Annotated in this window: 55 protein-coding genes, 3 tRNA genes and 1 pseudogene (1 of these 59 running past the window's edge); 37 read left to right on the top strand and 22 right to left on the bottom strand. The window is 59.9% G+C overall.

Annotated features, from left to right (window positions below; translation table 11 throughout):
• Positions 1-131 carry the end of a hybrid sensor histidine kinase/response regulator NahK/ErcS' gene (gene nahK, locus ACSSNI_RS14935; protein ID WP_200639695.1) on the top strand. The gene continues 2,518 nt to the left of window position 1, outside the view, so 131 of the gene's 2,649 nt are visible here — the last part of the coding sequence; the start codon falls outside the window, past its left edge; the stop codon is at positions 129-131.
• Positions 132-302: 171 nt separating this feature from the next.
• Here nahK and ACSSNI_RS14930 read toward each other — a convergent pair whose 3' ends face one another.
• From ACSSNI_RS14930 to ACSSNI_RS14905, 6 genes are all read right to left on the bottom strand, one after another.
• Positions 303-968, bottom strand: coding sequence for a response regulator transcription factor (locus ACSSNI_RS14930; protein WP_102835168.1), 666 nt, complete (start codon positions 966-968; stop codon positions 303-305).
• A gap of 330 nt (positions 969-1,298) precedes the next feature.
• A complete protein-coding gene (locus ACSSNI_RS14925) occupies positions 1,299-2,090 on the bottom strand; it encodes an ABC transporter permease (protein ID WP_200639703.1) in 792 nt (263 codons plus the stop codon).
• Positions 2,091-2,145: 55 nt separating this feature from the next.
• On the bottom strand, positions 2,146-2,874 hold the full coding sequence (locus tag ACSSNI_RS14920) for an ABC transporter ATP-binding protein (protein ID WP_200639705.1): 729 nt from the start codon (positions 2,872-2,874) through the stop codon (positions 2,146-2,148).
• Positions 2,871-3,842: a YVTN family beta-propeller repeat protein gene (locus ACSSNI_RS14915; RefSeq protein WP_200639707.1), complete on the bottom strand. Its 972-nt coding sequence runs from the start codon at positions 3,840-3,842 to the stop codon at positions 2,871-2,873. Before ACSSNI_RS14915 ends, ACSSNI_RS14920 begins: the two co-directional genes overlap by 4 nt.
• Before the next feature lie 43 nt (positions 3,843-3,885).
• Entirely contained in the window at positions 3,886-4,365 is a 480-nt protein-coding gene (locus tag ACSSNI_RS14910) for a tetratricopeptide repeat protein (protein ID WP_159967771.1), read from the bottom strand.
• Positions 4,362-5,555: an ABC transporter substrate-binding protein gene (locus tag ACSSNI_RS14905; protein ID WP_200639709.1), complete on the bottom strand. Its 1,194-nt coding sequence runs from the start codon at positions 5,553-5,555 to the stop codon at positions 4,362-4,364. Before ACSSNI_RS14905 ends, ACSSNI_RS14910 begins: the two co-directional genes overlap by 4 nt.
• Positions 5,556-5,707: 152 nt before the next feature.
• Here ACSSNI_RS14905 and ACSSNI_RS14900 point away from each other — a divergent pair, with 152 nt between their 5' ends.
• The 4 genes from ACSSNI_RS14900 to ACSSNI_RS14885 all read left to right on the top strand — a co-directional run bounded on the left by ACSSNI_RS14900 (position 5,708) and on the right by ACSSNI_RS14885 (position 8,617).
• Entirely contained in the window at positions 5,708-6,145 is a 438-nt protein-coding gene (locus tag ACSSNI_RS14900; RefSeq protein ID WP_019339031.1) for a cupredoxin domain-containing protein, read from the top strand.
• Positions 6,146-6,181: 36 nt separating this feature from the next.
• Positions 6,182-7,465: a HAMP domain-containing sensor histidine kinase gene (locus ACSSNI_RS14895; RefSeq protein WP_200639710.1), complete on the top strand. Its 1,284-nt coding sequence runs from the start codon at positions 6,182-6,184 to the stop codon at positions 7,463-7,465.
• Positions 7,446-8,099, top strand: a complete 654-nt coding sequence (locus ACSSNI_RS14890) for a response regulator (RefSeq protein ID WP_019339033.1) — start codon at positions 7,446-7,448, stop codon at positions 8,097-8,099. The genes ACSSNI_RS14895 and ACSSNI_RS14890 overlap by 20 nt, the downstream gene beginning before the upstream one ends.
• A 200-nt stretch (positions 8,100-8,299) precedes the next feature.
• Positions 8,300-8,617, top strand: a complete 318-nt coding sequence (locus tag ACSSNI_RS14885) for an EthD family reductase (protein WP_102835175.1) — start codon at positions 8,300-8,302, stop codon at positions 8,615-8,617.
• Here ACSSNI_RS14885 and ACSSNI_RS14880 read toward each other — a convergent pair.
• Positions 8,592-10,277, bottom strand: a complete 1,686-nt coding sequence (locus ACSSNI_RS14880; RefSeq protein WP_200639713.1) for a histidine kinase N-terminal 7TM domain-containing diguanylate cyclase — start codon at positions 10,275-10,277, stop codon at positions 8,592-8,594. The genes ACSSNI_RS14885 and ACSSNI_RS14880 overlap by 26 nt on opposite strands.
• A 258-nt stretch (positions 10,278-10,535) precedes the next feature.
• On the opposite strand from ACSSNI_RS14880, the gene ACSSNI_RS14875 reads away from it, so the two are divergent.
• The gene (locus tag ACSSNI_RS14875; RefSeq protein WP_234484577.1) at positions 10,536-11,486 is read left to right on the top strand and encodes a potassium channel family protein; all 951 of its coding nucleotides are present in this window, start codon (positions 10,536-10,538) and stop codon (positions 11,484-11,486) included.
• 16 nt (positions 11,487-11,502) lie between these two features.
• Here ACSSNI_RS14875 and ACSSNI_RS14870 read toward each other — a convergent pair whose 3' ends face one another.
• The 4 genes from ACSSNI_RS14870 to exaA all read right to left on the bottom strand — a co-directional run bounded on the left by ACSSNI_RS14870 (position 11,503) and on the right by exaA (position 15,555).
• Positions 11,503-12,042 (bottom strand): DUF421 domain-containing protein, encoded by a 540-nt coding sequence (locus ACSSNI_RS14870; RefSeq protein WP_148924313.1) that lies wholly within the window; start codon positions 12,040-12,042, stop codon positions 11,503-11,505.
• A gap of 106 nt (positions 12,043-12,148) precedes the next feature.
• Positions 12,149-12,793, bottom strand: a complete 645-nt coding sequence (locus ACSSNI_RS14865) for a 3'-5' exonuclease (protein ID WP_200639714.1) — start codon at positions 12,791-12,793, stop codon at positions 12,149-12,151.
• A 106-nt stretch (positions 12,794-12,899) separates the two neighbouring features.
• Entirely contained in the window at positions 12,900-13,550 is a 651-nt protein-coding gene (locus ACSSNI_RS14860; protein WP_200639715.1) for a pentapeptide repeat-containing protein, read from the bottom strand.
• 145 nt (positions 13,551-13,695) lie between these two features.
• The gene (gene exaA / locus ACSSNI_RS14855) at positions 13,696-15,555 is read right to left on the bottom strand and encodes a quinoprotein ethanol dehydrogenase (protein ID WP_234484579.1); all 1,860 of its coding nucleotides are present in this window, start codon (positions 15,553-15,555) and stop codon (positions 13,696-13,698) included.
• Between exaA and ACSSNI_RS14850 the strand changes: the two genes are divergently transcribed.
• The 9 genes from ACSSNI_RS14850 to ACSSNI_RS14810 all read left to right on the top strand — a co-directional run bounded on the left by ACSSNI_RS14850 (position 15,546) and on the right by ACSSNI_RS14810 (position 25,312).
• A complete protein-coding gene (locus ACSSNI_RS14850; protein WP_200639716.1) occupies positions 15,546-15,902 on the top strand; it encodes a hypothetical protein in 357 nt (118 codons plus the stop codon). The genes exaA and ACSSNI_RS14850 overlap by 10 nt on opposite strands.
• Positions 15,895-16,332: a cytochrome c-550 PedF gene (gene pedF / locus ACSSNI_RS14845; RefSeq protein ID WP_148924309.1), complete on the top strand. Its 438-nt coding sequence runs from the start codon at positions 15,895-15,897 to the stop codon at positions 16,330-16,332. The genes ACSSNI_RS14850 and pedF overlap by 8 nt, the downstream gene beginning before the upstream one ends.
• A gap of 5 nt (positions 16,333-16,337) precedes the next feature.
• The gene (locus ACSSNI_RS14840) at positions 16,338-17,237 is read left to right on the top strand and encodes a substrate-binding periplasmic protein (RefSeq protein ID WP_102835499.1); all 900 of its coding nucleotides are present in this window, start codon (positions 16,338-16,340) and stop codon (positions 17,235-17,237) included.
• A 264-nt stretch (positions 17,238-17,501) separates the two neighbouring features.
• A complete protein-coding gene (gene kdpF / locus ACSSNI_RS14835) occupies positions 17,502-17,591 on the top strand; it encodes a K(+)-transporting ATPase subunit F (RefSeq protein WP_063880480.1) in 90 nt (29 codons plus the stop codon).
• Positions 17,592-17,599: 8 nt separating this feature from the next.
• Positions 17,600-19,297 (top strand): potassium-transporting ATPase subunit KdpA, encoded by a 1,698-nt coding sequence (gene kdpA / locus ACSSNI_RS14830; RefSeq protein WP_200639717.1) that lies wholly within the window; start codon positions 17,600-17,602, stop codon positions 19,295-19,297.
• 11 nt (positions 19,298-19,308) lie between these two features.
• Positions 19,309-21,360 carry a potassium-transporting ATPase subunit KdpB gene (gene kdpB, locus ACSSNI_RS14825; protein ID WP_200639718.1) on the top strand — a complete coding sequence of 684 codons (2,052 nt, stop codon included), beginning with the start codon at positions 19,309-19,311 and terminating at the stop codon, positions 21,358-21,360.
• 39 nt (positions 21,361-21,399) lie between these two features.
• Entirely contained in the window at positions 21,400-21,966 is a 567-nt protein-coding gene (kdpC, locus tag ACSSNI_RS14820; RefSeq protein ID WP_200639719.1) for a potassium-transporting ATPase subunit KdpC, read from the top strand.
• 5 nt (positions 21,967-21,971) lie between these two features.
• Positions 21,972-24,626: a sensor histidine kinase gene (locus ACSSNI_RS14815; protein ID WP_200639721.1), complete on the top strand. Its 2,655-nt coding sequence runs from the start codon at positions 21,972-21,974 to the stop codon at positions 24,624-24,626.
• Positions 24,623-25,312, top strand: a complete 690-nt coding sequence (locus ACSSNI_RS14810; protein WP_200639722.1) for a response regulator — start codon at positions 24,623-24,625, stop codon at positions 25,310-25,312. Before ACSSNI_RS14815 ends, ACSSNI_RS14810 begins: the two co-directional genes overlap by 4 nt.
• 55 nt (positions 25,313-25,367) lie before the next feature.
• On the opposite strand, the gene ACSSNI_RS14805 is transcribed toward ACSSNI_RS14810, so the two are convergent.
• Both ACSSNI_RS14805 and ACSSNI_RS14800 read right to left on the bottom strand, forming a co-directional pair.
• Positions 25,368-26,567, bottom strand: coding sequence for an MFS transporter (locus tag ACSSNI_RS14805; RefSeq protein ID WP_200639724.1), 1,200 nt, complete (start codon positions 26,565-26,567; stop codon positions 25,368-25,370).
• 188 nt (positions 26,568-26,755) lie between these two features.
• Positions 26,756-27,991: an ABC transporter substrate-binding protein gene (locus tag ACSSNI_RS14800; protein WP_200639726.1), complete on the bottom strand. Its 1,236-nt coding sequence runs from the start codon at positions 27,989-27,991 to the stop codon at positions 26,756-26,758.
• A 284-nt stretch (positions 27,992-28,275) separates the two neighbouring features.
• Here ACSSNI_RS14800 and ACSSNI_RS14795 point away from each other — a divergent pair, with 284 nt between their 5' ends.
• From ACSSNI_RS14795 to ACSSNI_RS14745, 11 genes are all read left to right on the top strand, one after another.
• The gene (locus ACSSNI_RS14795; RefSeq protein ID WP_200639728.1) at positions 28,276-30,054 is read left to right on the top strand and encodes a PQQ-dependent methanol/ethanol family dehydrogenase; all 1,779 of its coding nucleotides are present in this window, start codon (positions 28,276-28,278) and stop codon (positions 30,052-30,054) included.
• A gap of 355 nt (positions 30,055-30,409) precedes the next feature.
• Positions 30,410-31,930: an acetaldehyde dehydrogenase ExaC gene (gene exaC / locus ACSSNI_RS14790; RefSeq protein WP_102835189.1), complete on the top strand. Its 1,521-nt coding sequence runs from the start codon at positions 30,410-30,412 to the stop codon at positions 31,928-31,930.
• A 243-nt stretch (positions 31,931-32,173) separates the two neighbouring features.
• The gene (locus tag ACSSNI_RS14785; protein WP_200639797.1) at positions 32,174-33,289 is read left to right on the top strand and encodes an oxidoreductase; all 1,116 of its coding nucleotides are present in this window, start codon (positions 32,174-32,176) and stop codon (positions 33,287-33,289) included.
• 156 nt (positions 33,290-33,445) lie between these two features.
• Positions 33,446-33,517: a pyrroloquinoline quinone precursor peptide PqqA gene (gene pqqA, locus ACSSNI_RS14780; RefSeq protein WP_003253598.1), complete on the top strand. Its 72-nt coding sequence runs from the start codon at positions 33,446-33,448 to the stop codon at positions 33,515-33,517.
• A 49-nt stretch (positions 33,518-33,566) separates the two neighbouring features.
• The gene (gene pqqB, locus ACSSNI_RS14775; protein WP_200639729.1) at positions 33,567-34,478 is read left to right on the top strand and encodes a pyrroloquinoline quinone biosynthesis protein PqqB; all 912 of its coding nucleotides are present in this window, start codon (positions 33,567-33,569) and stop codon (positions 34,476-34,478) included.
• Positions 34,479-34,572: 94 nt separating this feature from the next.
• Complete coding sequence (gene pqqC / locus ACSSNI_RS14770; RefSeq protein ID WP_102835192.1) at positions 34,573-35,325, top strand: pyrroloquinoline-quinone synthase PqqC; 753 nt, start codon at positions 34,573-34,575, stop codon at positions 35,323-35,325.
• An 85-nt stretch (positions 35,326-35,410) separates the two neighbouring features.
• Positions 35,411-35,689 carry a pyrroloquinoline quinone biosynthesis peptide chaperone PqqD gene (gene pqqD, locus ACSSNI_RS14765; protein ID WP_102835193.1) on the top strand — a complete coding sequence of 93 codons (279 nt, stop codon included), beginning with the start codon at positions 35,411-35,413 and terminating at the stop codon, positions 35,687-35,689.
• Complete coding sequence (pqqE, locus tag ACSSNI_RS14760; RefSeq protein WP_102835194.1) at positions 35,661-36,815, top strand: pyrroloquinoline quinone biosynthesis protein PqqE; 1,155 nt, start codon at positions 35,661-35,663, stop codon at positions 36,813-36,815. The genes pqqD and pqqE overlap by 29 nt, the downstream gene beginning before the upstream one ends.
• A 45-nt stretch (positions 36,816-36,860) precedes the next feature.
• Positions 36,861-38,759, top strand: a complete 1,899-nt coding sequence (locus ACSSNI_RS14755) for an alpha/beta hydrolase family protein (RefSeq protein WP_200639730.1) — start codon at positions 36,861-36,863, stop codon at positions 38,757-38,759.
• Between the two features lie 99 nt (positions 38,760-38,858).
• Positions 38,859-40,022, top strand: coding sequence for an alcohol dehydrogenase-like regulatory protein ErcA (ercA, locus tag ACSSNI_RS14750; RefSeq protein WP_102835196.1), 1,164 nt, complete (start codon positions 38,859-38,861; stop codon positions 40,020-40,022).
• Complete coding sequence (locus ACSSNI_RS14745; protein WP_200639731.1) at positions 40,006-41,682, top strand: PAS domain-containing hybrid sensor histidine kinase/response regulator; 1,677 nt, start codon at positions 40,006-40,008, stop codon at positions 41,680-41,682. Before ercA ends, ACSSNI_RS14745 begins: the two co-directional genes overlap by 17 nt.
• A gap of 69 nt (positions 41,683-41,751) precedes the next feature.
• Here the strand turns inward: ACSSNI_RS14745 and arsJ are convergent, their stop codons facing one another.
• The 6 genes and pseudogenes from arsJ to ACSSNI_RS14715 all read right to left on the bottom strand — a co-directional run bounded on the left by arsJ (position 41,752) and on the right by ACSSNI_RS14715 (position 46,169).
• On the bottom strand, positions 41,752-42,984 hold the full coding sequence (gene arsJ / locus ACSSNI_RS14740; protein ID WP_200639732.1) for an organoarsenical effux MFS transporter ArsJ: 1,233 nt from the start codon (positions 42,982-42,984) through the stop codon (positions 41,752-41,754).
• A gap of 60 nt (positions 42,985-43,044) precedes the next feature.
• Positions 43,045-44,052: an ArsJ-associated glyceraldehyde-3-phosphate dehydrogenase gene (locus tag ACSSNI_RS14735; protein ID WP_200639733.1), complete on the bottom strand. Its 1,008-nt coding sequence runs from the start codon at positions 44,050-44,052 to the stop codon at positions 43,045-43,047.
• A gap of 16 nt (positions 44,053-44,068) precedes the next feature.
• Positions 44,069-44,395, bottom strand: a pseudogene (locus ACSSNI_RS14730) (YnfA family protein).
• Positions 44,396-44,401: 6 nt separating this feature from the next.
• Positions 44,402-44,896 carry a phosphatase domain-containing putative toxin gene (locus tag ACSSNI_RS14725; protein ID WP_102835201.1) on the bottom strand — a complete coding sequence of 165 codons (495 nt, stop codon included), beginning with the start codon at positions 44,894-44,896 and terminating at the stop codon, positions 44,402-44,404.
• Positions 44,897-44,913: 17 nt separating this feature from the next.
• Complete coding sequence (gene arsH, locus ACSSNI_RS14720; RefSeq protein WP_200639734.1) at positions 44,914-45,627, bottom strand: arsenical resistance protein ArsH; 714 nt, start codon at positions 45,625-45,627, stop codon at positions 44,914-44,916.
• Positions 45,628-45,812: 185 nt separating this feature from the next.
• Positions 45,813-46,169 (bottom strand): metalloregulator ArsR/SmtB family transcription factor, encoded by a 357-nt coding sequence (locus ACSSNI_RS14715; RefSeq protein WP_200639798.1) that lies wholly within the window; start codon positions 46,167-46,169, stop codon positions 45,813-45,815.
• Between the two features lie 280 nt (positions 46,170-46,449).
• On the opposite strand from ACSSNI_RS14715, the gene arsB reads away from it, so the two are divergent.
• A complete protein-coding gene (gene arsB / locus ACSSNI_RS14710) occupies positions 46,450-47,529 on the top strand; it encodes an ACR3 family arsenite efflux transporter (RefSeq protein ID WP_200639735.1) in 1,080 nt (359 codons plus the stop codon).
• A 50-nt stretch (positions 47,530-47,579) separates the two neighbouring features.
• A complete protein-coding gene (locus tag ACSSNI_RS14705; protein WP_234484580.1) occupies positions 47,580-47,837 on the top strand; it encodes a hypothetical protein in 258 nt (85 codons plus the stop codon).
• Between the two features lie 88 nt (positions 47,838-47,925).
• Here the strand turns inward: ACSSNI_RS14705 and ACSSNI_RS14700 are convergent, their stop codons facing one another.
• Positions 47,926-48,666, bottom strand: a complete 741-nt coding sequence (locus ACSSNI_RS14700; RefSeq protein ID WP_159967741.1) for a ZIP family metal transporter — start codon at positions 48,664-48,666, stop codon at positions 47,926-47,928.
• A gap of 206 nt (positions 48,667-48,872) precedes the next feature.
• On the opposite strand from ACSSNI_RS14700, the gene gacA reads away from it, so the two are divergent.
• The 8 genes from gacA (at position 48,873) to ACSSNI_RS14660 (ending at position 53,243) form a co-directional block, all read left to right on the top strand.
• The gene (gene gacA, locus ACSSNI_RS14695; protein ID WP_159967740.1) at positions 48,873-49,517 is read left to right on the top strand and encodes a response regulator transcription factor GacA; all 645 of its coding nucleotides are present in this window, start codon (positions 48,873-48,875) and stop codon (positions 49,515-49,517) included.
• Positions 49,517-51,337, top strand: a complete 1,821-nt coding sequence (gene uvrC / locus ACSSNI_RS14690) for an excinuclease ABC subunit UvrC (protein WP_418952675.1) — start codon at positions 49,517-49,519, stop codon at positions 51,335-51,337. The genes gacA and uvrC overlap by 1 nt, the downstream gene beginning before the upstream one ends.
• 34 nt (positions 51,338-51,371) lie before the next feature.
• Positions 51,372-51,929, top strand: a complete 558-nt coding sequence (gene pgsA / locus ACSSNI_RS14685; RefSeq protein WP_159967738.1) for a CDP-diacylglycerol--glycerol-3-phosphate 3-phosphatidyltransferase — start codon at positions 51,372-51,374, stop codon at positions 51,927-51,929.
• A gap of 70 nt (positions 51,930-51,999) precedes the next feature.
• Positions 52,000-52,075: transfer RNA gene (locus ACSSNI_RS14680), tRNA-Gly, on the top strand.
• Positions 52,076-52,119: 44 nt separating this feature from the next.
• Positions 52,120-52,193, top strand: a tRNA-Cys gene (locus ACSSNI_RS14675).
• 164 nt (positions 52,194-52,357) lie between these two features.
• Entirely contained in the window at positions 52,358-52,552 is a 195-nt protein-coding gene (locus tag ACSSNI_RS14670; RefSeq protein ID WP_200637209.1) for a PLD nuclease N-terminal domain-containing protein, read from the top strand.
• A gap of 143 nt (positions 52,553-52,695) precedes the next feature.
• A tRNA-Leu gene (locus tag ACSSNI_RS14665) sits at positions 52,696-52,782 on the top strand.
• A gap of 185 nt (positions 52,783-52,967) precedes the next feature.
• A complete protein-coding gene (locus tag ACSSNI_RS14660) occupies positions 52,968-53,243 on the top strand; it encodes a hypothetical protein (protein ID WP_148924269.1) in 276 nt (91 codons plus the stop codon).
• A gap of 559 nt (positions 53,244-53,802) precedes the next feature.
• On the opposite strand, the gene ACSSNI_RS14655 is transcribed toward ACSSNI_RS14660, so the two are convergent.
• Positions 53,803-54,048 (bottom strand): hypothetical protein, encoded by a 246-nt coding sequence (locus ACSSNI_RS14655; protein WP_019339072.1) that lies wholly within the window; start codon positions 54,046-54,048, stop codon positions 53,803-53,805.
• Between the two features lie 169 nt (positions 54,049-54,217).
• Between ACSSNI_RS14655 and ACSSNI_RS14650 the strand changes: the two genes are divergently transcribed.
• The gene (locus ACSSNI_RS14650) at positions 54,218-54,970 is read left to right on the top strand and encodes a FadR/GntR family transcriptional regulator (RefSeq protein ID WP_200637308.1); all 753 of its coding nucleotides are present in this window, start codon (positions 54,218-54,220) and stop codon (positions 54,968-54,970) included.
• Positions 54,971-55,096: 126 nt separating this feature from the next.
• Here the strand turns inward: ACSSNI_RS14650 and ACSSNI_RS14645 are convergent, their stop codons facing one another.
• Entirely contained in the window at positions 55,097-56,005 is a 909-nt protein-coding gene (locus tag ACSSNI_RS14645; protein WP_200637207.1) for an EamA family transporter, read from the bottom strand.
• Between the last annotated feature and the right edge of the window lie 178 nt (positions 56,006-56,183).

The following is a 56,183-nucleotide window of genomic DNA, read 5'->3' as shown; positions in this document are numbered from 1 at the left end:
TCACCGCCAATTACAGCAATGAACTGAAACAACAGGTGCGTGAGCTGGGCCACATGCTGATGCACAAGCCGGTGCGCCCGATGAAATTGAAGACTGTCATGTGCCACATGATGGAACAGGGGAATTCTTAGAACCGCCAGGCTCGCTCTACAATTGCTCGGCGTCGTTGACGTCTATGGTCAATCTATAGGAGCGAGCTTGCTCGCGATCAGCTGTAACTCAGGAGCCCCGGATATCACCAGCAAGCTGGCTCCTCCAGGGCTTGTTGCTGGGGCTTACCTGGCCGCGTTGGTTATGACCGATCAACGGCGCAGGTATGCCGTGAAGTCGATGTCGCCCGCCGAGAGGATGGCTTGCACACGGTTGTGCACGTTGAGCTTGCGCAGGATGGCCGAGACATGGGCCTTGACCGTGGTCTCGGCGATGTCGAGGTTGTAGGCGATCTGCTTGTTGGACTCACCCTTGGTCATGCGTTCCAGCACCAGCAGCTGCTTGCGGGTCAGCGCCTGTAGCAGCTCGGGCGGGATGCTCTGTTCGTTGTGCTGGGAGCGGCGGGTGGTGGCCTTCTGGCTGCGGATGATGTCCGAGGGCAGGTAGACATTGCCGTTGAGGATCTGCTCGATGGCTTCGGTCATCTGCGCGCGTGGCGATGATTTGGTGATGAAGCCGCACGCGCCATAGGTGATCGCCTGTAGCACGATCTGCTTGTCCTGTTCGGCAGAGACGATCACCACGGGAATGGTCGGTGCCTCGTTGCGCATGTTGATCAGCCCGTTAAGGCCGTGCATTCCGGGCATGTTCAGGTCGAGCAGCACCAGATCGAGGTCGTCGTTTTCCAGAGTCATCGACAGCGCGCTGTCGAGGTCGGCAGTTTCGAGGATCTCGCTGCCTGGAAAGCCGTCCTGGATGACGTTATGGATGGCTTCACGAAAAAGCGGGTGGTCGTCAGCGATCAGTATCTTGTACATGGCCGGTCACCTCATTGTTGTGATTATGGTGGGGTAGATCGGAAGAAGACCTTCGTTGTGCGCGGCTTCGATCAACCAATGGCAGCCTGTGTGCGGCGCCTATTCGATCAGGTTCTGTTCACCGACAAGCTTGCCCAGTCCTGCGAAAGAAAACCATGGGGAAACAGTCGTGGTTTGGACGCCATAGCGTCTGGATTCGCTACAAGGCCTGGTGGGCTCTGGCATATCCAGGTTTCCAGTACTTCAGTCGGCCACATTACAGGGCAAAGTGCCGCAGTTTGAAATCCTACAATCGACAGGAAAACCAGCACCAAAGTAGTAGAGAACAGCTCATGTAGACCGTCGTAGCGCAGCGTGCTGCGGATTGAAGCTGAGCACTGCAAGCAGGCTGAACAACAGTGTCAGGCCGAGGCAAACCGCCAGCGCCAGCGGATTGAGACGTTCATACAGCGCATAGCGAACCAACTCCACAGCATAGGTAAAGGGATTGACCGAACAGATCCAGAACAGCCACTCACTGGCTTCGCGCATTTTCCACAGCGGATAGAGCGCCGATGACAGAAAAAACATCGGGAAGATGACGAAATTCATCACCCCGGCGAAGTTTTCCAGCTGCCTGATGCCGTTGGATAACAGCAACCCCAGGGCGCTGAGCAGCAAGGCTACCAGCAACAGCGCTGGCAGAGCCGTCAGCAGGCCTGCCGCAGGCGGCTGTACGCCATACAACCAGGCGATGAAAAGAAACGCATAGACCTGCAGCAGCGAGATCAGCGCAGTTGCCAGCAGCTTGCTCGCCAGCAGGAAACTGCGCGGCAGAGGGCTGGTCAGCAGTACGCGCATGCTGCCCATCTCGCGGTCGTACACCATGGAGAGGGAGCCCTGCATGCCGTTGAACAGCAGGATCATGCAGGCCAGGCCCGGCACGATCCAGGTTTCGTAGGTGATATAGGTCTCGTAGGGTTCGATGATGGCGATGCCCAAGGCGGCGCGAAATCCGGCAGCGAATACCACCAGCCAGAGCAGCGGTCGCACCAGGGCGCTGAAGAACCGCGAGCGCTGCTGCACGAAGCGCAGCCACTCGCGAAAAACGATGGCTCGCAGGCATTCCCAATAGGGCGTCATGGCGAGGATTCCTGAGTTGGACATGGCCTGGGGCGTATGGCGTGGCTGGAGCGCATCACGCTGGCACCGCGTTACGCGTGAGCCGGGCAAAGGTCTGCTGGAGACTGCCATCCGCGGCAGCCAGCGTATCGGCTCGACCCTGCGCGACCAGGTTTCCGCGGTTGAGGATGATCAGCTCGTCACTTGCCTGCACCTCGTCCAGCAGGTGGGTGGTCCAGAGCACACTCATGCCTTGCTCATCGCAGAGGGATCTCACGTGATCGTTGAGGTTCTGGCGGCTAGCGGGGTCGAGCCCCGCACTGGCTTCATCGAGCAGCAGCAGGCTCGGCTTGTGGAGCAGGGCACGGGCAATTTCCACCCGTCGGCGATGACCGCCATTGAGTTCGCGCACCTTGCTCTTGCGGCGCTCGCCCAGTTGCTGGCGATCCAGCTCGACTTCGATGCGGTCGTTGGCGACCTTGCGCGGCATGCCATGCAGGGCGGCGTGATAGCGCAGGTTCTGCTCGACGCTGAGATCCAGGTCCAGCGTGCTTTGCTGGAAGACCACCCCAAGCCGCCGCAAGGCTTCGCGCGGCTGGCTGCGCAGACTGAAGCCCGCCACCTGGATGTCGCCCTGCTGCAAGTCGTAGAGGCGCGTCAGCAAGGCGATCAGCGTCGATTTTCCGGCTCCGTTGGGGCCGAGCAGGGCGGTGAAGCCGCCCGCTGCCGTGTTGAAACTGACGTCTCGCAACGCCTGACGTTCCCCGTAGGCAAAGCTGACGCCATCGACCTGCAGGGCCGTCATGGTGCTACCACCACGCCCCAGGGATAGCGGCCAACCTTGATCGACTTGATCACCTTGAGCGAGTCCACGTCGATCACCGAAACATCACCGCTGACACCATTGGTGGTCAGCAGTCGGCTCTCGTCGATGTTGAATGCCATGTGCCAGACCCGACGCCCCACCAGCAGGTAGTCGAGTACCTCGTAGGTTTTGGCATCCACGACGGCTATGTGGTTGGCCGGGCCGAGCGCGACGAAAGCGTATTTGCCGTCCGAGCTGAGTTTGATGCCGACTGGCTGGACCTTGTCGGGATGCACGCCCTTGATCTTGAAATTTAACGTCTTGATGATCTCCCGCTTCTCAACGTCAACGACGCTGACCGTCCCGCCGATTTCCGACGAGGCCCAGAGCAGCGTGCTGTCCTTGTTGAATTCCACGTGGCGCGGGCGCTGGTCGACGAGAGTGTTGTCCACCAATTGGTTGGTACTGGTGTCGATCCAGTGCAGCATATTGGTGGTTTCGCTGGTGTTCACCGCCCACTTGCCGTCCGGGCTGACGCCCATGCCTTCAGGCTCAACGCCGACATCGATCTGTGCGAGCACCTCTTCGTTGTCGACGTCGACCACCGTCACCAGCGCATCGTCCTCGTTGGAGATGTACAGCCACTTGTTGTTCGGGTGCAGCGCGAACTGTTCGGGGTCAGCGCCGGACGGCAGCTGTTTGATGATCTTCCGGGTTGCCAGGTCCATGACCTGCACCGTGTCCGAGTCGCTGGCGCAGATGTAGAGCAGCTTGTTGTCGCGCGACAGCGTCAACCCGCGTGGACGCTGGCCAACGTCAAGCGTTTCGACCGTTTCCAGGGTATCCAGATCGATCACACTGACGGTGTCGTCTTTCTCGTTGGACACATAGGCGGTGGCGGCGAGGGTGGATGCGCTGGCGCAAGCCAGTGCACAGGAAACAGCGGCAGCAAGGAGTGTTCGGGTCATTGAAGTATTCTCTTGTTGTGGTGTGAACCGCTCAGCGGGCGATTTAATTTGGCGACTGTTCCATGCGCAGCAGGTATTCGTCCGCTTCGGTCTGCCCGCCTTCGGATGCCCGGCGCAGCCACATGCGCGCGGCCTTCCGGTCTTTTTTTACGCCGCGCCCTTCGGCTAATGCGGTACCCCAGTGGTAGCGAGCCAGACTTACATAGCTAGCCTCATCTGGCTGATTAGCGCCGAGCTCTATGAGCGCAGCGGCTTTGTCCATATCTACCGGAACGCCCGAGCCAGATTCATACATCTGAGCCAGCCAGATCATCGAATACACGTCGTTCCAGCGCGCGATGCAGTCTTCGAATATCTGCTTGGCAGCTCCAAAGTTTCCGGTCTTGGCAGTGACGTAGCCGTACATGCATTTGATTCGCTTCGGGCTGTCAATGTAGGCGTCATACCCCAGCTCGCTGGCGCTCGCGGTTTGTGCCAAGCCGGCAAGAAGCAGACCGGAGACGCAGCGAGATATGGCTTTCATCGGGTCGCCTCGCTCAGCCGACACTGGCTCTCTGGCCGATCGAAGCCCAAGGTGTCCAGCTCGCTGGTGGGGTGCAGGAAGCCATCCTGGGGCGAATTGCTGACCAGCCCTCGCGGATGCACCAACGGAACTGGTTGCCGCAGCTGGCCGCTCCAGGGCCGGAACGTCAACTTGCGGCCCTTGAACCCATCGACCGGCAGCGACTCGCTCAGCGATATCTGGCGGATTGCCAGTGGGTCCGTGGTTCCGAGCTTGGTGATTGCAGTGGCCAGGCTGCGCACCCCGATCCAGGCGGCAAAGTCGCGGTCATTCATCCAGCGATTGGCATGGGCTTCGAAGCGCTTCTGCAGCTGCGCCGCCCCGTAGGTTTCGACCGTCTTGTGCCAGCCGGTCGGGGTCAGGCCCTGTGTGCCCACAACCGGCCGCGGCAACCAGGTGTGATAGGGCACATATTCACCGAAATCGCCGCGCTCATCGGCAACCACGACCACGTCATATTCGCCAGCTTGGGTGAACAGAGGCATGTCGGCTTGGGCTGTGCGCCGCTGGTCGTTATCGAACGACCAGGGTTTTTCCTCGATGACCTTGTGACCGAAGCGTTTGGCTGCCCGCTTGAGCGCCTCGGCATAGGCCTGATCCTCTTCAGTCGGCCCGCTGATCAACAGCCAGCGATTCCAGCGGCGCACGGCGAGGAACTGCCCCAGCGCGTCGGCCAACATGCTGCGGCTTGGCAGGGTGTGCAGCACGTTACCGAGGCAACGTGACGTTCGCAGCTCATCATCGGGACTGCCGGCGTTGATCAGCAGACTGTCTGGCATGGCCCCGGCCAGCGTTTCCAGGCTCTGCGCGGGAGCGTTCACCACAAACAGGCGCACACCCTGATCATGTAGCTGTTGGGCCTCGTCCAGTAGCTGCTCTGGAGTTTCAGCCGTGACGCGGTCCAGGGTGTAGCTGTGCTTGAGAAAACGACCGGTGCTGTTGCTGTCGGTAATGGCCAGCTCGGCGCCGCTCAAGCCCGCGTCAACCGGCTCAGGTATCACATTCGATAGCAGCGGGCCTGGGTCCGGGCGGTAACCGAGGTAACCGATGCGCGCCGAGAGTTCTGGCCCCGCCGCGCCTGCAGTACTGACGAAAACTGCACAGCAGGCAAGGGCGATCAAGCAACCGGTACGATACAAAAGAGGGCGCATGGACGACTCCTATGGCGTTGCGGTCAGCATAGGAACCCTGTCGGCGCGGGGAAATATGCAGAAAGTACCAGCTGCTGTGTACCAAGGTAGTAAACCGGACCCTGACAGGCACCTCTAGGATGAAGCCATCCATAACAAAAACGAGAAGCCCCATGCCTCCATTCAAAGCGCTAACACTTCACCTCTTGCTGATCGCCAGCCTGATCGGCTTCGATCAGGTGCTTGCCGCCGGTGACCTTACCCGTCGGACACAATCGCTGCCCGATCTCAGGTTTGGCTCCGAAGAAAGCGATTACGCGGTTTCTCAGAAGGAATACCAGCTGGAAACCGGCGTCGCCTATCAACTCAAAGTCATCGCCGATGGCCAGAAAGAGTGTGCTTTTCAGGCTCCTGAGTTTTCACAGGCCATCTTCCTGCGAAAGGTCGAGGCCGGCGGTGTGGAGATCAAAGCCGTGACGCTCGTCGAACTGGAGTTCGAAGAAGCGGGCGAGGCGGAGATTTTCTTCCTGCCGATCAAGCCCGGGCGTTTCCCTTTCTATTGCAAAGGGCTGCAGAACAAGGGCATGGAAGGGAGCTTCGTGGTCAAGTAGCACAGCAACCTGCTGCTCTTGAAGCGGACATTGAACATGTCAGCACTCTGGCGTATCAGCCTGCTGGTCTCGCTGTTTTTTAGCCTGGTTGCAGCCGTCTGCTTGGCCGTACTGCTGCGTCAGGCGAGCCAAGACGTAGGCCGTGAACTGGCTGCGGCGGGTGCCGTGCTTAGCTATCTCGGCGATATAGCGAAACGCGATCCCGCTGCTCTCCAACCTGAGCTGACGCGTCATTTGCGGCATGTGCAGGTTCGCTGGTTGGGCCCGGGCGTTCCGAGCCGTGAGATCCGCCCGCAGCGAAGCACCTTGCTCGAGACCCTGTTGTATCCCGCCGAGTTGCCCGCGCCCCTGACAGTACAGATGCCTGAAGGTCGGACCTTGCAATTGAGCGTAGATCCACAAGACGAAATTGAGGAGGTAGAGGATTCGCTGGTACAGCTATTGGTATGGTTTGGCAGTGCGTTATTGCTGAGCCTGCTGGCGATCCGGTGGGCTGTCCGGCCGGCGCTCGGCGTGCTGAACGAATTGCTTGCAGCCTTTGGCCAAGTTTCCCAAGGCCGCCTCGATACGCGTCTGCCGAGCCACTCCCTGCAGGAGGCAGGGCAGCTCTCCGGGCATTTCAACCGCATGGTCAGCGCCTTGGAGTACACCCGGCAGGAAAACGATGACCTGACGCGCTCGTTGCTGGAGCTGCAGGAGCGGGAGCGCACACAGCTTGCTCAGGCGCTGCATGACGACCTTGGACAATACTTGGCCGGAATCCGCGCCCAGGCCTGCCTGCTACAGGCGATAAAAGACCAGCCGCAGCTGGTCAGCACAACGGCACGCACTCTGGATGATCACTGTGAACAGTTGCAGGACGGTTTTCGCAGGCTGACGCGCGAGCTCTATCCCGTGATGCTCGACCATTTGGAGTTGCCTGAAGCAATACAGTTGCTGGCCGAGCAGTGGCAAAGCGCGCAAGGGATCGAGCTGCGCGTGCAGATCGACCGGCGCATTCCTTGTCTTCCGCTGAGCAAGAAAGAACAGCTGTACCGGTTGCTGCAGGAATCGCTCACAAACGTGGCCAAGCATGCCTGCGCCAGCTTCGTGTTCATCCGCCTGCGCATGAACGGCGGTCGACTGAGGCTGCTTGTCCGTGACAATGGCCACGGCCACGGCGCACCCGGACGGCCGGGCATTGGCCTGCGCTCGATGCATGAGCGTGCGCGGGCGCTGGATGGCCGGTTGATCGCGTGCAGGCGAGTAGGTTACGGCTGGGTGGTTTATCTGGACATTCCGATCAGGGAGTCATGCTCCAATGAAGATCCTTCTCGTTGACGATCACGCTGTGGTCCGCCAAGGCTACGCTGCGCTGCTACGCGCCTTGCTACCCGAAGTTCAGGTTATTGAGGCCTGCGACGGCGAGGAGGCCCTGGCCAAAGCTCAGGAGGCTTCCCCAAGCCTGGTCATCATGGATGTGGGGCTACCCGGCATCAGCGGCGTCGAAACCACCCGGCGTCTGTTGCAGCGGCTGCCACAACTGCGCGTGCTGTTCTTTAGCATGCACGACGAATTGCCCCTGGTACGACAGGCACTGGATGCTGGGGCCGCCGGCTATATCACCAAGAGTTCGTCGCCGGATGTGTTGCTGGATGCGGTACGCCGAACCTTGGCTGGTTATGCCTATATCGAACAGCCGCTGGCTACTCAATTGGCACGCAACCCGGCGACCGCTAATGCGCTGGATCCACGTCTGCAAGGGATGACCCAGCGTGAATTTGAAATCTTCGTGATGCTCGCCAAGGGCACCCCAACGAGGCTGATCGCCGAACGGCTTTGCATCAGTGGCAAGACGGTTTCCAACTACCTGACGCTACTCAAGAGCAAGCTGCAGGTCAGCTCCCATGCCGAGCTGGTTCATCTGGCCATCGATACCGGTATTCTGCGGCTGGGTGATCGTGCAGCCGGTTAGCTCGGTAGGCCGGGATATGATGACGTTGCCTTTGTCGGCGGCAGTGCGAACTGACGGTTCTTTGTGCAAAACGTTGGGCATCGCAGCTTGTCAGAAGCTGACCCTCGTGGCGTCGTGTCTGAACGTTGATACTGCACACGCAACGGTTGCAATCGAGCAAGGGTCCTGAACGCGTTACGTCCCCATATAGGCAGATAACCATGATCAAAGTCAGCGTGATGTACCCCAACACCCCCGGCGCGAGGTTCGATCACGATTACTACCGCGACAAGCACCTACCGCTTCTCAAGGCCCGCATGGGCGATGCCTGCCTTTACTACACCATTGATAAGGCGATCTGCGGGCGCACTCCTGACGAACCGGCGCCGTATGTCGCGATGTGTCACATTTTCAGCGACTCGTTGGAGGCCTTCCAAGCGGGTATCGCTCCGCATGCCGAGGAGATCGTGGCTGACATTGCCAACTACACCGACCTGACGCCCGTCCGGCAGATCAGTGAGGTAGTGGTCGGGCACTGACCGCTGCGTCAATTAACTCGGGCATCGCCATGACCCGGTTCCGCCCGCTGCCCTTGGCCAGATAAAGCTGCCTGTCGGCCTGCTGCATCAGGCCGTCCAGGTCGCTTGCTTGCGATGGGCAGTGCGCTACGCCGATCGACATGGTCAGCTGCATAGGTCCTGCACGCGTTTCCAGCGGTTGAGCCGCGAATTGCCGACAGAGTCGCGTCAGCTTTGCCAAGGCTTCTGTCGGCTGCGTGCGCGGCAACATCAGCAAAAACTCCTCGCCGCCGATACGAAATGCCGCATCGGTGTTGCGCAGTTCGCCTAATAGAAATGCCGCCACGCCCTTCAAGGCATCGTCTCCCACCCCGTGGCCGTGGGTATCGTTCAGCAGCTTGAAATGGTCAAGGTCAACCATGGCCAAGGTGATAGCTGCGTTATCACGCTGCGCTCGAGCCAGTTCACGGGCAAAGAAATCATCCAGGTAACGGCGGTTGTAGAGACCCGTCAGCGGGTCGCGCAGTGCCTGATTTTGCAGGGTTTCATGCAAGTCCGAGATGGTCGCCAACTGCTGCTTGCTCAACGCCAGCGCTTCGGCCAACTGCTGCTGGCTGCGCTGAAACTCTGTGATATCGCGCAGATAGAGCATCTGGCCCAGGATCACCGGTCCTTCCCGTGTCGTGCGTGAGATTGTCTGAACACGCACCTCAAAGTGCTGTTTTCGTGCGGCAACGCTTAAAAGCTGGGGTGACTCTTCCAGCACCGTCCGTTGCGATATGCCGTCCAGCATTTCGCCTATGTAAGGCCATTGCGAAAGGGCGCGGCCATGCCAGTCCTTCTTCAGATTTGCCATGCGAAGTGCGGCTGGGTTGGCCTCGATAACACGGCGTTGCGGATCGATCACCAGCACCGGGTCGATCAATGCGTCGAGCAGCAAGTGGCGCGCCACCGGTAACAGATCGAACAGACGCAGCCCGCTGATCAACCAGCCAAAGCCGGCGATGGTTAATGCGAAGCTGAATGGCGTCGGATCAAAGCCGAACAGTGTCCAATCGAACGCCACATAACTGATATTGGCGCCCCATGGGATCGTAGTCAGCACCAGGAACACAAGATAGTGCCGTCGATGCAGGCCGCTGCTGAGGGCGGCTGCGCGCAGCGTGATACCCATGCAGAAAATCATGAAGGGGTAGCCGTAAGCTGCTGCCAGATAGAACAGCGACCCGTGCTGATAGGCAATCGGAGCGTTTGGCGCTGATGAAATTGGCGCGCTCGCGGCACCGTAAAACAGGAGATGCCAGGGATTACTCAGTGCCAACAACCAGAACACCACTGGCATTGCTATCAAGGCCGTAATGGTGAGCGGTCTGAGGGGGCTGCGAATACTGTTGACGTATTGCCAGAGAAACACCGACCAGAACGTCGGGACGCCGAGAATGGCGGGCCAGGCCATGCCTGCCCAGAACATCTTGCAACTCTGCTGGTGGACACTCATTTCCAAGGCAGCGGCGCCGAGCCACCAGAGGATGGCCAGATGCATCAGCGTGAAAGCGGAACTGCCGGCGAATTGCGGCTGATGACGGACCCAGCGTGCCAATACCGCGACGCCCAGGCCGACTAGCAGCGTCATCAGCACCGGAGCCGAAAAACTCCAGCCTGAATTCAAACAGGCCGACATCGGGCTGTCCTCTGGCAATTCGATAGGTGTGTGGGAGCGCTAATTTGGTGGGTGAAGATACCTCAAAGCGCTGGGTCTGACATGAAAGTTTGTAGTGGAGTTGGGCCTGTCTTGCCGGGTTGGTTACTCGGTAGAGGAAACCGGCGCTGAACTAACAGCGGCTGGATTCTTCATAACTTCTGAATCCTTTTGCAATGGAGCAACACGCGCCATATGGTTTTTCTTGTTTTGGGAATTGTGCTTTTTCTGATTACAGCGATGGATATCATCAAAACCACCCTGTCGACGCGAGGCGGTGGGCCGATCACCAACGCGGTTTCCAAGATGGTATGGCACTGCTTCTTCAGCGCTGCGGGACGGCGAGGGGAGTCCAGGCTGCTGGAGTATGCCGGGCAATGCGTGCTGCTGCTGGCACTACTCACCTGGATCGCCAGTCTATGGCTCAGCCTGTTTTTGATGCTCGCGTCGGATCCAGGCGCGGTGGTTAATGACACTACCAAGCTCATCGCGGATAGGTGGGAGACGTTTTATTACGCGGGCTTCACGTTATCGACGCTAGGTGTGGGCGATTTCTCCGCATCCGCCGATGGCTGGCGGGTACTGACCAGCGCCGCAGCCTTCTGTGGTCTGACCTTCATCACGGCTGCGATCACCTACATCGTTCCGGTACTGTCGGCTGTCAGCCTGCAAAACCAGCTGAGTCTGCTCATCAGCAGCATGGGCCGGACGCCGCAGGAAATCCTCGTCAACAGTTGGAACGGGTCTGATTTTTCGCGCTTTTACGACAACGCCAGCGACATACGGCAGATGCTGGTTGAGCACACTCTTAATCATCACGCCTATCCGGTGATTCGTTGCTTTCATAACAAGCAGGCGGAGAAAAATGTCATACCTGCCGTGGCGACCTTGCACGAGGTGTTGCAGTTGCTCGAAGGGGTCGCTGGAGAGGTGCCGCAAGATGCGCTGAAGCACAAAATGCTCGTTTCAGCGTTGGACCAGCATCTCGAGATGCAACGTGCCAATTACCTCGGCCGCGTAGATAGCCACGCCAAGGCCCCGGTCATGGATCTCGCGTCACTTGGAGATGCCGGAATACCGCTTAGATCGAACCTGGACCAGGTGCTCGACGCACCCGAGCGGCACCGTTTGTTGGGCGCGTTACTGGCCGCCGATGGCTGGGGATGGCACCACGTGTACCGGAGCCGTTGACGGCCAGTGTGTTCGCCTAAAGCTCGACGTCTCTAGGACCCGGCGTCATGACACCGGATAGGCTCGAGCGCTGGCTGCCGGAACCTTGGCTGATCACACTGAAGCTGCCATCTGTTTCCAGAACGACCGCTTCAACGTCATCGATGGAAGAAGATCCGCTGGATCGTATCGCCGAGCGAACTTCGTCTTCAGTTACCCGAGCCACCCGCATCGCACTGCTGAGCATCTGCCCTTGATACAGCAACAGTGCTGGTTCGCCGGTGACGAGCTTGCGTACCCAACCGACTCTGACGCTGGACCATGTGACCAGATACTGCAAACCGATCAGAAGCGCTAAAGCTAAGGTGCCTTCGGCGAGCGATACATCGCGGTTCAGCAAAATGGTAGCGAAGGTCGACCCCAGAGCTACTGTGACGATCAGGTCGAATGCGTTCATCTTGGAGAGCGTGCGGCGACCGGAAATACGTAGCAGCACGATCAGGTTTATATAAGCCAGGATGCCAATGACCAGGGTGCGGACCAGTGTCGACCAGCCGCTGAAAAACATGCCTTCCACATCTATATCCTCAAGAGTCGGTTCTTGATAGACGCCTCTGAGATAGATGGGTTGCACGCTCGGTACGATGAGTACGCAGAAGCGGCTGCGTCAGCCGGTCGCCGAGTCAGCGCTTTATCTGCATTCCAGCAGCAATCCGGTCTTCAAAAACACCTTCGTCATCGCCACTCAGGGCGAGAAAGACCATGAGTGCGGCGTAGGCATCATTCGCCGCATAAAGCCGTTGCGCATCCGTAAGTGAGCGATTGCTCCAATTCGAGGTGGATACGCTACGTGACTTGCTCACCCGGGAGCCCAATACGGCCGCAACCGCCCCGCGCAGCCCGACCTGTCCCTTTTTGCCCTGGTAGCGCAGGGTTGTGCCCAGGTCGACGAAGTGCCGCATCTCGATACCCAGGCGGCTGCGCAAACGGCTGCGGTCGGTGCTCAGCCCGAACCCCACCTTCAACACCCGATCTGACTGGAGCACTGCACTGACGGCTTCGCTACAGCCATCCGAGCCAACCTTGAACAGGTAGGCTTTCTCGGGGCTGGCAAACTGAATCAAATGCGGCCCCGTCGATACTTCACCCACCTTGAAGGTCGGTTTAGATTCGGTATCGAAGCCGACCTGCGGCCAGCCCAGCAGCTCTTCCTTGGCTTGGCTGAACGCTGCGGGGGTTTCGGGTGTGATGATCTGATCGAGATGAAGGCCATCAAAGCGGGGCAGGGCATCCAATTCGACGACCTGCGGAATACGGATGAGGGGCATGAGGGGTTCCGGCAAGCGCTGACAAGAGCAGCGGGGTGCAGTGGCGTCGTTGATGCAGGCGAGACTAGCGCACAACGCGCCCAGACGCATATTTGATGCGTATCCCTTACTTCTCCCAATCCATAGGGCAATCGATGCAGCTTTCCATATTGGTACCTTGAAAGGTTGCATAGTGCCGGCGCGCGCCAGTCAGGGTGGCCTCTGCGAGGTTGGCATCGTTGAACTTGCCTTCTTGCAGGTTCGCGTCGGTCAACGTTGCGCGTGCAAGATCGGCCTTGCTCAGCCAGGTCATTTCAAGGTTGGCGGCGGTTAGATTTGCGCCCTGCATTTTCGCCCCGCTCAAACGCGCAAACTCGAGATTTGCCGCGGTCAGGTCAGCCCCGTTGAAGCGTGCGGCCTGAGCGAACAGGCCCCATCCCTGAATCGCCACCAGATGGGCATTGTTGAGGTTCGCCACCCGCAGGTTGGCTTGTTGCAGGCTGGCGCGGGTGAGGGTCGCGCCGGTCAGGTCAGCCTTTTCCAGATTAGCCAGATCGAGATTCGCATGACGCAGGTTGGCACCTGCCAGATTGGCACCGCCTAGGTCCATCTTGCGCATGTCCTGATTGCTCAGGTCTGCATTACGTAGGTCGGCGTTGGGGCATCTGCTTTCTGGCTGGATGACGCAGCCATTGATGATGGTTGGCTGATCGTCGTCAGCGAGCAACGAGGTGCTGGCGAGCAATGCAACGGGCAGCAAAAGAAGAATCGGGCTCATGGCAGCTCCGTATTCGAAGGGGAGAGGACAGCTGATGTGTGACGGCTCGATGAACCGGAGAGCGCCAACCCTTGCGGTTCAACCGAGTTGGCAACGCCAGCTGTCCAGCGCGGGAGGCTGCGCCGCATCACGGCGCAGCCTCGACTCAGCGTTTGGCGGTCTGCTTGTCCCAACTCGGGATCCGGAACACCCAGAACGAGCCGCCTTGCGCAACAGGCTTGGTCAGCGCAGCCATGTCACCGCCCCACAGCGGTACGGCGCCTCCGTAGCCGACGGTCACACCGATGAATTGCTCACCGTCCTGCTCCCAGGTGATGGGCGGGGCGATGATTCCGCTGCCGGTCTGAAATTTCCACAGCTCTTCGCCGGTTTTGGCGTTGAAGGCTTTCAGGTAACCATCACCGGTCCCGGTGAATACCAGGTTGCCCTTAGTGGCAAGCACGCCCGCCCAGAGCGGCAGCGATTCCTTGTGCTCCCAGGCGACCTTGCCCGTGGTGGGGTCCATGGCGCGAAGAATGCCGACGTGATCGTCGTACATGCGCTTGATGCGGAAGCCCTGACCGAGATAGGCATTACCCTTCTTGTAGCTGACCTCTTCGGTCCAGTAGTCCTCTTTCCAATGGTTGGCCGGCACGTAGAACAGTCCTGTGTCCTGACTGTAGGCCATGGGATTCCAGTTTTTACCGCCTAGAAAGGGGGGCGAAACCTCCACTGACTTGCCGTGCGCTTCGCCTGGCTCGGGCATGGGTGGGCGCTGGCCTTCGTTCTCGACAGGCCGACCGGTCTTCAGGTCTATGTGGCTGGCCCAGGTGATGTTGTCGACGAAAGGGAAGGCGTTCTGCAGCTTGCCGTCCTCTCGATTGACCACGTAGAAGAAGCCATTGCGGTCAGCGTGGGCCGTCGCCTTGACGGTTTTTCCGTCCTTGTTTTTGTAATCGAACAGCACCAGCTCGTTGTTGCCGGAGAAATCCCAGGCATCGTTCGGTGTGTGCTGATAGAACCACTTCACTTCGCCCGTGGTGGCGTCGACACCGACCTGCCCGGAGGTATAGAGGCTGTCGTAGTCTTTCGGCTCGCCGCCGTCAGCGGTACGCGCCCAACCGTTCCAGGGCGCCGGGTTTCCCGCACCGACGATGATGGTGTTGGTCTCGGCATCGAAGCTCGCGCTCTGCCATGGGGCACCGCCGCCCTGGCTCCAGGCTTCTTTCTTGCCGGTGGGTGAATTGGGATCATCCGGCCAGGAAGGCGCTTTCACATCGCCTGTTGGTGTGCTGTCTCTTCCATTCAGCCGCCCTACATGCCCTTCGACGAAGGGACGCATCCAGACCTCTTCACCGGTGTCCGGATCGCGGGCGAACAGCTTGCCTACAATGCCGAATTCGTCGCCCGAGCTGCCGTGAATCAATAGGACCTTGCCACTCTTCTGGTCTTTGACCAGAGTTGGCGCGCCGGTCATGGTGTAACCCGCGCCATGATCACCGAACTTCTTCTTCCAGACGACCTTACCAGTGTCCTTGTTCAAGGCGACTACCTGGGCATCCAGCGTGCCGAAGTAGATCTTGTCGCCATAGATCGCCGCGCCTCGATTGACCACGTCACAGCAGGGGCGAATGTCCGCGGGCAGGCGGTGGGCGTAGCTCCAGAGACGTTTGCCGGTACGCGAATCGAGCGCGAACACGCGTGAGTACGAACCGGTCACGTAGATGACCCCATCGTGCACGATCGCCTGGGACTCCTGTCCTCGCTGCTTTTCATCACCGAAAGAAAAAGACCAGGCCGGGGTTAACTTGAAGACGTTTTCGTCATTTACCTGTTGCAGCGGGCTCCAGCGCTGGGCGTTGGTGCCTAGGCCGTACTGCAATACGTTTTCGGTCGAGAGGTGATCGTTGGCTATGTCTTCCCAGGTGACATTCTTGGCAGCTGCCAAGCCGCTGATTGAGAGACCGCCAATCAGAACGGCGATGGCGAGGGGGCGTTTGCTGCCCAGGGGGGCTGTTGTTGTCATGGTTGGTATCCCTTGGTCGATTCGGACGCGACCAGCTGTGGCGCTTGCCAGGCATCGGTTGTGCGCAGCAGCTGGTCAGGCGATTCGATTATTGGGACGGTGCCGCGACGGCTGATACGGAAAAGCTCCCGCTGATTCAGGGAAAACTTCCCAATACGGCTGTATTTTCGACCTGCTACCTGTGTGCCGCATCGGTGTTGCACGAGGCCCTACTACTAAGGGAGGAGACTCCGACAACCAAAGCAGGATTCTGCCATCAGGATGCAATGTTCAAGATGACCACCATGCGCTCCTACTGGGGCTGCCTTGCTCAGGTATTCGAACTCAACGGTGGTAGTCATGAATAATAAAACTGAACTGCGCGCGCTTTTTGCTGCTGGTCTGCTCGGCTTCGCCGGCTTTGCCTTTGCCCATGGCGATGTCACGCCGCAAACGGTGGAAACCAAAGGGCTGACGCCGCTAGGCGAAGAGTGGGTCGACGAAAACCCATACCGCGCGCCCAGCGAAGATCATGACAAAGCTGTTGAAATCGGTTCCTCGGCCTACAACCAGAACTGCGCGCGCTGTCATGGCCTTGAGGCAATCTCCGGCGGCATCGCACCCGATCTGCGTGAGCTTGAAGCGGACTACGATGGTGACGAGTGGTTCAAGGAACGTGTAATCAACGGTGCGGTTCGAGACGGTGCCGTCTACATGCCGCGCATGGCCGACTACCTCAGCCAGGAAGCGCTCTGGGCGATCCGTACCTACATCGAAAGTGAAGCTGCCAAGCGGTGATCATCATGCGCCAGTTGCTTGCAGGGCTCTGCTTGTTGATGGCTTGCGCGCTGGCACAGGCGGAAGTAGTGAAGGTGCGTGCGTTCGATGACATCATCGATTCGGGCGTACTCAAGGTGGCGATGTATGAAAACTTCCCACCCTACAGCTTCATGGCCGATGGCAAGCCGCGAGGAGTCGACTTCGACCTCGCGCAAAAACTGGCGTCCAAGCTTGGGCTAAAGATCGAAGTGTTGTGGGTAACGCCAGACGAGACGCTGGATGACGACCTACGCAACTTCATCTGGAAAGGGCATTACCTGAGACCGAACGTACTGGCCGACGTGATGATGCGCGTGCCGTACGATCGCGAGTTCTCCTACAAGCAGAACGAGCTGGGCGAGCTGATCAACGAGCTGGTGGTCATGTTCGGTCCGTACCAGCGCGAGCGCTGGCAGTCGGCCTATGACGATCGCCGCCTCGAAGATCTCTCCAGTGTCGCGGTGTTCCGCTACCACCCGGTCGGGGTTGAAGTGGAGAGCGTTCCCTCGTTCTATTTGTCGTCGGTGTTCAACGGCAGCATCGCCAAGATGCTGCATCACTACCCGACAGCCCAGGCCGCATTCGCAGCGATGCAGGCCGGAGAAGTTGACGCGACGATGGCCATGCGCGGCGAGATCGACTGGATGCTGGGGCAGGCCAATGACAGTCATCTCAAACCTGCAGAAAACGCCTATCCGAACATGGGCAAGCAGGTATGGGAGCTGGGTATGGCCGTGCACGAATCCAATCGGCAACTGGCCTATGCGCTCGAGGGCGAGCTGGAGGGCCTGGTCAAAGACGGTGCTGTTGAAGCGATCTATGCCGACTACGGGCTGCGCTATGAACTGCCCGAGCTGTATCAGGTGCAGCTGGGCGAGAACTGACGTCCAACGGTAAACCGTTGCTTCGATTGATATCGCCGTCCTCATGGCGCTGTACAGGTGGCTTCAACCGGACGCTGCCAGGTGTTGGGTTGAAGCTGCGCTTAAGCACATTCGGCCAGGCCGATGCGAGTGCATGAGCCAGCCGAGTCGTTTAAAAAAATACGCTTTCTTTACGCCGCTGCGCTGAAGGCGCAATCGAATCTTTACGCCCCTCGCTCTGAAACTCTCCGTACCGCACTGATGCGACCTACGGAGCTGATCCCCATGACATTTCTCGACGGGCTATCGCTGGCCTTGGCCATCGCCCTGTTCATTTATCTCCTGGTTGCGCTGCTGCGCGCCGAACGCAGCTAGGAGAGCCAATGAACACTCACGATTACTGGATGATCGCGGCGTTCTTCGCGCTGGTCCTGATACCTGCCCCCTGGTTGGGGCGCTACCTGTTTCGAGCCATGGAGGGTGAACGTACCTGGTTGACGCCTGTTCTCGGCCCCATCGAGCGCCTCTGCTACCGCTCCGCCGGGATTGACGAGCACAGCGAGCAGGACTGGAAAACCTACAGCCTGGCGTTACTGGCGTTGACTGCTGTGAGCCTGGTATCGCTGTTCACGATGCTCATGTTGCAAGCCAGGCTTCCGCTCAACCCGCAAGCGGTGCCGGGCATGGCGTGGGACCTTGCCCTCAATACCGCTGTGAGCTTCGTGACCAATACCAACTGGCAAGCCTACAGCGGCGAGGCCCAGCTCAGCTATTTCAGCCAGATGGTCGGCCTTGGCGTGCAGAATTTCATCAGCCCGGCGGTGGGGCTGGCTGTGTTGGTGGTGCTTAGTCGTGCACTGTCACGCCGCTCGGCAAAGGCAATCGGGAATTTCTGGGTCGATCTGACCCGGGCGGTGCTTTACGGTCTGTTGCCACTCTGCGTCGTGCTTGCGCTGATCCTGGTCTGGCAGGGGGTGCCGCAGAGTTTTTCGGGCTACGTTCAGGCCGTCACGTTGCAAGGCGGCGAGCAGACCATTTCTCTGGGACCTGCGGCCAGCCAGATCGCAATCAAGCAACTGGGTACCAACGGCGGCGGCTTCTTCGGCGTCAACTCGGCGCATCCCTTCGAGAACCCGACCGCCTGGAGCAACCTGTTCGAGATGGTCTCGATCATCTTGATTCCCACCGCGCTAGTCTTCATGTTCGGTCATTACGTTCGAGATCTGCGGCAGAGCCGGGCCATTCTTGCCTGCATGCTGACCGTGTTTGTCCTGGGCCTTGGCGTCACGCTGGTCGCCGAGCATCAACCGAATCCAATGCTGTCCGGTCTGGCGGTTGAGCAGGTCGGGTCGATGGAGGGCAAGGAGAGCCGACTCGGTATCGCGGCTTCGGCGCTATGGGCGACAACAACCAGCGCGGCGTCCAATGGCTCTGTCAACGCTATGCATGACAGCTTCAGCGCGCTGGGCGGCATGGTGCCTCTGGTCAATATGATGCTGGGCGAAATCATCTTTGGCGGCGTCGGGGCCGGGCTGTACGGCATGTTGCTGTTTGTGCTGATCACGGTGTTCCTGGCTGGCCTGATGATCGGGCGCACGCCGGAATATCTGGGCAAGAAACTTGAAGCGCGCGAGGTTCGGCTGCTGGTCGCAACGCTGCTGGTGATGCCGGTGGGTGTTCTTGTGCTCACCGCTCTCGGCGTCAGTCTTTCAGGCCCTGCCGAGTCGATCACCAATCCGGGGCCGCACGGCCTCAGCCAAATCCTTTACGCCTATACCTCCGGCACTGGAAACAACGGATCGGCCTTCGCCGGGTTTGGCGCGGCCATCCCTTACCACAACCTCATGATCGCGTTCGCCATGCTGCTGGGCCGCTTTGGTTTCATCCTGCCGGTGCTCGCCATTGCCGGTGGCCTCGCGGCCAAGAACCGTGCGCCGGTCGACGCAAACAGTTTCCCCACCCACGGGCCGATGTTCGTGATCCTGCTGACGCTGGTGATTCTGCTCGTCGGCGGGCTCACGTTCTTGCCTGCGCTGGCACTCGGGCCGGTCGCCGAACATTTCTTGCTACAGGGCTTCTGAGGAGCGTCATGATGAACGTCCATCAAACGGCACTCGAGGGTGCCGAGCAAACCACCGCCACGTCCTTCGCTTCGCTATGCAAGCCTGCGCTGCGCCAGGCCTTGATCAAGCTTGATCCCCGGACGTTGGCACGTTCGCCGGTGATGCTGGTGGTAGAGCTCACCGCAGTGCTGACCAGCGTGCTGTGCTTGCTGCCCAACGAGGCGGTCAGCACTGGTGTCGCCGTGCAGATCGCACTCTGGTTGTGGTTCACGGTGCTCTTCGCCAATTTTGCCGAGGCGCTGGCTGAAGGCCGCGGCAAAGCCCGCGCGGATAGCCTGAAAGCCGGGTCGCAGGGTCTGGAGGCGCATCTGCGAACGGAGACCGGCGCGTTCCGAAGCATTGCCGCCAGCAGCTTGCGACGCGGAGACGTGGTGAGGGTCGAGGCCGGTGAACTGATCCCCGGCGATGGTGAAGTCATCGAGGGTATCGCAGCCGTCAACGAGGCAGCGATTACCGGTGAATCTGCGCCAGTTATCCGCGAATCGGGCGGCGACCGCTCGGCGGTCACCGGCAATACGCGCGTGGTTTCCGACTGGTTGCTTGTGCGTATCAGCAGCGATCCAGGCGAGTCCACACTGGACCGTATGATTGCGCTGGTGGAAGGCGCCAAACGACAGAAGACACCCAACGAGGTCGCGCTCGACGTTTTGCTGATCGGGCTCACGCTGATCTTTCTTGTCGTGGTTGCCACGTTGCAACCCTTTGCCCGATTCGCAGGCGGGGATCTCCCGCTGGTGTACTTGGTGGCGCTGCTGGTCACGCTCATTCCTACCACCATTGGCGGCCTGCTTTCTGCCATCGGGATCGCCGGCATGGATCGACTGGTGCGGCTCAACGTCATCGCCAAGTCAGGCCGGGCAGTGGAGGCCGCCGGCGATGTTCAGGTGTTGCTGCTAGACAAGACCGGCACCATCACCTTTGGCAATCGTCGTTGCACGGCCATGTTCAAGGCGCCAGGCGTTTCATCGACCGAACTCTCATGGGCTGCGCTGCTGTCATCGCTGGCTGACGACACGGCTGAAGGCAAATCCATCGTTGAATATCTGCGCGGCCTTGACCCGGTAAAGGCGCCGGCTGGGCATGAAGTGGCCGGTATCCCATTCACTGCAGAAACCCGTTTGTCGGGTGCGGATCATGAGGGCCACTGCTACCGCAAAGGCGCTGTGGATGCCGTGTTGGGTTATCTGGGGCTTGTGCGCGAGCAGATTCCAACGGTGCTGGCGAGAGAACTTCAGACAATTGCACAGAGCGGTGGGACGCCCTTGCTGGTATGCGCGGATGACCGCCTGCTCGGCGCGATTCATCTCAAGGATGTGGTCAAGCCCGGCATCAAAGAGCGCTTTGCTCAGCTTCGCCAGTTGGGTATACGGACCGTCATGGTCACCGGAGACAACCCCCTGACGGCCGCTGCAATTGCCGCCGAAGCGGGCGTCGATGACGTGATCGCCGAAGCGACGCCGGAAAAGAAGCTGCAGCGGATTCGCCAGGAACAGGCCGATGGCAAGATGGTTGCGATGTGCGGTGATGGAGCTAACGACGCGCCAGCGCTGGCACAGGCGGACGTGGGCATGGCCATGAACGATGGCACTCAGGCCGCGCGCGAGGCTGCGAATCTCGTCGACCTCGACTCGGACCCGACCAAACTGCTGGATGTGGTGCAGGTGGGCAAGCAACTGCTGGTAACCCGAGGCGCACTGACCACGTTCTCGATTGCCAACGACGTGGCGAAGTACTTCGCCATCCTGCCGGCTCTGTTTATTGGCCTATACCCGCAACTTGCCGCGCTGAACGTGATGCAGCTTCACAGCGCATCGAGCGCGATCCTGTCAGCCATCGTTTTCAACGCACTGATCATCATTGCCTTGATTCCGCTGGCCCTGCGGGGCGTCAACGTCAAAGCGGCCGACTCGGCCAGCCTTTTGCGGCGCAACTTGCTGGTCTATGGCCTGGGTGGATTGGTCGCGCCCTTTGCTGGGATCAAGTTGATCGACATGCTGCTGACCGCGGCAGGTCTGGTCTGAACTCTGCCGCGCCTGATGCGCGGCTTTTGGAGAAAAAACATGTTCAAACACATCCGTCCGGCGCTTGCAGCGCTGATCCTGATGACGCTGATAACCGGCGTGCTCTATCCATTGTCCGTTATGGCCGTGGCGCAGTTGGCGTTCGCCGAGCAGGCCAACGGAAGCTTGGTGCGCGACCGGGAGGGGCAGGTGAGAGGCAGTGCGTTGCTGGCCCAGCCTTTCGAAGGGCCAGAATGGTTTCATCCACGTCCGTCTGCCGCCAACTATGCAACCGTTGCCAGCGGCGCGAGTAATCTGGCTCCGAGCAACCCGCTGTTGGTCGATCAGGTCCGTGAGCGCATCAGCGAGTGGAACGGCACGGCTCAACAGCCCGTGCCGATGGAGCTGGTGACGACATCTGGCAGCGGCCTGGACCCGCACCTCACCTTGGCCGCCGCGAAGTTTCAGGCTGTCCGTGTCGCTGCCGCTCGAGGGGTCTCTGAGCAAGCGCTGGATCGCCTGATTCAGGCGCAGCTGACGACGCCTCTTGTAGGCCCGGCCATCGTCAACGTACTGGCTCTGAACCTCGCCCTGGCGGACAATCCGCAGCCTGATTCCGGCGAGTGAAATGAATGAGCGATGCTCAACGTGCCGATGCCCTGCTTGATGACGCGCCCCGCGAAGGACGCGGGCGGCTCAAGGTATTCCTCGGCGCGGCACCTGGCGTAGGCAAGACCTACGCGATGCTTCAAGCCGCACAGCGACAGCGACAGCTAGGGCGCGATGTGCGGGTCGGGGTGGTCGAGACCCACGGTAGGGCAGAAACTGAGGCGATGCGGGTCGGATTGGCGGAACAGCCGATGCGCCGAAGCGAGTATCGAGGTGTGACACTGTTCGAAATGGACCTCGACGGCCTGCTGCTATTGCGGCCAAGTCTCGCGCTGGTCGACGAGCTGGCGCACAGCAACGCGCCCGGCAGCCGGCATGCCAAACGCTGGCAGGATGTCCTTGAGCTGCTCGAAGCGGGTATCGATGTCTACACCACGGTCAACGTGCAGCACCTCGAGAGTCTCAACGATCAGGTGCGCGGTATAACCGGTGTGCAGGTCAGGGAAACGGTCCCGGACTGGGTGCTTCATCAGGCCGATGACATTCTGCTGATCGATCTGCCGCCGCGCGAGCTGTTGGAGCGTCTTCGTGAGGGTAAGGTCTACGTGCCGGAACAGGCGCGTGCGGCGATCGATGCCTTCTTCACTCAAACCAACCTGACCGCGCTCCGCGAATTGGCGATTCAGACCGCAGCGGCGCGAGTGGATGCAGACCTGCATCGACGCCACCGGTTGCAGGGTCAAACCGCTCCGGCAGTCCGGAGCCGCTTGCTGGTAGGGATCAATGGTGATGCCTACGCGGAAGGACTGGTCAGGCATGCAGCCCGGGTCGCTGAACGCCGGCATCTCCCATGGTCAGTCGTACATGTCGACACCGGCGCGAGTCGAGGCGAGGTTCAGCTCGGCTATCTCCAGTCCGCCCAGCAACTGGCCGAACGTCTTGGCGGAGAGGTTGTGGAGCTGCGTGACGAGCGGGTGGCGCGAACGCTCATCGAACATGCCGTTGAGCGTCGCGCCACCCTCGTGTTGGTAGGCAGCGGCGGTGCGCGTCAGGTGTGGAAGTTCTCGATGCGCCGATCGATAGCTGAGCAACTGATCAAGGGAGGGCGCGGTCTGGAGATCAGTGTGCTTGGCCAAGAGCCTGCTCTGGCGGCAGTACCCGTGAGAACCACTGCCACTCTGGATTGGCGTCAGTATCTGCTTGCTGCGCTGGCGACCCTGACTGCCACAGGCGTGGCACTGATGTTGTCCCGCTATCTCGCGTTACCTAACATTTCGCTGGTATTCCTCGCGGCCGTGCTGGTGGTTGCCGTGCGCAGCAGTCTGGGGCCGGCCCTGGCGTGTGCGGGGCTGTCGTTTGTTCTTTACGATTTCCTGTTCATACCACCGACGTTCACGTTCATCGTCGCGCGTCAGGAAGACGTTCTGACGCTTATGTTTTTTCTGTTGATGGCGGTGCTTGCGGGCAATCTTGCCAGCCGCCAACGGCGACAGCTTCAGGCGTTGCGTCAGACTCAGGCGCAGACCACTGCTTTGCTCGATCTCTCGCGCCAGTTGAGTGCTGCCACCGATGTTCAGGCCGTAGGCGCTGCCGCTGTTCGCCAGTTGCAACTGGTGGCGAACCTTGAAGCCGTCATCGCGACGCGCGGCAAGCAGGGGAAATGGATGTTCATCGGGGCTGAGCCGCTGCTGGCCGAGCCGGAAAGGGGGGCTGCTGAATGGGCGTTCAAGCATGGTCAGCCAGCGGGGAAGGGAACCGATACCTTGCCCAGTGGGCAATGGTGGTGGTTGCCGTTGAGTGGCGATGGACAGCCACTGGGCTTGCTAGGCATTCGCCAGCTGGGTGTAGACCCGGCAGGGCTACAGAAGCGTCGCCTGATCGCTGCGCTCGCTCAACCCCTGGCGCAAGCACTGGGGCGCGCCACGCTGGCCCAGGAGTTGGAGGCGGCCCGACTGCACGGGCAGACCGAGGAGCTGCGCAGCGCGTTACTTGCATCCGTGTCCCACGATCTGCGCACGCCGCTTACAGCCATGCGTGGCTCGATCGACAGCCTGGCGAGTCTAGGGCACAGCATGAGTGAGGCGGATCGACAGGAACTGCTTGAGGCGACGCGTGACGAAGCCGAGCGCCTTGACCGCTACATTCAAAATTTATTGGATATGACGCGCCTCGGTCACGGCGGCCTGAAGCTGATCCGTGACTGGACGACACCTGCCGACATCATCGCCAGTGCGCTGCAACGCCTGCACCGTGTGCTAGCAGACCTGCGGCTTGAGGTGCTGATCCCCGATGATCTGCCGCTTTTGTACGTCCACCCTGCATTGGTCGAACAGGCGCTGGTCAATGTGCTGGAGAACGCGGCCCGTTTTTCTCCACCTCAAGGCAGGCTGCAGATTGCAGTCTCGACAGGAGCCGGCACCCTGCGTTTCATCGTCAGCGATGAGGGCCCAGGCGTTCCCGAGGCCGAACGTAAACGCATTTTCGACATGTTCTATACGGCCGCGCGCGGCGATCGGGGCGGGCCGGGCACCGGACTCGGCCTCGCCATTTGCCAAGGCATGATCGGCGCACATGGGGGGCGGGTGTTCGTTGCAGACGGGCTCGGCGGAAGAGGCGCGAGCGTCACCCTGGCGCTTCCGCTACAACCTCAGCCTGAGATGGAAAAGGACCTCACGTGAGTCAGCAAGCCAGCATATTGATCATCGACGACGAGCCGCAGATCAGGAAATTCCTTCGCATAAGCCTCGGCTCGCAGGGGTATCGCGTGAGCGAAAGTGGAGACGGTCAGGACGGTCTGGCCTCGGCAGCCTTGAACAAACCTGACCTGGTCGTGCTCGACCTAGGCCTCCCGGACATGGACGGGCAGACTGTGCTGCGTGAATTGCGAGAGTGGAGTCAGGTGCCGGTGATCGTACTGTCGGTACGCTCGAGCGAGACCGAGAAGGTCATGGCGCTCGATGGCGGAGCGAATGACTACGTGACCAAACCATTCGGCATCCAGGAGTTTCTCGCCCGGGTCCGTGCACTGCTGCGTCAGAACCAAGGCGCGTCGAGCGGGCCGGCGCAGGCGATGTCTGGTCCGCTATGCATCGACTTCGCGTACCGACGGGTTAGCCTGGACGGGCAGGAGGTCAGCCTGACCCGCAAGGAGTACGCGGTACTGGCTGAGCTTGCCCAGCACACAGGCCGGGTCGTCACGCAGCAGCAGCTGCTCAAGGACATATGGGGCCCCAGCCACAGCGGCGATACCCATTACCTGCGCGTGGTCGTCGGCCATTTGCGGCGCAAGCTCGGCGATGACCCGTCCGCGCCGCGGTTCATCATTACCGAGGCGGGAGTGGGCTACCGCTTGGTCACGGACTAGACGTTCCGGGTCATATCTCAAACTCGTTGGCCTGGGTGTCGTTTCGGAGCGCCGTTCAGGCTGGCTGCATTCGCGGATGCCGGAAAAACCACACGGCCAGCGGCGTAGCGAGTGCTACCACCATCCAGCCCAGCAAGCTGATCGCAACAGGCAGGCCGTAGTGGTCGGCGACCCAGCCGACGCCGAGCAAGGGCACGATGCTGCCAACGTAGCCGCACACCAGGTAGGTCGAAATCAGCCCCGAGCGCTCGGCAGGGCTGGCAATACGGTTGACCATGCTGATACCGGCCAACAGGCACATGCCATGGCCCGCAGCAGCAGCGCAGACACCGATGATGAATACCAGCGACGAGCCGGCCGTGAAGTTGAGTACGAGCATTGCGTTACTCAACACCACTGACAACAGACCGAGCAGTCCGCACCAGCGCAGACTCATCCGCGCGCAGGCCAGTTGCATCATGGCGGAAGCGAGCAGGATGACGCCAATGGAGGTGCCACTCACCACCGGGCCATGCCAGGGCAGCATCTTCTCCAGAAACAGCGGCGCCATCGACGCGTAGATCCCGAACACGCCGAAGGCGAAAAAAGGGCACACACAGGTCAGCAGAAACGCCAGCGAATCCTGGCGTGCGGCCCAGGTCAGCCGCGGAATGAACGTACGTAAACCCAGTGGTGCGGCTGCGCTGAGCTCTGGATGCGGCTTGAGCTGCACCCGCATCAAGGCGTAGACACCCAGCACGCCGAGGATCAAGGACGGGATGTAGGTGGTTTTCAGCGGGTGCGCGAACCACTGGCCGATGACGCCGCCAGTAAGCGGGCCAAGGCCGAAGCCCAAGGCAAGCAGGAAGCTGGTGATCATCGATATCCGCTGCGACGCGCCATCACGGGAAATCTGCACCAGGCCCACTGACGCGCTGGTCACGATCAGGCTTGAAGAAAGACCGACCGCAAAACGGCCGATGTTGAGACTCGGCAGGTTCCACGCCAGCATCGTCACCAGCGTCCCAGCCCAGCCGAGCAGCAAGCCACTGAGCATGACCTTGCGAAAGCCCAGGGTGTCGGACAGGCGGCCCATGAACAACAGCCCGAAAAGCGCCCCTGCCATATAGATGATGTAAATCAGCGATATATCGCTGGTACGAAGCTGCCACGCCTGCTTGTACAGCGGGTATAGCGGCGAGATGAGCGCTGTGCCCATGACACCGACGCACATGGCGAAGCACACCCAGGGAAAAGGGGACCACGTTTGTTTCATTGATAAAGCCCGATTTGACGTGAGAATGGCGTCATTCCAGCGCTGCCCCGCATGGGGACATGAACGCCCTGATCATTAGGCGCCTACTGTATCGGCTCGAAGTGAACTCCGGGCGTTCATTCGTTCGGTGATTAACGACCCATGAGCCCGGCGTTCAATCTGTGGTGTTCCCTTGCGCAACGCAGTGCCTAGCGCAAGATCAGCTCGTCACCGCGCTCCTCGTGCCAATCATCGAGGCTTGGGGCTGCCGCTTCGCCATCCATGCGATGGATGATGGTGAAGTAATCCTGCTTGAACCTGTCCTGCATGATCTCATCCCGTGATCGAACCCGGACCGCGTAGATGCTCTGAACATTCTGATGGTCGAAGCGGCGCCAGTACTGTTCATCCTTGAGCAAGCTGTAGTGATGGTCTTCCAGCGCCTTGATGACTTTTTCGCTGTGCAGGCTGCCTGCACGCTGTACCGCCGCAGCCCATTGCTGAACGATGGCGAAGGCGGATGCGGCTGTACTGTCGGGGTAGCGCTGATGCTGGGCGATAAAGGCTTCGACGAAAGCCTGCCCCTGTTCGCTTTTGACCAGCGCGGGAACACGCCAGGTCCAGGCTGCCGTGCCAATGACGTGCTCCATCACCTGTGGGCCTGCCTGCTCGACGATGCTGCCGGTCAGGTTGGGCACGATGATCTGCATCCGCTGGTCGAGCTTGAGGTCATGCGCCAGACGCATGGTCTGCACCAGATCCTGGCCGAGCAGGATGACGACCAATACGTCGGCGTCACTGGCCGCGGCCTTCTTCAGGGCGGCGCGATACTCCTCATGGTGCGCACCCCTGGCACTGATGCGCGAGAAACCGTGGCGAGCTCGGTCCCGGCTGCGGGTGGCCTCGCGCAGTGCCTGCTCCATGCTGTGGCCCCAGGTGTCGTCGAGGCTGACGTAGTGGTAGCGACGGTTCGGCAGATGCCAGCTCAGGTACTCGCCTAGCACGCGTGCACTCATCAAGGCACTGTTGGTTTCACGGAACAGGTAGCGCTGGCCGTCGTGCCCGGTGATTGCGTTGGCGTAACCCAGCGTAGGGAAGAACAACATGCCCAGCTCGCGGGCGCGATGGCCGGCGGCTATGGCCTCCTCGCTGGTAGCACCGCCAAAGGCCATCGAGGCGCCTTGGGCGGCAAACTTGTCGATGTTGAACCGCGCCTTTTCTTCACGGGCGGCTGAGTTGCGGCTGATCAGCTCGAGCGGTCTACCCAGCACTCCGCCCTGTTGGTTGATGGTCTCGATGGCGAGGAGGGCGCCGCGCCGCAGCTCAAGGCCTTCACTCTTGTAGTTGCCGGTGCTTGGGTAATTCAAGCCCAGCCGAATTGGCTGAGCGGCGTTGGCGGTGGCAGCCAATGCCAACAGGATGCTGCAGATGATGAGGCGGCGCATGGCTCGTGTCCTTGTGAGCAGAGGGGCGTCCGTTGTAAGCCTCGAACTCGGCGCGAGAAATTGTCTTTTCGGGCACACCGGCCCCAACTTCGGTGCCGGTGTGGTCGTCCGGCTCTGCCATCACGATGCACGGATGGCGTGGCCTACGGCGAGTATTGCTACCAAGGGAGGAGAAAAATCGGTACTGCGTGTAATTGTTGCAAGAGCGGCTAGATCCAAGAATCGCTACTAGACCGGGAAAACTTCCCGGCGACGATAACAATGAACCCGTAGAGGTAGCCGCAATGAAGCACACCGGTCTTCGCAAGCCCTTCGCCCTGACAGCGCTTTGCGCCGCCATGGCCGTGTCCAGCGTGTCGGCATGGGCAGTCACCGATCAGGAAATTCTCGATGACGCCAAGTCCACCGATCAGATCGTTACCAACGGCCTGGGGCTGCAAGGCCAGCGCTACAGCACCCTGGATGCCCTGAACACTGAAAACGTCAGTCAGCTTCGCCCGGTCTGGGGCTTTTCCCTGGGGGGCGAAAAGCAACGTGGCCAGGAAGCGCAGCCACTGATCAAAGACGGCGTGATGTACCTCACCGGCTCCTACTCGCGCGTGTTTGCGGTCGATGCCCGCACCGGCAAGGAACTGTGGCAGTACGACGCTCGCCTGCCGGACGGCATCATGCCTTGCTGTGACGTGATCAACCGTGGCGTAGCCCTGTATGACGACCTGGTGATTTTCGGCACCCTGGACGCCAAGCTGGTCGCGCTGAACAAGGACACCGGCAAGGTCGTCTGGAAAAAGACCGTGGCCGACTACAAGGCTGGCTACTCCATCTCGGCCGCCCCGATGGTGGTCAAGGGCAAACTGATCACCGGCCTGGCCGGCGGTGAGTTCGGCGTTGTAGGCATGATCCAGGCCTTCAATCCCAAGAACGGCGAACTGCTGTGGACCCGTCCGACCGTCGAAGGTCATATGGGCTACGTGATGAAGGACGGCAAAAAGGTCGAGAACGGCATTTCCGGCGGCGAAGCCGGCAAGACCTGGCCCGGCGACCTGTGGAAGACCGGCGGTGCAGCGCCTTGGCTGGGTGGCTACTACGATCCGGACACCGACTCGCTGCTGTTCGGCACCGGTAACCCTTCGCCGTGGAACTCGCACCTGCGCCCAGGCGACAACCTGTATTCCTCCTCGCGCCTGGCGCTGGACCCGGACGACGGTTCGATCAAATGGCACTTCCAGTCCACGCCGCATGACGGCTGGGATTTCGACGGCGTGAACGAGCTGATCTCCTTCGATTACAAGGAAAACGGCAAAACCGTCAAAGCAGCCGGTACTGCGGACCGTAACGGCTTCTTCTATGTACTGGATCGCACCAACGGCAAGTTCATCCGCGGCTTCCCGTTCGTTGACAAGATCACCTGGGCCAAGGGTCTGGACAAGGATGGCCGTCCGATCTACGACGACGCCAACCGTCCCGGCGCGCCAGGAGAGGCCGACAAGGGCAAGTCCGTTACCGTGGCACCATCGTTCCTCGGCGGCAAGAACTGGATGCCAATGGCGTACAGCCAGGACACCGGACTGTTCTACGTGCCGTCTAACGAATGGGCGATGGACATCTGGAACGAAGGCGTCGCCTACAAGAAAGGCGCGGCCTATCTGGGTGCCGGCTTCACCATCCATCCGCTGAACGAGGAATACATTGGCGTACTGCGCGCCATTGATCCGAAAACCGGCAAGGAAGTCTGGCGCTACAAGAACTACGCGCCGCTGTGGGGTGGCGTACTGGCAACCAAGGGCAATCTGGTGTTCACCGGTAACCCGGAAGGCTTCCTGATGGCGTTCAATGCCAAGACGGGTGAGAAGGTCTACGAGTTCAACACCGGCTCCGGCGTGATCGGTTCTCCGGTTACCTGGGAAATGGATGGCGAACAGTACGTTTCGGTCCTTTCCGGCTGGGGCGGCGCTGTACCGCTCTGGGGCGGCGAAGTCGCCAAGCGCATCAAGGACTTCAACCAGGGCGGCATGGTCTGGACCTTCAAACTGCCGAAGGATGAGGTCCTAGCCAAGCGCTAAGCGGCAAATCAAAGGGGCCGATATCCGGCCTCGATGCTGCAAAAACCCGCCCACTCGTGGCGGGTTTTTTGTTTGTGGAGTGAATCCGTCAAAAGTGCTGACCGACTCTTGCACTGTGACCTGGCGACCTAACAGGTGCCACTCGGCACTCAACTGTTTCGCCCGTTTTGGTCGATTCGCATGCGTATTGCATCACTCCGAGACTCGTACAGCTCCATTGCATCTACTACCAAATGAGGAACGCATCTGTCCCTTGGGTGCATTCCGGGCAAGCGGTTGCGCTGCCTAAGATCGTCCCATGTCCTGTCCATGTTCGGTCAGGCTCCGACAAGCAGAAAAATTAGAGAGGCCGCTCATGATTTACGCCCAACCCGGTAAAGAAGGTTCCGTCATTACGTTCAAGCCACGTTATGGCAACTTCATCGGTGGTGAATTCGTTCCGCCGGTCAAGGGTGAGTATTTCGTCAACACCTCGCCGGTCAACGGAGAAGTCATCGCCGAATTCCCGCGCTCCGGGGTCGAGGATGTCGAGCACGCTCTGGATGCCGCCCACGCCGCCGCTGATGCCTGGGGCAAGACCTCTGTGCAGGACCGCGCCCTGGTGCTGCTGAAAATCGCCGACCGTATCGAAGCCAACCTGGAAAAACTGGCCATCGCCGAGACCTGGGACAACGGCAAGGCGGTCCGCGAAACATTGAACGCCGACGTGCCGCTCGCGGCTGACCATTTCCGTTACTTCGCCGGCTGCATCCGTGCGCAGGAAGGCAGCGCCGCTGAAATCAACGAGCACACCGCGGCTTATCACTTCCACGAGCCGCTGGGTGTAGTCGGTCAGATCATTCCGTGGAACTTCCCGTTGCTGATGGCTGCGTGGAAGCTCGCTCCGGCCTTGGCCGCGGGTAACTGCATCGTGCTCAAGCCGGCCGAACAGACGCCGCTGTCGATCATGGTCTTTGCCGAGCTGGTCGGTGACCTGCTGCCACCAGGCGTGCTGAACATCGTTCAAGGCTTCGGCCGCGAAGCAGGCCAGGCGCTGGCTACCAGCACTCGTATCGCCAAGATCGCGTTCACCGGTTCGACCCCGGTTGGTTCGCACATCATGCGCTGCGCTGCCGAGAACATCATTCCGAGCACCGTGGAGCTGGGTGGCAAGAGCCCGAACATCTTCTTCGAAGACATCATGAATGCTGAACCGGCATTCATCGAAAAAGCCGCTGAAGGTCTGGTACTGGCGTTCTTCAACCAGGGTGAAGTGTGCACCTGCCCGTCGCGTGCACTGATTCAGGAGTCGATCTTCGAACCCTTCATGGAAGTGGTGATGAAGAAGATCAAGGCGATCAAGCGTGGCAACCCGCTCGATACCGACACCATGGTCGGCGCTCAGGCCTCCGAACAGCAGTTCGACAAGATCCTGTCGTACATGGAAATCGCTCAACAGGAAGGTGCTGAGATTCTCACAGGCGGTGCCGCCGAGAAGCTCGAAGGCGGCCTGGCGACCGGTTATTACGTGCAGCCGACCCTGATCAAGGGCCACAACAAGATGCGCGTGTTCCAGGAAGAGATCTTTGGGCCGGTGGTTGGGGTTGCGACCTTCAAGGACGAGGCCGAAGCCTTGGCGATTGCCAACGACACCGAATTCGGTCTCGGTGCTGGCGTCTGGACCCGCGACATCAACCGCGCTTACCGCATGGGCCGTGGCATCAAGGCCGGTCGCGTCTGGACCAACTGCTATCACCTGTACCCAGCGCACGCGGCGTTCGGCGGCTACAAGAAGTCCGGTGTTGGTCGTGAAACCCACAAGATGATGCTCGATCACTACCAGCAGACCAAGAACCTGCTGATCAGCTACGACATCAACCCGCTGGGCTTCTTCTAAGCGCGCGGCACTGCAACTTGAGAGACCCGGCGCGTTCGCTCCAGCGCGCCGGCTGACTTGCTCGCACGCGATCAGTGCGGGGACCCTCGACCGACCGGGTGCGGCAGGTGGTCCATCAACGCAACGCGGCCCCAAAGGCCGCGTTTTTTTATGCCCTCGCCAAGCCCGGCGAGCGTAAGGGGCGAACTCCAACGCCTGTTGCACCTCAGATTCAGCATGACCCACGTTCATGAGGACTTGCTGATGCCCCAATTGCTCGAACCTGCCCAGCTGAATCAGCTGCGCCTGCGCAACCGCGCCGTGCTGGCTCCGATGACCCGCGTAAGCGCCGAGCCGGAAGGGCAACCCAACGAATTGATGCGTGACTACTACCAGGCGTTTGCCGAGGGCGGATTCGGCCTTTTGATTACCGAAGGCACCTACACCGACATCGCTTACAGCCAGGGTTACCTGAACCAGCCAGGCCTGGCCACCGAGGCACAACGTGACAGCTGGAAGCCGATTGTCAGTGCGGTCCATCAGGCCGGTGCAGCCATCATTGCCCAGCTGATGCACGGCGGCGCACAGACTCAGGGCAACATCCATCACGCCCGTCACGTAGCCCCATCGGCAGTCCAGCCTGGCGGGCGGCAGTTGAGCTTCTATGGCGGCGAAGGCCCTTACGCAACGCCGGCAGAGATGACCGAGGCAGAAATCCAGGAAGCGATTGCCGGCTTCGTCCAGGCAGCAAAACATGCACGCGACGCCGGATTCGATGGAGTGGAGTTGCACGGCGCCAATGGCTATCTGTTGCACGAGTTCATGACAGCCGAGTTCAATCAGCGCACCGATCGGTGGGGCGGTGACTACAAGGCGAGACTGGCCTTGCCGCTGGAAATCATCCGCGCGGTACGTGAAGAGGTCGGGCCGGACTTTGTCGTGGGTATGCGGCTGTCACAAGGCATGGTCACTGACAGCCGGCTCAAATGGGACGGGGGCCTTGAGGCCGCGCGCTATCGTATCGCCACGCTAGCCGCCGCCGGGCTCGACTATATCCACGTAACCGAAGCCGACATCAGTGCCCCGGCATTCGAGGAGGGCGAGAGTCTGGCGGCTATTGCCAAAGGTGCCGTCGAGATTCCGATCATCGGCAACGGCGCCATCGGCACCGGTGATCAGGCGCAACAACTGCTCGACGCTGGCGTGCTGGACTTCGTGGCGATAGGCAAGGCGGCGCTGGCCAATCATGACTGGCCGCTGCGTGTACAGGAACAGGCCCCGCTGACCGCGTTCGACTTCGATATGTTCTCGCCGATGGCGACAATCACCAACGAGCTGGCCTGGCGCGGCACCCACGGCCGCTCTGCTGTGCGCCGCTGAGCAGGCAGGTTAGCGCGCGTTACGAAAACGGAGGCAGTCGAGGCACTACCAATGCAGAGCGCTGTCTCCTTCCAAAGTACCATTCCGCTTTTGACGGATCAGGGTGCTTAATGAGTTGCCGGAATACTTCCGTCATCACAAAAAGAGGAATCAGCCATGTGGACTAAACCTGCTTTTACCGACCTGCGCATTGGTTTCGAAGTCACCATGTACTTCGCCAATCGCTGATTGAACTGCCCCGGCCCCGGTCGGGGCTCCGTTTTTTTGGGAGCTGCCCATGTTCATCCAGATTTTAGGTTCTGCTGCTGGCGGCGGCTTTCCTCAGTGGAACTGTAATTGTGCTAACTGCGCCGGGCTGCGAGCCGGCACGCTCCGTGCTCAGGCGCGCACCCAGTCGTCCATCGCCATCAGCGACAATGGCGAGGATTGGATCTTGTGCAACGCCTCGCCTGATATCCGCGCGCAGCTCGAAGCCTTTCCCAAGCTGCAGCCGGCACGGGCGCCGCGCGACACCGCGATTGGCGCCATCATTCTGCTGGACAGCCAGATCGACCACACTACCGGTCTGCTGACACTGCGCGAAGGTTGCCCGCATCAGGTTTGGTGCACCGAGATGGTCCACCAGGACCTCACCACGGGTTTCCCGCTGTTCAACATGCTGGAACACTGGAACGGCGGACTGCGCTGGAATCGGATTGCGCTGGAAGGCAGCTTCCGCATTCCGACTTGCTCGCAACTCGAAATCACGCCAATCCCGCTGCGCAGCTCGGCGCCGCCGTATTCACCGCACCGCAACGACCCGCATCCCGGTGACAACATCGGCCTGCTGATCGTGGACCATAACACCGGCGGCAAGCTGTTCTACGCACCGGGCCTCGGTAAGGTCAGCCCTGAGCTACTGGAGCTGATGGGAGGTGCAGACTGCCTGCTGGTTGACGGTACGCTCTGGCGCGACGACGAAATGCAGGTGCGCGAAGTCGGGACCAAGCTGGGCTCCGAAATGGGCCACCTGCAACAAAGCGGGCCTGGCGGCATGATCGAAGTGCTCGACGGTATGCCCGCCGCACGCAAGATTCTCATCCACATCAACAACACCAATCCGATCCTCGACGAGGATTCCGCTGAACGCGCAGTGCTCGAGGAGCATGGGATCGAGGTTTCGTTCGATGGCATGAGTATCGAGCTGTAGCCTGCATCCGCCCGCGATCACCAGAGAACTCAGTGGCTGAAGGTGCTCACCTGTGCCTGAAGGAACAGCCCGCACAACCCGTAAGGAAGTTTTTATGACCCTGCCAGCCATGACTCCGTCCGAGTTCGAAGCAGCGCTACGCGCCAAGGGCGACTACTACCACATTCATCATCCGTTTCACCGCGCCATGTACGAAGGCCGCTCGACCCGCGAGCAGATTCAGGGCTGGGTCGCCAATCGCTTCTACTATCAGGTCTGCATTCCGGTGAAGGATGCGGCGATCATGGCTAACTGTCCGGATCGCGATACCCGCCGGGAGTGGGTCCAGCGCATCATTGATCACGATGGCAGCCCAGGCGAGGAGGGCGGCATAGAAGCCTGGCTGCGCTTGGCCGAGTCGGTGGGCCTGGACCGGGAGCAGGTGCTGTCGCAGGAACTGGTGCTGCCGGGCGTGCGCTTCGCCGTCGACGCCTATGTCAATTTCGCCCGCCGCGCCGTCTGGCAGGAGGCTGCCAGCAGTTCACTCACCGAGCTGTTCGCCCCGACCATTCACCAGTCCCGTCTGGACGCATGGCCACAGCACTACAGCTGGATTGATGCGTCCGGTTACGACTACTTCCGCAAACGCTTGAAGGAAGCGCGCCGCGACGTCGAGCATGGCTTGCGCATTACGCTCGAGCACTACAAAACACGAGAAGCTCAGGAGCGCATGCTGAATATTCTTCAGTTCAAACTGGACGTCCTCTGGAGCATGCTGGATGCCATGAGCATGGCTTATGAGCTGGACCGTCCGCCGTACCATACGGTGACCCGCGAGCGCGTCTGGCATAAGGGCATCAGCTTCTAACCGGCTGACTGAACGGCCTGATGAGCCCCGGGGCGGCAGCCCACCGCCTCATATCGATGATGTTTTACTGGCGAGACAGAGGACCATGAGCGATATCCAACTGACGCAGATTCCAGTCTTTCGCCGCGGTTTCCGCTTTCAATGGGAGCCGGCGCAGAACTGTCATGTGCTGCTCTATCCCGAAGGCATGATCAAGCTGAATGAGAGCGCATCAGCGGTTCTGGGCGAGGTCGATGGCACTCGGAGCGTGGGCGCCATTGTGGCTGATCTGCAGAGCCGCTTTCCCGATGCCGAGGGCATCGAGGAGGACATCGTCGCATTCCTGGAGGTAGCCGTTGAACGGTTCTGGATCGAGCTTCGCTAAGCCGGGTTTCGAGCCCGGTCCGCCGCTGTGGCTATTGGCCGAGCTGACCTATCGCTGCCCGCTGCAGTGCCCCTATTGCTCGAATCCGTTGGACTTCGCGCGCAGCCACGATGAGCTGAGCACAGCCGAGTGGATTGAGGTGTTCCGCCAGGCACGCGAGATGGGCGCGGCACAACTGGGATTTTCCGGCGGCGAGCCGTTGGTTCGCCAGGATCTGGCCGAGCTGATAAAGGCGGCACGGGATCTGGGCTACTACACCAACCTGATCACCTCCGGCATCGGCTTGACCGAGGAGAAGATCGCCTCGTTCGCCGACGCTGGGCTCGACCATATTCAGATCAGCTTTCAGGCCGCCGACGAAGAGGTGAACAACCTGCTGGCGGGCTCGAAGAAGGCGTTCGCACAGAAGCTTGCGATGGCGCGCGCGGTCAAGGCGCACGGCTATCCGATGGTGCTGAATTTCGTGACCCATCGGCACAATATCGACAACATCGACCGGATCATTCAGCTCTGTCTGGAGCTGGAAGCGGACTTCGTCGAACTCGCGACCTGTCAGTTCTACGGTTGGGCCGAGCTCAACCGCGCCGGCCTGCTGCCGAGCAAGGAACAGCTGGTGCGTGCCGAACGCATCACTAATGAATGGCGCGACAAGCTCGCTGCCGAGAACCACCCCTGCAAACTGATCTTCGTCACGCCGGACTATTACGAAGAGCGCCCCAAGGGCTGCATGAACGGCTGGGGCAACCTGTTCCTCGACATCACTCCAGACGGTACGGCACTACCGTGCCACAGTGCGCGACAGCTGCCCATCACGTTTCCGAACGTCCGCGAGCAAAGCATCGAGCAGATCTGGAAGCACTCGATGGGCTTCAACAAATTCCGCGGTTTCGACTGGATGCCCGAGCCGTGTCAGTCATGTGACGAGAAGGAAAAGGACTTCGGCGGCTGCCGCTGCCAGGCCTTCATGCTCACAGGCGATGCTGCCAACGCCGATCCCGTGTGCAGCAAGTCGTCTCATCACGACAAGATTCTTGCAGCGCGTACCGAGGCCGAGCAGTCTCCGCGCGGGCTGGATGAACTGACCTTCCGCAACGAAAAGGCGTCAAAGCTGATTCTCAAGGTGTAGGTCCGTTTAAAGAACGGCAGCCTGACCGACCGGGATCGACCAGTGATGATCAAGACAGAAACGCCGTACGGCTTTTGGATGAGTGAATGGACTGCTGAAAAAGCGGCGTCGGCCAGCCGCGATTTCGCTGAGCTGCGTGCCGGACATGGCGGGTTGCTCTGGATTCAATACGACCCAGCTGATGCCCGTTGCACGCTGTGGTACTGGCGCAACGGTACAACACAGTGCCTGACCCCTACGGGCTTCTCGCTGCGCAGCCGGGTATACGAATACGGTGGCGGTGCGTTTACTCTCACCGATGAAGGCGTTGCGTTCGTCAACGAAAAGGATCAGCAGATCTATCTGCAAGCCATTGACGGTTCGAGCGCGAGCCAGCCGGCGGCGCTTACCTCGCGCCCGCAATGCCGTTACGGCGATCTGCAATATGATCGCCGCCGTGGCGCGATCCTGGCGGTCGAGGAAGCCCATGATGAAGAGGACGTCCGGCATCGGTTGGTAAGCGTTTCGCTTGCAGGCGTGCATCAGATGCTTGTCGAAGGTGCCGACTTCTATGCCTCGCCTACGCTGGACGCTACAGGTGAGCGTCTGGCCTGGATTCAATGGCAGCGTCCCGAGCAACCCTGGACGGCTACCAGTCTCTGGATCGCCGACGTCCTAACAGACGGCCAACTCGGCCCCGCGGTGTGCATGGCTGGCAGTGACGATTCGGAGTCACTGCAACAGCCTCGCTTCGCCAGCAACGGCGACCTGTTTTGCCTGACCGACCGCGCCGGCTGGTGGCAGCCCTGGCGGAGCCAAGGCGATTCTCTCGTGCCCGTGGAGTGCTTCGCTCGACATCGCTTCGACCACGCTCCGGCGCCCTGGCAGTTAGCGACCGTCAGCTATGTGCCGTTGACTGGCGGTGCCTGGCTATCGACTCGGCTGGTGGAGGGGTACGGCCTGCTTTTCGAGCATGACGCCGGGGGAAGCGAGCGGCAGCTCGCGCCTGCATACAGTCGTTGTCGTCAGTTGGCCGTGGATGAGCACCGCTACTATTGCATTGCCGGGGCTCCTGATCGTATGCCCGCCGTGCTGGCAATCGAACGTCTAACCGGTGAAATTGCGATCCTGGCCGGCGGCGAACAGCCCTTGCCGGCCGAGCAGCTGTCTTGCGCGCAACCGTTCAGTTTTGCGACGGGCCAGGAGGAGGTGGCGCACGCCTTTTTCTATCCGCCGCGCAATGCCGACTGCCTTGGCCTGCCCGGGGAGAAACCTCCGCTGGTCGTGTTCATGCATGGCGGGCCGACCTCCGCGAGCTATCCGGTTTTCGACCCGCGTATTCAGTACTGGACGCAACGGGGCTTCGCCGTCGCCGATGTCAATTACCGGGGCAGCAGTGGATTTGGCCGAGCCTATCGGCAGCGGTTGCGCGGCGAATGGGGCGTAGTGGACGTCGAGGATGCGTGCGCGGCGGTGCAGGCATTGGCCGTTCGCGGCCAGATCGATTCCGCGCGCACCTTCATTCGAGGCTCCAGCGCGGGCGGTTACAGCGCACTCTGCGCGTTGGCCGCCGATGCCGGCTTTACTGGCGGTGCCAGCCTCTACGGGGTCAGCGACCCGATGGCCTTGCGGCGCGTGACGCACAAATTCGAAGCGGATTATCTGGATTGGCTGATAGGCGATCCTGAGCGTGACGCTCAGCGATACAAGGAGCGGACGCCGCTTAACAACGCTGCACAGATACGGGTTCCGGTGATTTTCTTCCAGGGCGCGCTGGATGCGGTGGTTCTGCCCGAACAAACCGAGTCCATGGTGGACGCATTGCGCGAGCAGGGTGTGCGGGTGGAATATTGCCTCTATCCGCAAGAACGTCATGGTTTTCGCCAGGCAGCCAACCTGGCAGATGCATTGGAGCGCGAGTGCCGCTTCTATATGTCGCTGCTGGGTCGAACCGGCGGCCAGTAAAGCAGCCCTCGCACCGCCATGCTCCGTTTTGCCGATTGCTTTGATGGAGGAAAGCAGTACGCTTGCCAAAAGTAACAAATAATAACGAGAGGCCGTCGTATGAGCCCCAACCTTAGCCTGCAACGTAAGTTCGTATCCCCAGAGATCGTGTTTGGCGCGGGCTGTCGGCACAGCGCCGGCAATTACGCAAAAAATTTCGGCGCCCGAAAGGTGCTGCTCGTGTCCGATCCAGGCGTGGTAGCGGCCGGTTGGGTCGGTGACGTCCAGGCAAGTCTGAGCCGGCAGGACATCGACTACCACCTGTTTACCCAGGTGTCGGCCAACCCCCGCTCAGAAGAAGTGATGCTGGGTGCCGAGATGTACCGCAGCGAGGGGTGTAACGTCATCGTCGCGGTTGGCGGCGGCAGCCCGATGGACTGCGCCAAGGGCATCGGTATCGCGGTGGCGCATGGCCGGAATATCATCGAGTTCGAGGGCGTCGACACGCTGCGTGTGCCAAGCCCACCGTTGATTCTGATTCCCACGACCGCGGGCACTTCTGCCGACGTTTCGCAGTTCGTGATCATTTCCAACCAGACCGAGCGGATGAAGTTTTCCATCGTCAGCAAGGGCGCCGTACCGGATGTCTCACTGATCGATCCGGAAACCACCCTCAGCATGGATCCGTTCCTGTCGGCTTGTACGGGTATTGATGCGCTGGTCCATGCCATAGAAGCCTTCGTTTCGACTGGCCATGGACCGCTGACCGATCCGCACGCGCTGGAGGCGATGCGGCTAATCAACGGCCATCTGGTTGAGATGATCGCCAATCCGGCAGACATCCAACTGCGCGAGAAAATCATGCTCGGTAGCATGCAGGCCGGCTTGGCCTTCTCCAACGCGATCCTTGGCGCAGTACACGCGATGTCGCACAGCTTGGGCGGTTACCTGGACCTACCGCATGGTCTGTGTAATGCGGTTTTGGTCGAGCACGTGGTGGCGTTCAACTACGATTCAGCGCCGGATCGCTTCAAAGTGGTCGCTGAAACCCTTGGTATCGATAGTCGCGGGCTGAGCCATCGGCAGATCCGTGAACGGCTCATGCAACATCTGATCAGTCTCAAGCAGGCCATTGGTTTCCACGAAACACTGGGTTTGCATGGCGTGGACCTCTCCGACATCCCGTTTCTTTCGCAGCACGCTATGCAGGACCCCTGCATTCTGACCAACCCTCGTTCGTCGACCCAACGAGACGTTGAAGTGGTCTATGCCGAAGCACTCTGAACAAGACGATGCGCTCGCCGGGCTCCTTGGGCTGGGTACACATTCCGCCCGCAAGAGCCATTACCCTGAGCTCGTGGCCCGTCTTGAAGAACTCGAGGCCGAGCGCAACCGCTACAAATGGCTGTTCGAACATGCTGTGCACGGCATTTTCCAGGCAAGCCTTCAGGAAGGCATCCGTGCAGCCAATCCAGCCCTGGCAAGGATGCTCGGCTACGAAAACCCGGCCGAGGCGCTCTGGCACCTGACCGATCTGTCGCATCATCTGTTCATCGGTGGTGAGGCCGAACTCGAGCAAATTCGCCACACCCTGAAGACCCAGCAAGGCCTGTTCGGGTATGACACCCGTCTGCGCCGCAAGGACGGCACCGCTATTGATGTGATCATGAACCTCTTGCTCAAGCCCGACGAAGACGGCTTGGTCGAGGGTTTTGTAGCGGACATCACCGATCGCAAACTGGCCCAGATGCGCCTGTTGCAACTCAATGAGCAGCTTGAACAGCGGGTCACCGAGCGGACCCTAGAGCTGCGTAAAGCGCGGGATGCTGCCGAGGCGGCGAACCACAGCAAAGATAAATACCTGGCCGCCGCCAGCCACGATCTATTGCAGCCGCTCAATGCCGCACGTTTGTTGATCTCGACACTAAGGGAGCGCCGGCTGCCGGATGCTGAGACCAATCTGGTCGAGCGGGCGCATCAGGCGCTAGAAGGGGCCGAAGATTTGCTTACGGACTTGCTGGATATTTCCAAATTGGACCAGCAGGCGATAAAACCCGACATCGACGTCTATCGTCTCGATGAAGTGCTGTTACCACTGGTTTCTGAATTTCAGTCCGTGGCGGATGCAGCCGGCCTTGGTTTTGACCACTACATTCCGGCCTACGCGTTGCGCAGCGATTTCCGGCTGCTGACGCGCATCCTGCGTAATTTTCTCAGCAATGCCTGCCGCTATACCGATCACGGCCGCGTATTGCTGGGCGCGCGCAAGCGCGGAGAATACCTGCGCATCGAGGTCTGGGACACCGGTAGGGGAATCGAAGCGGATCAGATGCAATCGATCTTCCTCGAATTCAATCAGCTGGGTGTACAGCGCGCCACCGAGCGCCCCGGCGTCGGGCTGGGTCTAGCCATTGTCGATCGAATTGCCTCGATGCTGGCCTATCCGATTCAGGTGCGTTCGCAGCTTGGTCGAGGCTCCGTCTTCAGCATTGATGTGCCACTGGCCGATCCGCCGGAGCACCTGCCGGTCGAAGCGCCTGGGCTCATGCCAGTGCTTGGCAACCCGTTACCGGGGCGTCGTTTGCTGGTCCTCGACAACGAGCTGAGCATCCTCCACAGCATGGCTGCGTTGCTGGGGCAATGGGGCTGCGACGTGTTGACGGCCACCGACCAGGAAGCCGCGTTAGCTGTGCTCGAAGGAACGCCGCCCGAGGCAATTCTCGCCGACTACCATCTCGATCAGGGCGTGACCGGCTGGGAAGTGGCCACTGCGTTGAGGGAGCACTTTGCGCAGCCAATTCCCGTGGTGATGGTGACGGCCGATCGCAGCGACCAGTGTCGCCGCCAACTGCACGGGTTTGGCGTGCCAGTGCTGAACAAGCCAGTCAAGGCGGGGAAATTGCGATCGGTACTGAGTCACTTGCTTAGCGATAGCCACCGCTGATAGACCCAAGGGGCGAGCAGGCGGTGTACCAGCGAAGCGCGGAACGCCGCGCTGCTCGCTGCATCACGCTCAACTGCTTGGTGTGATTGCGTGATGACGGTGCGGCAGGGCGATCGAGATCAGTGCAGCGAGCAGCACAAAGACGCTCGATATCCAGAGGCAGGCCTCGAGTCCATATCGCTGATAGACCCAACCAGAGAGGAGGGTGCCAACCAATCGGCCCAGCGCGTTGGACATGTAATAGAAGCCGACGTCCAGCGATACACCGTCGGCCTTTGCATAAAAGACGATCAGGTAGCTGTGCAGCGATGAGTTTATGGCGAAAAGCGCTCCAAACAGCAGCAAGCCGCCGAGCAGTATCGCCTGGGCTGACCAATCGGTGCTCAGCCCCAACGCGATCCCCCCCGGCAAGCCGGCCAGAAGCAGCGCCCAACCAAACGCCGAGCGCCCGTCTGGAACCTCACCGCGCCTCTTGCCCGTAATAGCCGGGGCGAGCGATTGGACGATGCCGTAGCCGATTACCCAGAGCGCGAGAAAGCCGCCTACCTGCCAGAAGTCCCAGCCAAACACCGCGGACAGATAGACCGGTAGCGCCACCACGAACCAGACATCTCGGGCGCCGAACAGGAACAGCCGTGCGGCTGACAGAACATTGATGGCCCGGCTCTTGGAGAGCATTTCGCGAAACTTCGGTTTCGCCTTGGCCTTGCCCAGGTCTTTTTTCAGCAGTACCAGACTGGAAATCCAGATCAGCGACAGTGCTGCGGCCATGACGAGAAGTGATCCGCGAAAGCCGATAACTGCAAGCAGGGCACCGCCGAGGAAAAAGCCAACCCCCTTCAGCGCGTTCTTCGACCCGGTCAACACAGCTACCCACTGGTACAGCGTGCCTTGCTGACCCTCCGGCACCAAAAGCTTGATCGAGCTCTTGGCACTCATCTTGTTCAGGTCCTTGGCAATGCCTGACAGCGCTTGCGCGCCCATCACCCAGGGAATCGTCAGCCATGCGGCGGGCACCGTGAGCATCATCAGGGCCACGACCTGCATGGCGAGTCCAATGTTCATGGTGCGGTTGAGCCCAATTCGGGCTCCCAGGTAGCCGCCAACCAGATTGGTGATGACACCGAACACTTCATAGAAGAGAAACAGGGCGGCAATTTGCAACGGCGTATAGCCCAGCGCATGAAAGTGCAGCACTACCAGCATCCGCAGCGCACCATCGGTCAGGGTGAAGGCCCAGTAGTTGCCGGTCACCAGCAAATACTGGCGAACCTCCGGGGCGAGGCGGGAGAGGGCGTGCATGACGAGTCCTGTGGCGGTGCGGAGGGTACGGATGGCGTCGCGAGCGCGCCATCCTCGGGATCAATCGGCTAGACCGACCTTGCGTGCCAATTCCACGGTGCGGTTGGCGTAGCCCCACTCGTTGTCGTACCAGGCATACAGTTTTACCTGTGTGCCGTTCACGACCATGGTCGACAATGCATCGATGATCGAGGAGCGTGGGTCGGTGCGGTAGTCGATGGAAACGAGCGGCCGCGCTTCATAGCCAAGGATGCCCTTTAGTGGACCTTCGCTTGCCGCGGCCTGCAGTAGCGTGTTGACTTCCTCGACAGAGGTGGCTCGCTCGACTTCGAAAACGCAGTCGGTCAGCGAAGCATTGGCGAGCGGGACCCTCACCGCGTGGCCGTTGAGCTTGCCGCGCAACTCCGGAAAGATCTCGGCGATCGCGGTGGCTGAACCGGTGGTGGTTGGGATCAGGCTCATGCCCGAGGCTCGGGCGCGACGCAGATCCTTGTGGGGCTGATCGAGGATGCTCTGGGTATTGGTCAGGTCGTGGATCGTGGTAATCGAACCATGGCGGATGCCCAGGTGTTCATGGATCACCTTGACCACCGGGGCGAGGCAGTTGGTGGTGCAGGAGGCTGCGGTAACGATCCGGTGCAGCGCTGGATCGAACAGCGTGTCATTAACCCCCATGACGATATTGAGTGCCCCGGCTTCCTTGACCGGCGCGCTGACGACGACACGCTTGACGCCCTGATCGAGGTAGCCTTGCAGCACGGCCACCGTCTTCATCTTGCCGCTGGCTTCGATGACCAAATCACAGCCGGACCAATCGGTATCGGCAATGGCCTTGTTAGCAGTGACCCGGATTCGTTTGCCATCCACAACAATGCAATTGCCGTCGCTGCTTGCTTCGTGCTGCCAGCGGCCATGCACCGAGTCGAAATTCAGCAGGTGGGCGTGAGTGGCTGCGTCCCCGGCGGGATCGTTGATCTGGATGAATTCCAGCTCCGGCCAGTCCCAGGCCGCGCGTAGGGCCAGACGGCCGATCCGGCCGAAACCGTTGATACCGATTTTGAGCGTCATGGTTGATTTCCGTAAGTCAGGCGCCGCGAGGCGCAAACATGATGATGGCCATGCCGACCAATGCGACGGCCGACCCCAGTAGATCCCAGCCGGTAGGCCTGATGCCGTCGACGAGCCACAGCCAGACGATTGCAGCGCCGATGTAAACGCCGCCTTAGGCGGCATACACGCGCCCGGCTGCTGTCGGGTGCAGCGATAACAGCCAAGCAAACAGCATCAATGATGCCGCGGCAGGTATCAGGAGCCAGGCGCTTTTGCCTTGACGAAGCCATAGGTACGGCAGATAGCACCCGACGATTTCGGCCAGTGCGGTGATGAAGAACAAGCCAAAGGTCTTCAGCATCAGAGGTCAGTCGCCAAATTGTGCGAGCCAGCCGACATGGGCCGGGTGTTGAATGGCTTTGGGCCGAAGCGCCTGGACCTCTTTCACGGCGGTCTCCCGGGGCATGCCCAGCTCGATCAGGATGCGCGCGGCAATCAGCCCGGTGCGTCCGGAACCACCCTTGCAGTGGATCGCCAGCGTGGCGCCTTCGGCCAGTCGCGCAAGGATGATTTCCCGATGGCGATGCCAAGCAGAATCGAAGTCAGCCTGCGGGACCTGTTCATCGGACACCGGTAGCTGCAACCACTCCATGCCAAGCTCGGCGCAGCGAGCCGGAAGGTCATCCGCATGGTTGGCTGCCAGCTCGGCATTCGGCATCAGCGTGATAAGTACCTGCGCGCCAGCTGATTCGATCGTCGTCAGCGCTTCACTTACGTCGGTGCCCTTGGTGCCAGGGCATGGCGTGAACATCAAACGGCCTGCGTAACCCGGGATATCGAGAACGTCATAGGGGTGCGACATGGTTGCCTTTCCTTGTTTCAAATCGAGCGCTGATTGACGCGTGCTGACAGGGCCTCGGCCGATTCCTTGCGTTCGGAGTAGCGATCGACAAGGTAGCCACCGCGTCCACGTATCAGCAGCGTGAACTTGGCCAGTTCCTCCATCACGTCCAAGACCCGGTCGTAATAGGCTGAAGGTTTCATTCGCCCGGCGTCGTCGAACTCCAGAAACGCCTTAGGTACTGAAGACTGGTTGGGGATCGTGACCATCCGCATCCAGCGGCCCAGCACGCGCATCTGATTCACCGCATTGAAGGACTGCGAGCCCCCACAGACCTGCATCAGCGCCAGGGTCTTGCCCTGCGTCGGGCGGACGGCACCCATGCTCAGCGGTACCCAGTCGATCTGTGCCTTAAACACCGCACTCATCGCACCGTGTCGTTCCGGCGAGCACCACACCTGGCCTTCCGACCAGATCACCAGTTCGCGCAGCTCCTTCACCTTGGGATGAGATTCGGGCGCGTCGTCTGGCAAGGGCAGGCCGGCGGGGTCGAAGATTCGCGTTTCGCAACCCATTGCCTCCAACAGACGCGCCGCCTCCTGGCTCATCAAGCGACTGAACGAGCGTTCGCGGTTCGAGCCATAGAGCAACAGAATGCGCGGTTTGTGTGCTGGATTGCTGGGCAGGTTGAGCTTATCCAGACTCGGTAGGTCGAGATGCTCGAGGTCGATATTGGGAAGACTTTCGTTCATTGCTTTTCTCGCATCAGGGCGTCACTCATCATTCGCGGCGTTCGCATCGAGCCGGTTGCGGAAGGGCGGGAATAGCCGCCATGCGTACCTGGAAATTCGAGCCTGTCGTCGAACGCGCACGGGCTGATGCGTGCGGAGCCGCGCTAGCTGTGCACGGCCATTGCGCTCTCACGGATCGCTCCGATTCAGCCGCAGACTGCCGCGCGGTCAGGCCGGTCATGCATGCGTTCAAGGCGCTCAGCATCACTACTCAACCATTGTTTATTGGCATTGAGCACGACCTGCAGCATCTCGTGAACCCAATCGGGTAGATGCGGGTGCAGTCGGTAATACACCCACTGCCCCTGGCGTCTGTCTTCAAGGATTGCGCAGCTTCTCAACTGGGAGAGATGCCGCGAAATCTTAGGCTGGCTTTGCTCAAGCGCGGTCGTCAGCTCGCAAACGCACAGTTCCCCTTTGAGCGTGATCAGCAAGGTCATGCGCGCTCGGGTTTCATCGGAGAGGCATTTAAAAACCATGTCAGGCGTTAGAGGTTCGATCATGGAATTCATGGCCTGGACGATGTGATTGACGTGGAGCAGGCTCCACACGGAAAGCTGAGAATATATTGATAGCCGCATATACTGTAAAGCGAATATGCTCAGACGGTTTCTTGGCAAGCTCGGCTGCAAAAGCGCAGCAGCATGACCGGGCCGTGACTTTCGATGGGGGTGAACTGCCGTGCGCGGCCCATGGCCCATCAGATGACTTCGATGCTGACGGAGCTGCCACCGGCTGCTAACACTTCAGAACTGCGACCTAGATGAAATAACGAGAAGCTCCATGTCTACCCAATGCGAAACCATAGGAAAAAAAGCCGCAGGTGCGCCAATCGGTTTCTTTGAGCGTTACCTGACCCTCTGGGTCTTTCTGTGCATCGTTGCCGGGACGCTCATCGGCCTGTTTGCGCCAAAGGCGGCACAGACGGTCGGTGCGATGGAGCTGGCAAACGTGAACATCCCCGTAGGGGTGCTGATCTGGGTGATGATCATCCCGATGCTGATGAAAATCGACTTCAGCGCACTTCATGAGATCTTTGAGCACCGCGTCGGTATGGGCGTGACCCTCCTCGTGAACTGGGCTATCAAACCCTTCACCATGGCGTTTCTCGCCTGGCTGTTTCTCCGACACGTATTCGCAGATTGGCTGCCGGCTGACCAGATCGATAGCTACGTCGCCGGCCTGATCCTGCTCGGCGCGGCCCCTTGCACAGCCATGGTGTTCGTCTGGAGCAACCTGTGTAACGGCAACGCCAACTTCACCCTGACTCAAGTAGCAGTAAACGACTTGATCATGGTGTTTGCTTTTGCGCCCATCGTGGCCTTGCTGCTAGGAGTCTCGTCGATCCCTGTGCCGTGGGATACGCTGATCCTTTCCGTCGTGATGTATATCGTCATCCCGCTTACGGTTGCCCAGTTCATTCGCTCCCGCCTTCGCAGGCGCGGTGAAGACAGATTTCAGGCAGCACTGGCCCGTATTCAGCCGTTCGCTATCCTGGCGCTGCTGGCGACACTCGTGTTGCTGTTCTCCTTTCAAGGTGAAGCGATTGTCGAACAGCCTCTGGTGATCGCCATGTTGGCGGTGCCGATCCTGCTGCAAACGCTCGTGATTGCCGCGTTGGGTTACTGGCTCAACCGACAGCTGAAAGTGCGCCATGACATCGCCGGGCCGTCCGCCATGATCGGCGCGTCGAATTTCTTCGAGCTCGCGGTAGCCGTCGCCATCGTGCTGTACGGCTTCAACTCGGGCGCGGCACTGGCGACGGTCGTAGGGGTGCTCATCGAGGTGCCGGTTATGCTTTGGCTGGTTCGTACCGTCAACAAAAGCCGAGACTGGTACGAGCGGGCGCTGCCGCGAGACTAAAGGAGAAACAGGTGGACGCTTTCACGTGGCTCAATAATTAGCTGTTGCGAATGGATTGGCTGTCCTCTCTGGTGCGCTTACTGCTCGAAGAGGTATTCGGCCTGGACCTGGCCAGCCGCCTGGGGGGCAGTCTGCATTTCTTCATATATGACGTAATTAAGATTTTCATTCTGCTGTCGGCTTTGATCTTCCTGATTTCGTGGGTACAAAGTTACTTTGCACCGGAACGCACCCGGTGGATTGAAAGTCGTGTCGATGGGAAAAGTACTGACGCAGGGGAAGCCGAGAGGTTGTTGCTGGCTCTTTGAGCCGAGAGCCCACCCATCACTAGTTACATGCTTACCCGTCGTCATGGCGCGGTGACGGTACAGGCGGTACACCTCGCGCGTGCCCCGGCTAGCCGCCCTGAAAGCTGAGCAGCAACACCGAATAGCCGACCGAGCCGAGCAGGAAGGCACTGAAGCGGCTATCGCGCTCTTCGGGTAACTCCTCTTTCAATACGTTCAGAATGATCGAGCCGCCTACAAAAGCGGTCAGTGCCGACACGGCGAGCTCCGAAATCTCCGTAGCGAGGCCGAGCGTCCAACCGGCCAGCGGCATCGCGGCGAGGAACCAGCGACCGCGGCGCCTGAATAACCCCTTGTGGTCGTGCTGAAGGGCAAAGTCATTGACCAGAAAATGCAGGCCCATCGCGACACAATAGAGCACCAGGGTAGTCAGGCTGCTGTTTTCACCCTGAATCAGCAGATAACCAATGAGGCCGTTGTAGACGGCGAATGCGCCGATATGCAGCCAGAACACACCCGCATGAGATTCGGCATGTTCCGGCAAGCGACGGCGATGTTCCTTGATCAGCCGTTCCAAGCCATAGAATGAGGCGAGGCCAAGCAGCGCCAGCAAGTAGACATGATGCTCCAAATAGCTGAGCACCCAAATGTCACTGCCGTCCATCACCGCCTGACCGCGCGCCAGTTCGGGCAGCAGATGGACGAACACGTAGGCGACCGAAACGCCGCCAGCCATGGAAAGCCACCGGCTACGAGGCAGGCTATCGAGCCTGCGCAAACGGCCTGCAAAAACATGAACGGTAGCCAGAACAAAGGCGGCGACGAAGCTGGCAAACAAGAGTGACTCCATACATGGGTAACGATTTGATCATTACCAATGACTTCAGTCTGCGCTCTCGCGTTCACTCGGCATGCCTCGTAACTCAATCCCGTGATGCCAAAACGCCATGCTGCGATGTATGGTCTGGGTAATGCAGTATTTTTTTTGTTAAAGTTCGCCGCTTATGAAGCGAGCAGCCAGCCCAGCTTTGAATTTGTCCAGAAAGAGGTGTCTGCTTGATTAGAGTGCTTGTGGTCGACGACCACGATCTAGTACGCACAGGCATTTCCCGCATGCTTGCCGATATCGATGGCTTGCAAGTGGTCGGTCAGGCGGAATCCGGTGAGGCGGCGATCAAGAAGTCCCGTGAGCTCAAGCCGGACGTCGTCTTGATGGACGTCAAGATGCCCGGCATTGGCGGCCTCGAGGCGACACGCAAGCTGCTGCGTAGCCATCCTGACATCAAGGTCATAGCGGTCACCATTTGCGAGGAAGATCCGTTTCCAACACGGCTGCTTCAGGCCGGGGCGGCTGGCTACCTGACCAAAGGCGCTGCGCTGGAAGAAATGATCCAGGCGATTCGCATGGTGTTCGCCGGCCAGCGCTACATCAGCCCACAGATCGCCCAGCAACTCGCGCTGAAGTCTTTTCAGCCCAAGGTCAACGGCTCACCTTTCGATCTATTGTCCGAACGGGAAATTCAGATCGCGCTGATGATCGCGAACTGTCAAAAGGTCCAGGCTATTTCCGACAAGCTCTGTTTGTCGCCCAAGACCGTGAATACCTACCGCTATCGCATCTATGAAAAGCTGTCGATCACCAGTGACGTCGAGCTAGCGTTGCTCGCCGTACGACACGGCATGGTCGACACCATCAATTGATGAGCGGCTTCGATTCTTCAGCATTCCTGGCTTCTTGCAGCGGACGTCCCGGCGTCTATCGGATGTTCGATGCCGAAGCCAAGCTGCTTTATGTAGGAAAAGCGAAGAACCTTAAAAAGCGCCTGGCCAGTTACTTTCGCAAGGTCGGGCAAGCACCGAAAACAGCCGCGCTCGTGGCCAGAATCGCCCAGGTCGAAACGACGATTACGGCCAACGAAACCGAAGCGCTACTGCTTGAGCAAACGCTTATCAAGCAATGGCGGCCGCCGTACAACATTCTGCTACGCGACGATAAGTCGTACCCCTATGTTTTTCTTTCCAGTGGGGACTTTCCTCGGCTCAGCATTCATCGAGGCGCCAAGAAGGAGATCGGCCGCTATTTCGGCCCCTATCCCAGCGCCGGCGCCATCCGCGAAAGTCTGAGCTTGTTGCAGAAGGCATTCTTCGTCCGCCAGTGTGAAGACAGCTACTACCGAAACCGCACCCGCCCGTGCCTGCAGTACCAGATCAAACGCTGCAAGGCGCCGTGTGTGAATCTGGTGAATCCAGAGGAATATGCCGAGGACGTTCGTCATTCGGTGATGTTTCTGGAAGGGCGCAGCAATGCTCTGGCTGAGGAGCTTTCAAAGAACATGGAGAAGGCGGCGATGGCGCTTGATTTCGAGCGTGCCGCGGAGATACGCGATCAGATAGGCATCCTGCGACGTGTCCAGGATCAGCAAAGCATGGAAGGCGGCAGCGGCAACGTTGATATCGTCTCAGCCGTGGTGAGCCCGGGCGGCGCTTGCGTCCACCTGATCAGCGTGCGCAGTGGAAGAGTGCTGGGCAGCAAGAATTTCTTCCCTCAGGTGGCAATAGAGGAAAGTGTCAGCGACGTACTGCAGGCATTTTTGGAGCAGTATTACCTCAGCTCCATGGAGCGCGATCTGCCGGCCGAGTTGATCGTCAACGCCGTGCACGAAGACTTCGGAACACTCATCAGCGCGGTCGTCGAGTTACGCGACGTCGAATTGACCATCACCCATCGGGTACGCGGTACACGCGCGCGCTGGCAGCAGCTGGCACTGACCAACGCCGAGCAAGCACTCGGTGCGAGACTGGCAAGCCGCCAGCATCTGGCTGCACGGTTCCAGGCGCTGGCCGAAGCATTGGAGATGGATGAACAGCCAAGTCGGCTGGAATGCTTCGATATCAGCCACTCCAGTGGCGAGGCTACCGTGGCGTCCTGCGTAGTGTTCGGTCCGGAAGGGCCGTTGAAGTCTGACTACCGGCGCTACAACATCGAAGGCGTTACCGCAGGTGACGATTACGCCGCAATGCACCAGGCGCTGTCCCGTCGTTTCAGAAAAGCAGCCGAGGGGGAGGGCAAGCTACCGGACATCTTGCTGGTGGACGGTGGCAAGGGCCAGCTCAACATGGCTCGTGAAGTGCTGCAGGAGCTCGCCGTGCCCGACTTGATCCTGCTGGGCGTTGCAAAAGGCGTCACCCGCAAGCCGGGCCTGGAGACCCTCTATCTGAACGATGCAGCGCATGAATTCACGCTACCAGGCGACTCGCCAGCGCTCCACCTGATCCAGCAGGTGCGCGACGAAGCCCACCGGTTCGCGATCACCGGCCACCGAGCGCGACGGGGAAAGGCGCGCACCACCTCAACATTAGAGGGGGTTGCCGGCATCGGACCGAAACGCCGCCGAGAACTGCTCAAACACTTCGGTGGTCTTCAAGAACTTAGCCGTGCGAGTCTTGACGAGATTGCCAAGGCGCCGGGTATCAGTAAAAAGCTTGCCGAGTCGATTTATGCCGCTCTGCACAGTGAGTAGAATCTCCCTCTAAATCCGCGGACCAGTGGTATCGATGAACATCCCAAACATTCTCACCGTGCTACGCGTACTGCTGATACCGATCATCATCCTGTTGTTCTATCTGCCTTTCCAATGGAGCTACCTTGCGGCAAGCGCGGTATTCGCCATCGCGGCCATCACTGACTGGCTGGATGGTTATCTGGCCCGCAAACTTCAGCAGAGCACACCCTTCGGCGCCTTCCTTGATCCAGTGGCGGACAAACTGATGGTGGCTGTGGCCCTGGTGCTGCTGGTTGAGGAGCATTCGAACCTCTGGTTGACCTTGCCGGCAGCGATCATTATTGGCAGGGAAATTGTGGTGTCAGCTTTGCGCGAATGGATGGCAGAGCTGGGCGCCCGGGCACAGGTGGCGGTGTCCAATCTGGGCAAGTGGAAAACAGCGGCACAAATGGTGGCGCTCATCATTTTGCTGGCTAACCCCCCGCTGACGACTGTATGGGTTGGGCTGGGTTATGCCTTGCTGATCGTCGCCGCCGGGCTAACGTTGTGGTCAATGGCCAATTACCTGATGGCCGCCTGGCCTCATCTAAGCCCTACTGAAAAGAAATAAAAAACTTTTTTAATCAAGGGCTTGACGGGGCGTGCTGAAACTATAAAATGGCGCCCGTCACCAAGACGATGCGGGAATAGCTCAGTTGGTAGAGCACGACCTTGCCAAGGTCGGGGTCGCGAGTTCGAGTCTCGTTTCCCGCTCCAGTTTGTTGACGATGACGCCGCTGCATGCGGCGTTATCGTTTTGAGGCCGGTTGGCAGAGTGGTTATGCAGCGGATTGCAAATCCGTGTACGCCGGTTCGATTCCGACATCGGCCTCCAGTAATAAAAAAACCGCAAGCGAAAGCTTGCGGTTTTTTTATGCGCGCTCAATTTGTGATTCGTGACACTGCATCTTGGTCTGGTCTGGTGAGCATCCTCTCTAGCCGGAACTGTAGCGCCTCGGACGGTGACTGAAACATAGAGAGTCTATTAAGGAGTCCTCTATGTCAGATACGATGAGCTACCTTGCAATTGCGCTTGCTGGCGCCGTTATCGTGCTGGATCTGTTGGCCATCATCAGCGTGTTCAAAAGCGATCGAAGCGTCGGTGCGAAAGCCCTATGGGCGCTGGGTATCGCCATCTTTCCGATTCTCGGGCTGGTGTTCTGGCTGATCGTCGGCATGCGCCGTCGTCATTGAATCTTTACGTCGTAAGCCTAACTTCGGGCTGTTCCATGGCAGCAAACTCGCTACAGACGCGCCGGCATCGCCGTTCGGGTTGCGCCTCGGCCAGAGCCTCGTTATAGTCCTGCGCCGCGATCAACGTCGCGCATCACCGTCCCGCCCGGATGGCGAAACTGGTAGACGCAAGGGACTTAAAATCCCTCATCCGAAAGGGTATGCGGGTTCGATTCCCGCTCCGGGCACCATCGGGACACACTGATACATCCGTATCTAAACCGGCCGCCGCAGCCGGTTTTATTTTTTATAGGGCAGCCCGCCTCTGCGCTATGGCTCATTGCATGTGACCAGTGGCACCCTATCGTCGTGAACGCAGCCCCGCCACGCTCCTCTTATCCTGTAGTGCATTTGCTATGGCAGAGGAGATTAAACGATGGCCAATGACCCTGACGGTCTCTCAAACCAGAATAACGATCCTTCGCACGCCGAGCGCGCGGGCAAAGAGGATGTGATCATTCCCGGTTCACCACCTCCGTTGGGATCCGAGCGAACGGATGTCAGTCCCGGTAGCGAAGCAGGCGTGGATGAGTTGCCGAACAATGACGGCAAGACTCCACGAGACAATGCCAAGCGAGGAGGGGAGATGAATAATGTCCCTGATATCGACCCCGACAGTGCAGAACTGGATGACGCACCTAATCCCCGTTAGCAGTCGCGCAATTAAAAAGCCCCGCACGGGGCGGGGCTGCAGGCGTTTAGCCAGTCGTTCCGTTGTCCTTTAACTCGCACTCCTGCGAACGCTCCTTGTCGAGCCTCCCTGGCCCGCTGCGCGTCCTGCGCTACTGGTGATTAGAGTAGGCGAGACAGAGACGACGCGAAATCATCCAACTTCACCAGTGTGGGTCAGCCGAGGCTTACGCCGAGTAGGCGATCAACGCATCGGTGTATATATCGAGCGAGATACTTTGCCCATGATCAAAAGCGTTTATCGCGTCAGCCTTGCCGCAGGGGCGTTGCTGACGCTGGCTGGCTGCAGTGCGTTCGAGGGCGTGCCAGCCGCTCAACCAACAGACGAGTACGTATTGGCCTGCGAGAAAGTTGAGCAACCTGGATGTGAGACTCGTGCAGAGCAGCTCTGTCCAGAGGGTTACGACACCCTCAGCAGCGAAGAAGATTTTGCACGAAAGGAGTTGCGAGTCAGATGCACAGGTGAGGCAAACCCGCCCTAGTTCGGACGGCCGCAGGAGCGGGCCGTCCGCTTGGGACGATCAATCAGCGGAATCGAGTAACGCCTGGGCCTGCTCGAGAACCTGGAGCGATTGAGTGTGGTCGCCCGCTTTGTGCAACTGCTCTCCTTCCGCTCGGAGTTCTTTTACTTTTTCCAGCGTTGCCGGATCGCTTGGCGGATTGGTCTCGAGCTGCTTGTCGATCTTGGCCATGTCCATCGGGCAGTGCATAGCCCAAAGCGGCGTACTTACAACCGCGGCAGCGAGCAGTAACATGATTCGGCGCATGATGTCGGTCTCCTGACTGATGATTGTCAGTGCAGTATAGGATTCACGCTGAACCCCGCCGTTTTTCGGACGCAAGGTAGGATCGAGCAATAGACGGTGGTCGGATAGTTATCGTACAACTACTGAGCTATGATACGGGTTACTTCGCTTCAACGAGATTGATGTGTCCATGGAAAATCAGATCGCCCAGCCGCGTGTTCGCCGTAAGCATCGCAGCCTCGCACAGGAGCTGGTGACCGAGCTGTCGCAGCAGATCCGCGACGGCGTTATCAAACGCGGCGACAAGCTGCCGACAGAGTCAGCGATCATGCAGGCTCAGGGGGTCAGTCGCACGGTAGTGCGTGAGGCGATCTCCAGGCTGCAAGCGTCCGGACTGGTCGAGACTCGCCATGGCATTGGTACTTTCGTGCTCGATACCCCGAGCACCACAGGCCTGCGCATCGACCCGGCTACCATCGGAACGTTACGCGACGTGTTGTCGATTCTGGAGCTGAGGATCAGCCTGGAAGTCGAATCCGCTGGGCTCGCGGCACAGCGCCGGACTCCCGAACAATTGACAGCTATGCGGGAATTTCTGGATTCGCTCCAGCGAAGTGCTGCGCTTTCCAGTGAAGCCGCCGTGTCGGATTTCCAGTTCCATCTGCAAATCGCCGAAGCAACGGGCAACCGTTACTTCACGGACATCATGAATCACCTAGGCACGGCGATCATCCCGCGCAGTCGGCTGAATTCCGCACGCCTGGCACATGATGATCAGCCGCATTACCAACAGCGCCTCGGTCGTGAACACGAGCAGATCTACGACGCCATTGCCCGCCAGGACGCCGAATCAGCCCGAGCTGCGATGCGCCTGCATCTCACCAACAGCCGCGAGCGTCTGCGCCAGGCCCATGAAGAGGCGGAGACGGAAAAGGTCAGCTGATCGACTCTTCAGCCCCCACAACGCCAGTGGCCCGTCCGGTCTCTATCGGGCCGCTGGCAATACTGCTTTGAAGCCAATTCCCATCCGTAGGCGCTGTTCGCGCCTACCCATCACCGGTTCGCCTGATCAGTGCTTGCGGTACGCCAGCAGGACAATGCCTCCCACCACGATGAAGCCACCCAGTATTTGCAGTGGACCCAACATCTGGCCAAGTATCAGCCACCCAAGCAGCATTCCGGCGACCGGCTCCATATTCATGACCGGGGCGTTGCGAGCGATGTTCAGCCGCGGCATGCAGATGAACAGTGTGGAAAACGCCGCGCCATAGAGAAGCACCAGGCACCCCAGCGCGATCCAGCCGACGGTTGCGCTGGGCAGGCCTAGCCCTCCCGGGATCAGACCGCTGGCACCGAGCAGGGCCGAGGCGCTGAACACCAGAATCAGCGTCAGCATGCTCCGTACCGAGCCAGCCATGCTAGACAGCTTATGCTCGGTGACCCACAACGCTAGGGCAAACACCGCGGCGGCGGTCAGACTGAATAGAATGCCCGACACCCATTGACCATCAGGCGCCTCACTGCTGATCAGCCGCGTCGGGACATCGAGCACCAATACCAGGCCGATCAGAATCAACCCCATGATCGCCAGCGCCTGACGGGTCGGTCTCGGGCCGCCAAGCGCCCAGCTCAGGAGCGCGAGCATGATGGGTGAGAGATTGACCACCAGCAGAGCCAGTGCGACAGGAATGCGCGCGACCGCCGAATAGATGCAGAAGCTCTGGATCGTGATCAACAGTCCCAGAAGGGTCTGCCAGCGCCACGTTGCAGCGCTCAAACGCAGGGACTCGCGCCGCCAGAGCACGAGCGCAGCGAGGGCCAGCAGCGTCGCACCCGCGCGGCAGAGCATGGCCAGCAACAGGCCGGTGTCGTGATCGAAGGCAATGCGAGCAGCGATATGATTGGCGGCGAACGAGCAAGCCAGGGTGGCGAGGATTACTACGGCAATGTGGCGCGGAAAGGGTGTGGCAGTTTGCATCGGTTCAATCCTGTCCTGAGCAGCTTCACTGGGTTCGGTTGCGGCCTGTGGTAGGCATGACAGTGGTTCGTCGTTTGGTTGCGTTAACGGCTTACTGGCTTAATCGAGTAGGAGGCGGATTCACATCCGCCGTCCTCTCACACCACCGTACGTACGGTTCCGTATACGGCGGTTCAGG

The organism is Stutzerimonas tianxiuensis, assembly GCF_053470365.1.
This window is presented reverse-complemented; position numbering and strand designations above follow the sequence as displayed.

Coding starts and splice junctions, on each gene's coding strand:
- ACSSNI_RS14930 (WP_102835168.1), bottom strand. CDS start 968: ATGTACAAGATACTGATCGCTGACGACCACCCGCTTTTTCGTGAAGCC.
- ACSSNI_RS14925 (WP_200639703.1), bottom strand. CDS start 2,090: ATGACGCCCTATTGGGAATGCCTGCGAGCCATCGTTTTTCGCGAGTGG.
- ACSSNI_RS14920 (WP_200639705.1), bottom strand. CDS start 2,874: ATGACGGCCCTGCAGGTCGATGGCGTCAGCTTTGCCTACGGGGAACGT.
- ACSSNI_RS14915 (WP_200639707.1), bottom strand. CDS start 3,842: ATGACCCGAACACTCCTTGCTGCCGCTGTTTCCTGTGCACTGGCTTGC.
- ACSSNI_RS14910 (WP_159967771.1), bottom strand. CDS start 4,365: ATGAAAGCCATATCTCGCTGCGTCTCCGGTCTGCTTCTTGCCGGCTTG.
- ACSSNI_RS14905 (WP_200639709.1), bottom strand. CDS start 5,555: ATGCGCCCTCTTTTGTATCGTACCGGTTGCTTGATCGCCCTTGCCTGC.
- ACSSNI_RS14900 (WP_019339031.1), top strand. CDS start 5,708: ATGCCTCCATTCAAAGCGCTAACACTTCACCTCTTGCTGATCGCCAGC.
- ACSSNI_RS14895 (WP_200639710.1), top strand. CDS start 6,182: ATGTCAGCACTCTGGCGTATCAGCCTGCTGGTCTCGCTGTTTTTTAGC.
- ACSSNI_RS14890 (WP_019339033.1), top strand. CDS start 7,446: ATGAAGATCCTTCTCGTTGACGATCACGCTGTGGTCCGCCAAGGCTAC.
- ACSSNI_RS14885 (WP_102835175.1), top strand. CDS start 8,300: ATGATCAAAGTCAGCGTGATGTACCCCAACACCCCCGGCGCGAGGTTC.
- ACSSNI_RS14880 (WP_200639713.1), bottom strand. CDS start 10,277: ATGTCGGCCTGTTTGAATTCAGGCTGGAGTTTTTCGGCTCCGGTGCTG.
- ACSSNI_RS14875 (WP_234484577.1), top strand. CDS start 10,536: ATGGATATCATCAAAACCACCCTGTCGACGCGAGGCGGTGGGCCGATC.
- ACSSNI_RS14865 (WP_200639714.1), bottom strand. CDS start 12,793: ATGCCCCTCATCCGTATTCCGCAGGTCGTCGAATTGGATGCCCTGCCC.
- ACSSNI_RS14860 (WP_200639715.1), bottom strand. CDS start 13,550: ATGAGCCCGATTCTTCTTTTGCTGCCCGTTGCATTGCTCGCCAGCACC.
- exaA (WP_234484579.1), bottom strand. CDS start 15,555: ATGACAACAACAGCCCCCCTGGGCAGCAAACGCCCCCTCGCCATCGCC.
- pedF (WP_148924309.1), top strand. CDS start 15,895: ATGAATAATAAAACTGAACTGCGCGCGCTTTTTGCTGCTGGTCTGCTC.
- ACSSNI_RS14840 (WP_102835499.1), top strand. CDS start 16,338: ATGCGCCAGTTGCTTGCAGGGCTCTGCTTGTTGATGGCTTGCGCGCTG.
- kdpF (WP_063880480.1), top strand. CDS start 17,502: ATGACATTTCTCGACGGGCTATCGCTGGCCTTGGCCATCGCCCTGTTC.
- kdpA (WP_200639717.1), top strand. CDS start 17,600: ATGAACACTCACGATTACTGGATGATCGCGGCGTTCTTCGCGCTGGTC.
- kdpB (WP_200639718.1), top strand. CDS start 19,309: ATGAACGTCCATCAAACGGCACTCGAGGGTGCCGAGCAAACCACCGCC.
- kdpC (WP_200639719.1), top strand. CDS start 21,400: ATGTTCAAACACATCCGTCCGGCGCTTGCAGCGCTGATCCTGATGACG.
- ACSSNI_RS14815 (WP_200639721.1), top strand. CDS start 21,972: ATGAGCGATGCTCAACGTGCCGATGCCCTGCTTGATGACGCGCCCCGC.
- ACSSNI_RS14805 (WP_200639724.1), bottom strand. CDS start 26,567: ATGAAACAAACGTGGTCCCCTTTTCCCTGGGTGTGCTTCGCCATGTGC.
- ACSSNI_RS14800 (WP_200639726.1), bottom strand. CDS start 27,991: ATGCGCCGCCTCATCATCTGCAGCATCCTGTTGGCATTGGCTGCCACC.
- ACSSNI_RS14795 (WP_200639728.1), top strand. CDS start 28,276: ATGAAGCACACCGGTCTTCGCAAGCCCTTCGCCCTGACAGCGCTTTGC.
- exaC (WP_102835189.1), top strand. CDS start 30,410: ATGATTTACGCCCAACCCGGTAAAGAAGGTTCCGTCATTACGTTCAAG.
- ACSSNI_RS14785 (WP_200639797.1), top strand. CDS start 32,174: ATGCCCCAATTGCTCGAACCTGCCCAGCTGAATCAGCTGCGCCTGCGC.
- pqqB (WP_200639729.1), top strand. CDS start 33,567: ATGTTCATCCAGATTTTAGGTTCTGCTGCTGGCGGCGGCTTTCCTCAG.
- pqqC (WP_102835192.1), top strand. CDS start 34,573: ATGACCCTGCCAGCCATGACTCCGTCCGAGTTCGAAGCAGCGCTACGC.
- pqqD (WP_102835193.1), top strand. CDS start 35,411: ATGAGCGATATCCAACTGACGCAGATTCCAGTCTTTCGCCGCGGTTTC.
- ACSSNI_RS14755 (WP_200639730.1), top strand. CDS start 36,861: ATGATCAAGACAGAAACGCCGTACGGCTTTTGGATGAGTGAATGGACT.
- ercA (WP_102835196.1), top strand. CDS start 38,859: ATGAGCCCCAACCTTAGCCTGCAACGTAAGTTCGTATCCCCAGAGATC.
- ACSSNI_RS14745 (WP_200639731.1), top strand. CDS start 40,006: ATGCCGAAGCACTCTGAACAAGACGATGCGCTCGCCGGGCTCCTTGGG.
- arsJ (WP_200639732.1), bottom strand. CDS start 42,984: ATGCACGCCCTCTCCCGCCTCGCCCCGGAGGTTCGCCAGTATTTGCTG.
- ACSSNI_RS14735 (WP_200639733.1), bottom strand. CDS start 44,052: ATGACGCTCAAAATCGGTATCAACGGTTTCGGCCGGATCGGCCGTCTG.
- ACSSNI_RS14725 (WP_102835201.1), bottom strand. CDS start 44,896: ATGTCGCACCCCTATGACGTTCTCGATATCCCGGGTTACGCAGGCCGT.
- arsH (WP_200639734.1), bottom strand. CDS start 45,627: ATGAACGAAAGTCTTCCCAATATCGACCTCGAGCATCTCGACCTACCG.
- ACSSNI_RS14715 (WP_200639798.1), bottom strand. CDS start 46,169: ATGATCGAACCTCTAACGCCTGACATGGTTTTTAAATGCCTCTCCGAT.
- arsB (WP_200639735.1), top strand. CDS start 46,450: ATGTCTACCCAATGCGAAACCATAGGAAAAAAAGCCGCAGGTGCGCCA.
- ACSSNI_RS14705 (WP_234484580.1), top strand. CDS start 47,580: ATGGATTGGCTGTCCTCTCTGGTGCGCTTACTGCTCGAAGAGGTATTC.
- ACSSNI_RS14700 (WP_159967741.1), bottom strand. CDS start 48,666: ATGGAGTCACTCTTGTTTGCCAGCTTCGTCGCCGCCTTTGTTCTGGCT.
- uvrC (WP_418952675.1), top strand. CDS start 49,517: ATGAGCGGCTTCGATTCTTCAGCATTCCTGGCTTCTTGCAGCGGACGT.
- pgsA (WP_159967738.1), top strand. CDS start 51,372: ATGAACATCCCAAACATTCTCACCGTGCTACGCGTACTGCTGATACCG.
- ACSSNI_RS14670 (WP_200637209.1), top strand. CDS start 52,358: ATGTCAGATACGATGAGCTACCTTGCAATTGCGCTTGCTGGCGCCGTT.
- ACSSNI_RS14660 (WP_148924269.1), top strand. CDS start 52,968: ATGGCCAATGACCCTGACGGTCTCTCAAACCAGAATAACGATCCTTCG.
- ACSSNI_RS14655 (WP_019339072.1), bottom strand. CDS start 54,048: ATGCGCCGAATCATGTTACTGCTCGCTGCCGCGGTTGTAAGTACGCCG.
- ACSSNI_RS14650 (WP_200637308.1), top strand. CDS start 54,218: ATGGAAAATCAGATCGCCCAGCCGCGTGTTCGCCGTAAGCATCGCAGC.
- ACSSNI_RS14645 (WP_200637207.1), bottom strand. CDS start 56,005: ATGCAAACTGCCACACCCTTTCCGCGCCACATTGCCGTAGTAATCCTC.